Below are 57,671 nucleotides of genomic sequence, written 5' to 3'. Positions count from 1 at the left end.
GTGGTCTGGAAGTGGGTGCATGCGGCCTCGACCCGAAAGTCGACCTGGCCAACCCGGAAGCCAACAGTATCCTCAAGCGCGAGCTGACCGTGCCAGGCGCCGAGCGTATCTGGTACGTCGCCGACGCCATGCGCGCTGGCATGACCTGCGAGCAGATCTTCGACCTGACCGGCATCGACATGTGGTTCCTGGTGCAGATGGAAGACCTGATCAAGGAAGAAGAGAAGGTCAAGACCCTGGCTCTGTCGTCGATCGACAAGGACTACATGCTGCGCCTCAAGCGCAAGGGCTTCTCGGACCAGCGCCTGGCCAAGCTGCTCGGCATCACCGACAAGAACCTGCGCCGTCACCGCCACAAGCTCGAAGTGTTCCCGGTGTACAAGCGCGTCGACACCTGCGCTGCCGAGTTCGCCACCGACACCGCCTACCTGTACTCGACCTATGAGGAAGAGTGCGAGGCCAACCCATCGACCCGTGACAAGATCATGATCCTGGGTGGTGGCCCGAACCGTATCGGCCAAGGTATCGAGTTCGACTACTGCTGCGTACACGCTGCCCTCGCGCTGCGTGAAGATGGTTACGAGACCATCATGGTCAACTGCAACCCGGAAACCGTCTCCACCGACTACGACACTTCCGACCGTCTGTACTTCGAACCGCTGACCCTGGAAGACGTGCTGGAAGTCTGCCGCGTCGAGAAACCGAAGGGCGTCATCGTTCACTACGGCGGCCAGACCCCGTTGAAACTCGCCCGCGCCCTGGAAGAAGCCGGCGTACCGATCATCGGTACCAGCCCGGACGCTATCGACCGCGCCGAAGACCGCGAGCGCTTCCAGCAGATGGTTCAGCGTCTGAGCCTGCTGCAGCCGCCAAACGCCACCGTGCGCAGCGAAGAAGAAGCCATCAGCGCCGCTGGCGGCATCGGCTACCCGCTGGTGGTGCGTCCTTCTTACGTACTGGGCGGTCGTGCCATGGAGATCGTCTACGAGTTGGACGAGCTCAAGCGCTATCTGCGTGAAGCGGTGCAGGTCTCGAACGACAGTCCGGTACTGCTCGACCACTTCCTCAACTGCGCCATTGAAATGGACGTGGATGCGGTCTGCGACGGTACTGACGTGGTGATCGGCGCGATCATGCAGCACATTGAGCAGGCCGGTGTTCACTCCGGTGACTCGGCATGCTCGCTGCCACCTTACTCGTTGAGCAAGGAAGTGCAGGACGAAGTCCGCGTTCAGGTCAAGAAAATGGCTCTGGAGCTGGGTGTCGTCGGTCTGATGAACGTGCAGCTGGCCCTGCAGGGCGACAAGATCTACGTGATCGAAGTCAACCCACGCGCCTCGCGTACCGTACCGTTCGTCTCCAAGTGCATCGGCACTTCGCTGGCGATGATCGCGGCTCGAGTCATGGCTGGTAAGACCCTGAAAGAGCTGGGCTTCACCCAGGAAATCATTCCGAACTTCTACAGCGTCAAAGAAGCCGTCTTCCCGTTCGCGAAGTTCCCAGGTGTTGACCCGATCCTCGGCCCTGAGATGAAATCCACTGGTGAAGTCATGGGTGTCGGCGACAGCTTCGGTGAAGCCTTCGCCAAGGCCCAGATGGGTGCCAGCGAAGTGCTGCCAAGCGGTGGTACCGCCTTCATCAGCGTGCGTGACGACGATAAGCCGCAGGTTGCGGGTGTCGCTCGCGACCTGATCGCCCTAGGCTTCGAAGTGGTTGCTACCGCAGGCACCGCCAAGGTCATCGAGGCGGCTGGCCTGAAGGTGCGCCGTGTGAACAAAGTGACCGAAGGTCGTCCGCACGTGGTCGACATGATCAAGAACGACGAAGTGTCGCTGATCATCAACACTACCGAAGGTCGTCAGTCGATCGCCGATTCCTACTCGATTCGTCGCAATGCGCTGCAGCACAAGATCTACTGCACGACCACCATTGCGGCTGGTGAAGCCATCTGTGAAGCGCTGAAATTCGGTCCCGAGAAGACCGTTCGCCGCTTGCAGGATCTGCACGCAGGACTCAAAGCATGAGCATTACCAAGTACCCAATGACCGTCCAGGGCGCTCGCGCCCTGGAAGAGGAACTGCTCTTCCTGAGCAAGACCGAGCGTCCGCGCCTGAGCCAGGCGATCGGTGAAGCGCGGGAGCTGGGCGACCTCAAGGAAAACGCCGAATACCATGCCGCTCGTGAAGAGCAGGGTATGGTCGAGGCGCGTATCCGCGATATCGAAGGGCGTCTGCAGAACTCGGTGGTGATCGATGTCACCACCATTGCCCACACCGGCAAGGTGATCTTCGGTACCACCGTGGACCTGGAGAACACTGAGACCGGCGATCAGGTTTCCTACCAGATCGTGGGTGAGGATGAGGCGGACATCAAGAAGGGCAAGCTCTCGGCGAGCGCGCCGATTGCCCGTGCCATCATCGGCAAGGAAGAAGGCGACACCGTCGTCGTCAACACGCCAAGCGGCACGGTCGAGTACGAGATTGTCGAAGTCAAGCACATCTGACCGGCGCCTACGCGCGCCGTCCCTTGAGGGCATCCTCTGGCAACTGGCCCAGGTATTCTGGGTCGGTGGCCTGTGGGTTTTTCATGTGGGATTGGTGCCGGCACTCAAGGTGACGGGCCTTGCGCCCTTGTTGGTGCAGGATGTGGCTGCCCAGATTGACCGCTGGTTGATCGGCGTCGCGCTGCTTGGCCTGATGACCCAGCTGGCGGTATTGGCGAGGGTAGACGGTCTGGCGGCCTGGTGGCGACAGTTCCGTGGGCAGATGCTTTTGCTCGGCTTCGGTGCCTGTGTTGGCTATTACACGCTGCGCTACGGGATTTCCGTGGGTGAGCGTTGGCAGATGTTCTGCTTTTTAGTGCTGGGCTTCTCCGGCATCGTGCTGGTGGCCCAACCGGTCCCGGTCAGGGCGCGTCCATCGCGCCACTGACCGGAGCCACCGTCACTTGTAACGGTGGATATTGGACAGCTGCTTGTTCGGCTGCGGATTTTTGCGATAGATCAGCGCTTTCTTGCCGATGGTCTGTACCAGTTCGGCGCGGCCGGCCTTGCACAGTTCGGCAATGGCGGCAGCGCGCTCTTCGCGATCTTCCGAGCGGATTTCGACCTTGATCAGTTCATGATCGGTCAGTGCGCGTTCCAGTTCGGCGATGACGCCTTCGTTCAAGCCATTGCCCGCGACGATCAAGACCGGCTTCAGGTCGTGACCAATCGATTTGTATTGTTTCTTCTGCTCGTTATTGAGCGGCATAATCTGACCCTTTTCGTCTGATTCTGTAAAATTGGCGGCCATTTTACCCGAGGGCCCGTGGCTCCGCCCAGTCAATCACGACGCTAATCATCGAGGTGCCCCGTGGCGCAACGTTCCAAGAGCAGCCATAACTGGCTGAGAGAGCATTTCAACGATCCTTTCGTCAAACAGGCGCAGAAGGATGGCTATCGCTCGCGCGCGAGCTACAAGCTGCTGGAGATCCAGGAAAAGGACAAGCTGATCCGCCCCGGCATGAGCGTGATCGATCTCGGTGCCGCGCCGGGTGGCTGGTCGCAGGTGACCAGTCGTCTGATTGGTGGTCAAGGGCGGCTGATCGCCTCCGACATCCTGGAAATGGACTCGATCCCCGACGTTACCTTCATTCAGGGCGACTTTACCCAAGATGAAGTGCTGCAACGGATCCTCGAGGCGGTGGGCGATTCGCATGTGGACCTTGTGATTTCAGACATGGCCCCCAATATGAGTGGTACGCCCGCCGTGGACATGCCGCGTGCCATGTTCCTCTGCGAGCTGGCCCTGGACCTGGCGTGCCGCGTGCTTCGCCCGGGTGGGGATTTCCTGATCAAGATTTTCCAGGGCGAAGGTTTCGACCAGTACCTGAAGGACGTGCGTGGCAAGTTCGACAAGGTGCAGATGCGCAAACCGTCGTCGTCGCGTGATCGCTCCCGTGAGCAGTACCTGTTGGGACGCGGCTTCAAGGGGGCGTGAGAGGCGTTTTGCGGATCGGCCGATAGTTATTTCCAATCGGCGGTTCCGTCAGGATCGTCCGAACTTCGTGTAGTCTAGCTTTCACAAAGGGTTACAGACGGCGCCTGCGGATGCGTAGGTAATGTAGTAAGTTAGGGCGGTGAATATCATGCGAGGCACGGCTGCGTCGTGCGCCGACCTCAGAGGGTAGCTAATTGAACGACATGGCAAAGAATCTGATCCTGTGGTTGATCATCGCGGCTGTCCTTGTGACGGTGATGAACAACTTCTCCAGCCCGAACGAGCCGCAGACCCTCAACTATTCCGACTTCATTCAGCAGGTCAAGGACGGGAAGGTCGAGCGTGTTACCGTCGACGGCTATGTCATCACCGGCAAGCGTACCGATGGCGACAACTTCAAGACCGTTCGTCCGGCCATCACCGACAATGGCCTGATCGGCGATTTGGTCGACAACCATGTCGTGGTTGAAGGCAAACAGCCGGAACAGCAGAGCATCTGGACTCAGTTGCTGGTGGCCAGCTTCCCGATCCTGGTCATCATCGCCGTGTTCATGTTCTTCATGCGCCAGATGCAAGGCGGTGCGGGCGGCAAGGGCGGCCCGATGAGTTTTGGCAAGAGCAAAGCGCGCCTGCTGTCCGAAGACCAGGTCAAGACCACTTTGGCCGACGTCGCGGGTTGCGATGAGGCCAAGGAGGAAGTCGGCGAGCTGGTCGAGTTCCTGCGCGATCCGGGCAAATTCCAACGTCTGGGTGGTCGCATTCCGCGTGGTGTGCTGATGGTCGGCCCGCCCGGTACCGGTAAAACGCTGCTGGCCAAGGCCATCGCGGGCGAGGCCAAGGTGCCGTTCTTCACCATTTCCGGTTCCGACTTCGTCGAGATGTTCGTCGGTGTAGGCGCCAGCCGTGTGCGCGACATGTTCGAGCAGGCGAAAAAGCACGCCCCTTGTATCATCTTCATTGATGAGATCGACGCCGTTGGCCGCCACCGTGGCGCCGGCATGGGCGGCGGTCACGACGAGCGTGAGCAGACCCTCAACCAGTTGCTGGTGGAGATGGACGGCTTTGAAATGAACGATGGCATCATTGTCATCGCTGCCACCAACCGTCCTGACGTGCTCGACCCTGCGCTGCTGCGACCCGGTCGCTTCGACCGTCAGGTGGTGGTCGGCCTGCCGGATATCCGCGGTCGTGAGCAGATCCTCAAGGTGCATATGCGTAAGGTGCCGGTTGGCGAGAACGTCAATGCCGCCGTCATCGCCCGCGGTACGCCAGGTTTCTCCGGTGCCGACTTGGCCAACCTGGTCAACGAGGCTTCTCTGTTCGCCGCGCGCGCCAGCAAGCGTCTGGTTGAGATGAAGGAGTTTGAGCTGGCCAAGGACAAGATCATGATGGGTGCCGAGCGCAAGACCATGGTCATGTCCGAGAAGGAAAAACAGAACACCGCCTACCATGAGGCAGGTCACGCCATTGTCGGTCGTCTCGTTCCCGAGCATGACCCAGTCTACAAGGTCTCGATCATTCCGCGCGGTCGTGCGCTGGGTGTGACCATGTTCCTGCCTGAGGAAGACCGCTACAGCCTTTCCAAGCGGGCGCTCGTCAGTCAGATCTGCTCGCTGTACGGTGGCCGTATCGCTGAAGAAATGACCCTGGGCTTCGATGGCGTCACAACCGGTGCGTCCAACGACATCATGCGCGCCAGCCAGATTGCCCGGAATATGGTTACCAAGTGGGGGTTGTCCGAGAAGCTCGGCCCGCTGATGTATGCCGAAGAAGAGGGCGAGGTGTTCCTCGGTCGCAGTGCGGCGAGCCAGCATGCCAGCGTCTCGGGTGAGACTGCCAAGCTGATCGACTCCGAAGTGCGCAGCATCATTGACCATTGCTACGCCACCGCCAAGCAGATCCTCACCGACAACCGCGACAAGCTCGACGCCATGGCCGAAGCCTTGATGAAGTACGAGACCATCGATGCCGATCAGATCGACGACATCATGGCTGGTCGTACGCCGCGTGAACCGCGCGATTGGGATAATGATGCCGGCACCTCCGGCAACCAGGCCTCCCAAGATGATCGTCCGGAGTCGCCAATCGGCGGTCCAGCGGCTCAACACTAAGGGCATCTATGACCTCACAGCAGTACCCGACCCGGTTGCCTTGCGGCAACCGGGTTCTTGATTTGTCCCGTACCCATGTCATGGGTATCCTCAATATCACCCCTGATTCCTTCTCCGATGGCGGGCGCTTCAACCAGCGCGACGAGGCCTTGCGCCATGCCGAGGCGATGGTGGCTGCCGGCGCGACGCTGATCGACATCGGCGGCGAGTCCACGCGTCCCGGCGCTAGAGCGGTGTCGCCGACCGAAGAGCTGGAGCGAGTGGCGCCCATGGTCGAGGCAATCAACAGCCGGCTCGACGTCATCATCTCGGTCGATACCTCCACGCCTGCAGTCATGCGCGAATCCGCTCGGCTGGGTGCGGGATTGATCAACGACGTACGGGCCTTGGAGCGTGATGGTGCCCTGGATGCTGCCGCCGACACGGGTCTGCCGGTGTGCCTGATGCACATGCGCGGCGAGCCGGGCACCATGCAGGACAATCCGCATTACGACGATGTCTCCGCTGACGTGACGCGCTATCTTGAAGAGCGGATGGCCGCATGCGCCGTCGCAGGGATTGCCGCTGACCGAATCATCCTCGATCCGGGTTTTGGCTTTGCCAAGACGCTCGATCACAACCTCAGCCTCTTCAAACACATGGAAGTGCTCTATCGCCTGGGCCGGCCGTTGCTGGTCGGTGTCTCGCGCAAGAGCATGATCGGCCTCACGCTCGATCGCCCCGTTGGCGAGCGGCTTTACGGCAGCCTGGCGCTGGCCGCATTGGCCATGACCAAGGGAGCCAGCATCCTGCGTGTGCACGATGTGGCCGAGACCGTCGACGTGGTGCGAATGATCACTGCGGTGCAGAACGCCGAATAAGAACATTGGAGTCCCTATGAGCAGAAAATACTTTGGTACCGACGGTATTCGTGGCCGCGTCGGCGAATACCCGATCACCCCTGACTTCATGCTGAAGTTGGGGTGGGCAGCGGGCATGGCGTTCCGCAAGCAGGGCAATTGCCGCGTCCTGGTGGGCAAGGACACCCGGATTTCGGGCTACATGTTCGAGTCCGCGCTCGAAGCGGGCCTCTCTGCCGCTGGTGCCGATGTGATGTTGCTCGGCCCCATGCCGACTCCGGCGATCGCTTACCTGACTCGAACCTTCCATGCAGAGGCCGGCATTGTCATCAGTGCTTCGCACAATCCACACGATGATAACGGCATCAAGTTCTTCTCCGGCCAAGGCACCAAATTGCCCGACGAGGTCGAGCTGATGATCGAGGAACTGCTCGATCAGCCGATGACTGTGGTCGAGTCCAGCAAGCTGGGCAAGGTTTCCCGCATCAACGACGCGGCGGGCCGTTACATCGAGTTCTGCAAGAGCAGCGTGCCCACCAGTACCAACTTCGAGGGGCTCAAGCTGGTGGTCGATTGTGCTCATGGTGCTACCTACAAGGTGGCGCCAAGCGTGTTCCGTGAGCTCGGCGCCGACGTCACCGTACTGCATGCCCAGCCTGACGGGCTGAACATCAACGAAGGCTGCGGCTCGACCCATATCGAGTCGCTGCAGGCCGCCGTATTGGTGGGCCATGCCGACCTTGGGATCGCCTTCGATGGTGATGGCGACCGTGTGCTGATGGTCGACCATACCGGCGCCATCGTTGATGGTGACGAGCTGCTGTTCATCATCGCCCGCGACCTGAAAGATCGAGGCAAGCTGCAGGGCGGTGTGGTCGGCACGCTGATGAGCAACTTGGGCTTGGAGCTGGCGCTCAAGGACCTGGACATTCCGTTTGCCCGGGCCAAGGTGGGTGATCGTTATGTGATGGCCGAGCTGCTCGAGCGCGACTGGCAGCTCGGCGGCGAGAATTCTGGACACGTCGTGTGCTGCAATCACACCACCACCGGAGATGCGATCATTGCCGCGCTGCAGGTGTTGCTGGCGCTCAAGCGCCGGGGCGAGACGCTTGCTCAGGCCCGCCAGGGGCTGCGCAAGTGCCCGCAGGTGCTGATCAATGTGCGCTTTGGCGCGAGCAAGGTGGACCCACTGGAGAACCCTGCCGTGCAAGAGGCCAGCGCCAAGGTCACCGAGGCCATGGCCGGGCGCGGGCGTGTGCTGCTGCGTAAGTCCGGTACCGAGCCTCTGGTGCGAGTGATGGTCGAAGGCGACGACGAAAACCAGGTCCGCGGTCATGCCGAAGCCTTGGCCAAATTGGTCGCTGAAGTTTGTGCCTGAAATAGGCTTGCCAGCGCAGATCCGGTTGGGTAAGATCTGCGCCCACTTTGACCGACGAGGTAAAGCATGCGTCGCCCCATGGTAGCTGGTAACTGGAAGATGCACGGTACCCGCGCCAGCGTCGCTGAGCTGACCGAAGGCTTGAGCAATCTGGCCTTGCCGAGCGGAGTGGAAGTCGCGGTGTTTCCGCCGTCGCTGTTCATCAATCAAGTGATTGAAGGGTTGCAGGGCAAGGGAATCACCGTCGGCGCACAGAATTCTGCTGTACAGCCCGAGCAGGGCGCGCTGACTGGCGAGATTGCGCCGAGTCAGCTGGCTGAAGCAGGCTGCAAGCTTGTGCTGGTCGGGCATTCGGAGCGTCGCCAGATCGTTGGCGAAAGCGATGAAGTGCTCAATCGCAAGTTCGCAGCCGCTCAGGAAAGTGGTTTGAAGCCTGTGCTCTGTGTGGGGGAAACCCTTGAGGAGCGCGAGGCAGGCAAGACGCTGGAAGTGGTTGGGCGTCAGCTGAGCAGTATCATCGATGAATTCGGTGTTGCCGCTTTTGCCAACGCTGTAATTGCCTATGAGCCTGTTTGGGCCATCGGTACAGGTCTGACGGCGACGCCTCAGCAAGCTCAGGATGTGCATGCAGCCATTCGAGCCCAGCTGGCGGCGCAGGACGCCGAAGTTGCCGCGAAAGTGCAGCTTCTTTATGGCGGCAGCGTGAAGGCGGCCAATGCGGCCGAACTGTTCGGCATGCCGGATATCGATGGGGGGCTCATTGGTGGAGCGTCCCTGAACGCAGACGAATTCGGTGCAATTTGTCGCGCCGCAGGAAACTGAACAAATGCTGGAAACAGTCGTAGTTGTTTTTCATCTGTTGGCTGCACTGGCTGTGGTAGTGCTGGTTCTGTTGCAACAGGGTAAAGGTGCGGAAGCAGGTGCATCTTTCGGCGCAGGTGCTTCAAATACTGTGTTCGGAAGCCAAGGTTCCGCTACCTTTTTGAGTAAAGTTACTGCTATACTTGCTGCCACTTTCTTTTTGACTGCTCTTGGGTTAGGATACTTCGCTAAAGAGAAAGCTCATCAGCTGACTCAAGCAGGTCTGCCAGATCCAGCGGTTCTGGAAGTCAAAGAGCAGAAGCCGGCAGTAAATGATGATGTACCGGTGCTCCAGGAGAAGAAGAGCGAAGCCACCAACGCTGGTGACGTACCTCCTCCAACCGAAGAGCAGAAGTAACGGGTTTCAAGAAGTAGTATTGCCGAGGTGGTGGAATTGGTAGACACGCAACCTTGAGGTGGTTGTGCCCATAGGGTGTAGGGGTTCGAGTCCCCTTCTCGGTACCAATTGAAGCATGAGAGCCCGCTTTAGCGGGCTTTCTTGCAGGTGGAGGTTAGATTGACCCTGTAGCGGGTTCGGTCTTATACTTTCGCCCCAGCTTTGTCGCGGGGTGGAGCAGCTTGGTAGCTCGTCGGGCTCATAACCCGAAGGTCGTTGGTTCAAATCCAGCCCCCGCAACCAGCTTCAGCGGAGCCCCTTTTCAGGGGCTTTTTGCTAGCTGAACAGTTCTTGCGCCGTTGTCCAACGGCGCTTTCAGGGATGGGCGCTTTGCCCATTTTTTATTTGCACAGCATGCACGAGGGGGTTCAGGTGTCGAGCAAGCTAGAACAGTTGCAGGCCTTGTTGGCCCCGGTGGTCGAGGGTCTGGGCTATCAATGCTGGGGGATCGAATACGTTTCCCAGGGTAAGCATTCGGTCCTGCGCATCTATATCGACAAGGAAGGCGGAATCCTGGTGGACGATTGCGAAGCTGTCAGTCGCCAAGCCAGTGCCATTCTGGATGTGGAAGATCCGATCACCAACGAATATACCCTCGAGGTGTCCTCTCCTGGCATGGACCGCCCGCTGTTCACTCTGGAACAGTTTGCCTCGCATGCCGGCGAACAAGTGAAGATCAAGCTGCGTACGCCCTTCGAAGGTCGTCGTAACTTCCAGGGCCTTCTCCGCGGTGTGGAGGATCAGGATGTGGTGGTCCAGGTGGACAACCATGAGTTCCTGTTGCCGATCGACTCGATCGACAAGGCCAATATTATTCCCAGTTTTGACTGAGACGTGCCGGGCCCGGCGGACTATCCGGGCCCAATGGCTTGCGCAAGGCGAGGCGTACGATGAGCAAAGAAGTACTGCTGGTTGTTGAATCGGTATCCAACGAAAAGGGTGTACCACCCGGCGTCATTTTCGAAGCGCTGGAAGTGGCCCTGGCCACTGCAACCAAAAAACGTTTTGAGGACGAAGTCGACCTGCGTGTGGAGATCAACCGCCACACCGGTAGCTACGAGACCTTCCGTCGCTGGACCGTGGTTGACGAAGCCGATCTGGATGATCCGGCGATCGAAACCTGGTTGAGCAAGATCCACGAGACCCACCCTGATGCCAAGGTCGGAGACGTGATCGAAGAGAAGATCGAGTCGATCGAATTCGGCCGCATCGCCGCCCAGACCGCCAAGCAGGTGATCGTGCAGAAGGTCCGCGAGGCCGAGCGCGCCCAGGTGGTCGATGCCTACCGTGAGCGTGTTGGCGAGATCATCTCCGGCACCGTCAAGAAGGTGACCCGCGACAACGTCATCGTTGACCTTGGCAACAACGCCGAGGCCCTGCTGGCCCGCGAGGACATCATCCCACGCGAAACCTTCCGTGTCGGTGTCCGCCTGCGTGCACTGCTCAAGGAAATCCGCACCGAGAACCGCGGCCCTCAGCTGATCCTGTCGCGCACCGCGCCGCAGATGCTGATCGAGCTGTTCCGCATCGAAGTGCCAGAGATCGCTGAAGGTCTCATCGAAGTCATGGCCGCCTCCCGTGATCCGGGGTCGCGTGCCAAGATCGCCGTCCGCTCCAAGGACAAGCGCATCGACCCGCAAGGTGCCTGCATCGGCATGCGTGGTTCGCGCGTCCAGGCCGTATCCGGCGAGCTGGGTGGTGAGCGCGTGGATATCGTCCTGTGGGATGAGAACCCGGCGCAGTTCGTCATCAACGCCATGTCGCCGGCTGAAGTCGCGGCGATCATCGTTGATGAAGATGCCCATGCAATGGACATCGCAGTCGCCGAAGACAACCTGGCCCAAGCCATTGGCCGTGGTGGTCAGAACGTTCGCCTGGCCAGTCAGTTGACCGGCTGGACCCTGAACGTGATGACCGAGAAGGACATCCAGGCCAAGCAACAAGCAGAAACCGGCGACATCCTGCGCAACTTTATCGAGGAACTGGAAGTCGACGAGGAGCTGGCCCAAGTGCTGGTCGACGAAGGCTTCACCAGCCTCGAAGAAATTGCCTACGTACCGTTGGAAGAAATGCTCAACATCGATGGCTTTGACGAGGAAATCGTCAACGAGCTACGCGCTCGTGCCAAGGACCGTTTGTTGACCAAGGCCATCGCTACCGAAGAAAAACTGGCAGACGCCCATCCGGCCGACGACCTGCTCTCCCTCGAGGGTATGGACAAGGATCTGGCGGCGGAACTGGCGGTGCGCGGCGTGGTTAACCGCGAAGACCTGGCCGAGCAGTCGATTGACGATCTGCTCGACATCGACGGCATCGACGAAGAGCGTGCCGGCAAGTTGATCATGGCCGCCCGAGCCCATTGGTTCGAGTAATTAGGCGCGGCCTGAGGAGAGAAGTGCATGACGCAAGTCACGGTGAAAGAACTGGCCCAAGAGGTCGAGGCACCGGTAGAGCGCCTGCTGCAGCAGATGCGTGAGGCAGGTCTGCCGCACACCGACGCCGGTCAGGTAGTGACCGATAACGAGAAGCAGGTTTTGCTGACTCATCTGAAAAGCAGCCACAAGAGCAAGGCGGAAGAGCCGCGCAAGATCACCTTGCAGCGCAAGACCACCAGCACCCTGCGTGTCGCCGGTAGCAAAAGCATCAGCGTAGAAGTACGCAAGAAGAAAGTATTCGTGCAGCGCAGCCCGGAGGAAATCCAGGCTGAGCAGAAGCGCGAGCTGGAGGAGCGCCGTGCAGCCGAGAATGCCGCACGCGAGAAGGCGGACGCCGAAGCTCGCCAGCGCGCTGAGGAGCAGGCGCGTCGTCAAGCGGCTGAAACCGCAGCCCAAGCGCCTGTCGAGAAAGCTGCGCCTGCAGCGGTAGCGGCCCCGGCTCCGGTTGTTGCCGAGGCACCTGCGTCCGAAGATGCCGCTGCGCGTGCCGCTGAGCGCAAGAAGGACGAGACTCGTCGCAACGAAAGCCGTGTCCGTGACGAAGACCGTCGTGGTGGTGAGCGCCGTGGCGAAGCCCCGCGCGTTTCCATCAAGGTCAAGGTCAAGGAAAAGGAAAAGGCGCCGACCCCTCGCGCGGCCCCACGTACCACCGACGAAGAGAGCGATGGTTTCCGTCGCGGTCGTGGTGGCAAAGGCAAACCGAAGAAGCGCAACCAGCATGGTTTCCAGAACCCGACCGGTCCAGTCATCCGTGACGTGACCATCGGCGAGACGATTACTGTTTCCGAACTTGCACAACAGATGTCGGTCAAGGCCGCCGAAGTCGTCAAGTTCATGTTCAAGCTGGGGACCCCGGTCACCATCAACCAGGTGCTCGACCAAGAAACCGCTCAGTTGGTAGCCGAAGAACTGGGCCACAAGGTGACCCTGATCAGCGACACCGCTCTGGAAGACTCCCTGGCAGAATCGCTGAAGTTCGAAGGCGAGACCGAGCCGCGTGCACCGGTAGTGACCGTAATGGGTCACGTCGACCACGGTAAGACCTCGCTGCTCGACTACATCCGTCGTGCCAAGGTTGCTGCAGGCGAGGCCGGCGGCATTACCCAGCACATCGGTGCCTACCACGTCGAAACCGATCGTGGCATGGTCACCTTCCTCGACACCCCTGGCCACGCCGCGTTCACCGCGATGCGTGCCCGTGGTGCCAAGGCCACCGACATCGTGATCCTGGTAGTGGCGGCGGACGACGGCGTGATGCCGCAGACCCGCGAAGCCGTCCAACACGCCAAGGCTGCCGGTGTTCCGCTGGTGGTTGCGGTTAACAAGATCGACAAGCCGGGTGCCGACATCGATCGCATTCGTAACGAACTGGCTGTTGAAGGCGTGACCTCCGAGGATTGGGGTGGTGACACTCCGTTCGTCAAGGTTTCCGCGAAGATGGGTACCGGTGTCGACGAACTGCTCGAGGCCGTGCTGCTGCAGGCAGAGATCCTCGAGCTGACCGCCACGCCAACCGCACCTGGTCGTGGTGTCGTGGTCGAGTCGCGCCTGGACAAGGGCCGCGGCCCGGTCGCTACCATCCTGGTTCAGGACGGTACGCTGCGTCAGGGTGATATGGTCCTGTGCGGCTCCAACTATGGCCGCGTGCGTGCCATGCTCGACGAGAACGGCAAGCCTGTGAAGGAAGCCGGCCCGTCGATCCCGGTCGAAATTCTCGGTCTGGACGGCACTCCGGAAGCCGGTGACGAGCTGTCCGTGGTCGCCGACGAGAAGAAAGCCCGTGAAGTCGCCCTGTTCCGTCAGGGCAAGTACCGCGAGGTCAAGCTGGCCCGTGCTCACGCCGGCAAGCTGGAAAACATCTTCGAGACCATGGGTCAGGAAGAGAAGAAGACGCTCAACATCGTCCTCAAGACCGACGTGCGTGGTTCTCTGGAAGCGCTGCAGGGCTCGCTGTCGGGCCTGGGCAACGACGAAGTTCAGGTGCGCGTGATTGGTGGCGGTGTCGGTGGTATCACCGAGAGCGATGCCAACTTGGCGCTGGCGTCCAACGCGGTGCTGTTCGGCTTCAACGTTCGTGCCGATGCCGGTGCGCGCAAGATCGTCGAGCAGGAAGGTCTGGATATGCGTTATTACAACGTGATCTACGACATCATCGAAGACGTCAAGAAGGCCCTGACCGGCATGCTCGGCAGCGATGTTCGCGAGAACATCCTGGGTGTCGCCGAAGTACGTGACGTGTTCCGCTCGCCGAAGTTCGGCGCCATCGCTGGCTGTATGGTCATCGAGGGTACCGTGTACCGCAACCGTCCGATCCGCGTACTGCGCGAGGACGTGGTGATCTTCGAAGGCGAACTGGAATCGCTGCGTCGCTTCAAGGACGATGCTGCCGAAGTTCGTTCGGGCATGGAGTGCGGTATTGGCGTCAAGAGCTACAACGACGTCAAGGTCGGCGACAAGATCGAAGTCTTCGAGAAAGTCCAGGTGGCACGTACCCTGTAAGGGCCGTGCCGGGCGCAAGCCCCGCCCTTGGGCGGTTTGCGGCGCCTCTGAAGGTAACGCCCGGTCAGGCTCCAGCCTGTCCGGGCGTTTGCCGCTTTAGTTACAGGTAGCAAGAATGGCAAAAGAATATAGCCGTACCCAACGCATCGGCGATCAGATGCAGCGCGAGCTGGCCGAACTGATCCGTCGTGAAGTCAAGGATCCGCGTGTCGGCCTGGTGACCATCACCGCCGTGGATGTCAGCCGTGACCTGGGCCATGCCAAGGTCTTCATCACCGTCATGGGCCAGGATGGCGCCGATGCCGTGCCGCAGACCCTCAAGGCCCTCAACAGTGCAGCGAGTTTCCTGCGCCTGCACCTGGGGCGTGTCATGCAACTGCGCAGCGTACCGCAGCTGCATTTCCACTTCGATGAGAGCGTCAGCCGCGGTGCCCACCTGTCGGCGCTGATCGAGCGTGCAGTGGCGGAAGATCGCCTGCACAAGGATGCCGACAAGCCGGACGCCGAGGAGTAATCGGTGGCTCAGGTCAAACGAATCCGCCGCAACGTAAGCGGCATCATCCTGCTCGACAAGCCGTTGGGGTTCACCTCCAACGCCGCGTTGCAGAAGGTCCGCTGGCTGCTCAATGCCGAGAAGGCTGGCCATACCGGTAGCCTCGACCCGTTGGCCACTGGCGTGCTGCCGTTGTGCTTCGGCGAGGCTACCAAGTTCTCCCAGTACCTGCTCGACTCCGACAAGGGCTACGAGACAGTCATGCAACTTGGGCAGACTACCAGTACCGCCGACGCCGAAGGCGAGGTCTTGCAAACCCGCGATGTGACCGTTGGTCGTGCAGATATCGAAGCTGTTTTGCCACGATTTCGCGGTGAAATCAGTCAGGTACCGCCGATGTACTCGGCCCTCAAGCGTGACGGCCAGCCGCTGTACAAGCTGGCACGTGCAGGAGAGGTAGTGGAGCGCGAGGCGCGTTCTGTTACTATTAGCCGCTTGGAGTTGATCGAGTGCGAAGGCACTCGGGTTCGCCTGTCGGTCGGTTGCAGCAAAGGCACCTATATCCGCACCCTGGTGGAGGATATCGGTGAGGCGTTGGGCTGTGGTGCCTACGTCGCGCAACTGCGCCGTACCCAGGCCGGCCCCTTCGAGCTGGCACAGACCGTGACCCTCGATGAGCTCGAGCAGGCCCACGCCGAAGGTGGCAACGAAGCGCTTGATCGCTTCCTGATGCCGTCCGACAGCGGATTGCAGGATTGGCCACTGGTGCGTCTCTCCGAGCACAGCGCGTTCTACTGGCTGCATGGCCAGGCGGTTCGTGCGCCGGATGCGCCTCAGTTCGGCATGGTCCGAGTACAGGATCACAATGAACGCTTCATCGGTATCGGTGAGGTGAGCGAAGACGGGCGTATTGCGCCGCGTCGACTGATTCGGTCGGAATGATCGAAACCGTACGTCCAAGCCCTGGCCCAAGCGTACGGAACCGAGGGTGGCTGTTAATAGGCACGGTCACACCTCTACTCATTAATACAGGGATTCGTCCCTGGCCTATTGGAGACCGTCCGCGGGATCCGTTTATCAGGAGAAGCCAAATGGCCCTCAGCGTTGAAGAAAAAGCTCAGATCGTTGCCGAATACCAGCAAGCCGCCGGCGATACCGGTAGCCCGGAAGTGCAGGTTGCTCTGCTGACCGCCAACATCAACAAGCTGCAAGGCCACTTCAAGGCCAACGAGAAAGACCACCACTCCCGTCGTGGTCTGATCCGTATGGTTAACCAGCGTCGTAAGCTGCTGGACTACCTGAAGGGCAAAGACACCACTCGTTACAGCGCCCTGATCGGTCGCCTGGGTCTGCGTCGCTAATAGCGTCCTGGCCAGTGGTGTGCATGGCGTGTCGCAGGTTTCGGGAGTGCTGCCTGGCAGCACTCGCGTCAGGCACGCCACGCGTATCTCCGAGGTTGGCAGCCTGGTTGTGCTGAGCGGTTTTACCGCGCAGCGGCCAGGCTCCCAGCCTCGTGTTGTATCTGGACGGTCAATGGGGCCGATTCCCCGTTCTGCCCAAGAATTCGCAAGAACAAGTTCCCCCCAGAGCCACTGAAAAAAGGTAGGAAACCGTGAACCCGGTAATCAAGAAATTCCAGTTCGGTCAGTCGACCGTAACCCTCGAGACGGGCCGCATTGCCCGCCAGGCGACCGGCGCCGTGCTGGTCACCGTCGACAACGACGTCACCGTGCTGGTGACCGTGGTCGGTGCCAAGCAGGCAGATCCAGGCAAGGGCTTCTTCCCGCTGTCCGTGCACTACCAGGAAAAGACCTACGCCGCTGGTAAGATCCCAGGTGGCTTCTTCAAGCGTGAAGGCCGTCCTTCCGAGAAAGAAACCCTGACTTCGCGCCTGATCGACCGCCCGATCCGCCCGCTGTTCCCTGAAGGGTTCATGAACGAAGTGCAGGTTGTCTGCACCGTGGTTTCCACCAGCAAGAAGACCGATCCGGACATCGCTGCGATGATCGGTACTTCGGCTGCCCTGGCCATCTCCGGTATCCCGTTCGAAGGCCCGATCGGCGCAGCCCGCGTTGCCTTCCACGAAAGCACCGGCTACCTGCTGAACCCAACGTACGAGCAACTGGAAGCCTCCAGCCTCGACATGGTCGTGGCCGGTACCGAATCCGCTGTACTGATGGTTGAATCGGAAGCCAAAGAGCTGACCGAAGACCAGATGCTGGGCGCTGTGCTGTTCGCTCACGACGAGTTCCAGGCCGTGATCCAGGCCATCAAGGAATTCGCTGCCCAAGCCGGCAAGCCGACTTGGGACTGGCAGCCAGCCCCAGCCAACACCGAGCTGCTGAACCTGGTGCGCGCCGAGTTCGGCGAGGCCATCTCCCAGGCCTACACCATCACCCTGAAGGCCGATCGCTACAACCGTCTGGGTGAGCTGCGCGACCAGGCCGTCGCCCGTTTGTCCAATGAAGAAACCGGCCCGACCGCCGGCCAAATCAAGGACATCTTCGGCGAACTGGAATACCGCACCGTCCGCGAGAACATCGTTAACGGCAAGCCGCGTATCGACGGCCGTGACACCCGCACCGTGCGTCCGCTGAACATCGAAGTCGGCGTTCTGCCCAAGACCCACGGTTCGGCCCTGTTCACCCGTGGCGAAACCCAGGCCCTGGTCGTCGCGACCCTGGGTACTGCCCGTGATGCCCAGTTGCTGGATACCCTGGAAGGCGAGAAGAAAGACGCCTTCATGCTGCACTACAACTTCCCACCGTTCTCGGTAGGCGAGTGCGGTCGCATGGGCGGCGCTGGCCGTCGTGAAATCGGCCACGGCCGTCTGGCTCGTCGTGGCGTCCAGGCCATGCTGCCGAGCGACAGCGAGTTCCCATACACCATCCGCGTCGTATCGGAAATCACCGAGTCCAACGGCTCCAGCTCCATGGCCTCGGTCTGCGGTGCCTCCCTGGCACTGATGGATGCAGGCGTACCGATGAAGGCGCCTGTAGCCGGTATCGCCATGGGTCTGGTCAAGGAAGGCGACAAGTTCGCAGTCCTGACCGACATTCTGGGTGACGAAGACCACCTGGGCGACATGGACTTCAAGGTTGCTGGTACCGCCAAAGGCGTTACCGCACTGCAGATGGACATCAAGATCAACGGTATCACCGAAGAGATCATGGAAATCGCCCTGGGCCAGGCCCTGGAAGCGCGCCTGAACATTCTCGGCCAGATGAATCAGATCATCGCCCAGTCGCGCAGCGAGCTGTCGGCCAACGCACCGACCATGCTGGCGATGAAGATCGACACCGACAAGATCCGTGACGTCATCGGCAAAGGCGGCGCGACCATCCGCGCTATCTGCGAAGAGACCAAGGCTTCGATCGACATCGAAGACGACGGTTCGATCAAGATCTTCGGCGAGACCAAGGAAGCGGCCGAAGCGGCCAAGCAGCGCATCCTGGGCATTACCGCTGAAGCCGAGATCGGCAAGATCTACCTGGGCAAGGTCGAGCGCATCGTCGACTTTGGCGCCTTCGTCAACATCCTGCCGGGCAAAGATGGTCTGGTGCACATCTCCATGCTCAGCGATGCGCGTGTAGAGAAGGTCACTGACGTTCTGAAAGAAGGTCAGGAAGTCGAAGTGTTGGTACTGGACGTGGACAACCGCGGCCGTATCAAACTGTCGATCAAGGACGTTGCGGCTGCCAAGGCCTCCGGCGTCTAAGCCTCTTCAGGCGAAAGAAAGGACCCAATAGGGTCCTTTTTTTTCGCCTCGATTTTTCCTTGGTCCACTTGCATCTTGCATGCAGGATTTTGCCTGGCCTTGCAAATTGCACGATCGCAATCCGAATCGATTATTTTAACTATTTGAATTTAAAGAGATTTTTTATCCGGAAAAGCTGGCACAGCACATGCAACGGTAGGTTTACCTGCTGCCAGGAACCACGGCGCAGACCTTTCGAACAACAGGAGTGACTCACATGAAGAAATTCGCCATTGCTGCCGCTACTGCCACCGCCCTGACTCTGACCATGGCTAATGCGGCATTTGCCCAGCAGCCCGCCCAGTCGTCCCCAATGACGCTGGCGGCCGGTGAAGTGACCAAGGCCAAGGAAGAGACTAAAGACACTTGGATCACCACCAAAGTGAAGGCCGACCTGATGACAGAGAAAGGCATCCCTGGCAGCGACATCAAGGTCGAAACCAATAAGGGTGTGGTCTCCCTGTCTTCTGACGTGGCGATCACCGCCTCGCAGAAAGAACAGGCGATTGCCATCGCCAAGGCTATCAAGGGTGTCCAGGCTGTGTCGGCTGACGGCCTGAAAACCGAGTAAGGATTGTCCCGTCGGCCAAAAGGATTTGGCCACCTTTTCATCGAGGGCCGCTGTGCGCCCCTTTCGCTAGCGTTGACGCGAGCGACAGGGCCGTACAGCGGCCTTCGACTTTCATTCACCGCCCAAACGCACAGGGTTGAACGTGATCACATCACTCTCGAAGCATTCCTGCTGGACGATCAGCGGCTCCACCAGTGGCCGGCTGTCACGGAAATGCGCGGTTTGGGTGTGCGCCTCGTACGCGGCGTCGTCGCGATAGATCTCATAGAGGTAGATCACGTCCGGATCGAGACGGTCCTGTGACACATCGAACACCAGACAACCTGGCTCATTGGCCACCGAGGCCGCCGCATTGACCTTGATGGCGTTCAGAAATTGTTCAGCGCTGCCGTTCTTTACACGGGTCTTGATGAAGAGGCTGTACACAAAGCGATCCTTTTGTTTTAAATTTGCTCGCAAATTGTATACATATAAGGAGCCGCGTCCATGTCTGATCTTCCTGCCCGTCCTGGCCGTCTGAATGGTCTGCGTCATCTCGCCCTGCTGGTTCCCAACCTGGAAGAGTGCGAACGTTTCTACGTCGACCTGCTTGGTATGGAAGTGCTGCACCGGGCTCACGAAGATCTGGTCTACCTGACCTGCGGTAACGACAACCTGTCCCTGGGGCGCGGTGCGGGTGCGGCTAACGGCTTGCAGACCTTGGACCACTATGGGTTCATTGTCGACAGCGTGGAGGAGCTGGACGCTTGGTACCTGTACTTCAAGGCGCACGGTGTGACCCTGCTGGATCGCCCATTCGATCATGGCGATGGTGCGCGTAGCTTCCATGTCCTCGACCCGGCCGGCAACAAGGTGCAGCCGCTGTATCACCCGGCGGTTTCCGGACAGCGGCTGGTCTGAAGGTAGGGTTTGCGGGTAGCTCCGCTCCTACAGGGCCACTACACCCTCTGTAGGAGCGGGTTTACCCGCGAAGATGACACCGGTGGCCAAGGGCACCCCAAGGTGCCTGCAGGGGCGGGCTACTCGGCATCCAAGTGCAATGGCGTGATGACCCGCCCATCGTTTTCAGCCTGGCCCAGGTTGGTATCGATGAAGTACACCCGGTCGTCTTCCAACTGACCTTTGTCCACCAGGTAGTCCTTGATGCTGCCAGCCCGATCTTGGCCCAACTGACGCAACAGCGCGGTACTTTCAGCCCAGGACTTGATCACCGCATCGTGCAGCTTGGCGGTGCGTTCGTCGCGGCTCAGTTGTTGCCATTCGGCCGGAGGTTGCTGTTTGAGACGAGCGCGGTAGATACCCTCGAGCATCGCCGGTTTGTCACTGTCGTCGACCACCAGCATCGATGCATTGGCTGGCACCTTGTCGCCGCGGCGCTGGAGGATCTTGTACCAGGTCGCTTGGTACTCGCGCTCCAGGCGTTGCTTGGCGATCAGCGGGCCATCGCTGCTCTGAGCACTGGTGCCTTCGATTTCCAGGCGCAGTTCCGGGCGCTCCTTGAGCGCACTGGCCAGTTTGTCCAGTGCGGACTGGGCGTCGGCACTGAGGTCGCTGGAGCCTGGCGCGAATGCCACATTACCCAGATCCTCGGCGCCACCGCCGGCAATCAGTCCGCCGATGAACTTGAACGGTGCCTGGGCTGCGCGCAGCACCAGATTGCGCAAGGTTTGCCAGATGATCGGCATGACGCTGAACTGTGGATTGTTCAGGTCGCCGGTCACCGGCAGCTCGATGGAGATCTTGCCTTCGGTGTCCTTGAGCAGGGCGACTGCCAGGCGGATCGGCAGGTCCACGGCATCGGGGCTGTCGACCTTCTCACCCAGCTGCAGCTGCTCGACCACCACCTTGTTTTCAGCCTTGAGTTGGCCGTTGGTGATCAGGTAGTGCAGGTCCAGGTTCAGTCGGCCTTTGCGGATGCGGAAGCCCGCGAACTTGCCGGAGTAGGGCGTCAGCGTGGTCAGCTCGACGCGTTTGAAGCTGGTGGCGATGTCCAGGCTGGCCAGTGGGTTGAACGGGTTGAGCGCACCTTTGATGGTCACCGGTGCGTAACGATCGACCTTGCCTTTCACATCGACCTTGGCCGGTGCCGGCTTTCGGTTGTCGATGGTGCCGATCTGGCCGTTGAGCTGCTGGATGGCAGTGGCGAAGTTGGGGGTCAGGGTGAGGTCGGCGAAGTTGGCCGAGCCATCGTTGATGTCGATGCCACCGATGCGGATGCCCAGCGGCTTGTCAGTGCTGGCAGTGGCCGGCTTGGTTTGACTGGTTGCGGGTGCGCTGGCCGGTTGAGGGATCAGCAGATCGTCGACGTTGGTGGTGCGGTCTTCATTGATGATGAAGCGTGCATAGGGCTGCAACAGCGCCACCTTGTCGATCGACAGGGCATCGCCATGGACATACGACAGACCGCTCAGATCCAGTTGCTGCCATTTGACGAAGTCGCGATTTTTGATGGTGTCCAAAGTGTGCAGCTGGCTGACCTGGGCTTTGCCGCCGACGCTGAAGGCCAGTGGTTCGGTACTCTTGAGATCGACCTTCAGGTCGCTGGAAAGCATGCCGCTGCGCAATTCCAGGCGGATGAACGGGCTGATGTAGGCCTGGGCCACGCGCAAGTCGATATCACGGGTGCTGACATCCAGCTTGGCGGTGACCGGCGCCAGATTGACTTGGCCGGCCGCCTGCAGCTTGCCTTGCTTGCCGACCCCGGTGTCGAGCTTGAGTGTGAAGGGCGACTGGTTGAGGCTGTCGAAGTTCTGCAGGTCGGCGTTGAGCGGGCCCACATCCAGTGCCACAGGCTCCTTCTGGCTACGGTCGGCCAGGTGTACCTGATAGTTGCGCAGTTGCACATCCTTGAGCAGCACCTGCCAGGGCTTGCTCGGCTCCTTGGCGGCCTTTTCCTCGGCACTCGGCTCGGCAGCGGCAGGTTCGGCTTTTTCCTTCGGGGTGGCCTTGGCCGGCTGACTGGCGAACAGCTTTTGCCAGTCAAGCTGGCCGTCGCGTTCGAGGGCGGCCCAGGTCTCGAGCTTTTCGCTGCGGATCTTGCCGACGATGATCTGTTGTTTGGCCAAATCGATGGAAGTTTCGCTCACGTCCAGACTGGCCAGACGCGCCAGCGGGCGTCCGTCCGGTGCCTTGATGGCGAAGGGGGCGACGCGCACCGAGGTGTTGTCCAGCAGCAGCTCGGTTTCCTTGGACAGATTGAGCTTGTAGTGAGTGTCCAAGCTGACCACGCCTTCTTCCAGCACCAGGGGAACCGCATCGCGCACATAGGGCCAGAAGGCTTTCATCCTGCCTTCGGTGACCTTGAGGGTTCCTTCGGAGGCGATAGGGGCCAGGCTCAGGGTACCGCTCCAGTCGATGCGTCCACCATTGGGGCCAATGGCCACCAACGCCATGTCGGCATTGTCGTCGGGCAGGGTGCTGAGGTTCTTCAGTTCCAGGTTCATGGAGTCGTAGAGGAACTCGATGGGTTCGCTCGGTCGCAGGTCCTGGAAGTGCAAATAGCCTTCGTTGAGCTTGATGCTGCCGATGCGCAGCGGGAAGGGGTCGCCTGCGGGCTCCTCAGGTTTGGGCTCGCTGGGCGGCAGTTTGAACAGCTGGGTCAGGTTGAGGCTGCCATCCTTGGCGAACAGCACCTCGTTGCGTGGCTTGTCCAGCTCGACAGCCTCCAAGTGCAGGGCCTTGGTCCACAGGCTGTCGAGCGAGAGGTTGGCATAGAGGCGTTCGAAGCCCACCTGCTCCTTGCCCGGTTCGCCGATCTGCAGACCCCAGAGCGTGAGCTCGAGGCTGAACGGGTTGAACTCGATACGTTGCAGGTGTGCCGGCACCGTGGCGTATTGCGCCAGTTGTTGGTTGGCGATGCGCAGGCCGACACCGGGGATGATGAGAAAGCCAAGCAGGCTGTACAGGGCCACGAGGGCCAGCATGGCGCCGAAGGCGCGCGTCAATCCTTTGGGCATGTAAGACGTCATCTGTCTGAAGCGGGGTGCCTTGGAGTATGGCACGTTAAAACGGTTCCGACGAAGCGACCAAAAACCTCACTCGAGTCCCATACGCCGTCTTGCCCGGTGTGCCGAGCCGTTGCGCATGGCCCAGCGCAGCACCGGAGCGATGCGATTGATGCCCAGGCGGATCATGCGCTGCTGAAGAGGATTCTGGTGCAGATCGAGCATATCGCGGGCCCAGTCCGGCAGCAGGTCGATGCCGGCATTGAGCATCAATTTGCCGACCGGTTGCGCCATGCGGCTGGGAGCTGGGGCATCAAGCAGGATATCCACCACCTCATGACTGCGTGCGTCGCACAGCAGCTGTGGGCGCATGCATTGCAAGTAGTCTTCGACTGCCTGACACGAGCGCGGTACATCGCGTGCCCCCAAGCGTTCGGCGATCAGGGCGATCTCGTTGTAGTAGGCGTCCTGGGCCTCGCGGCTGAGATGGGGGTTGCGGTAGCGCAGGTGGGCGGCCAGGAAGCTACTGACCTCGGCGACATGGACCCAGGTCAGCAGGTCGGGGTCGCTGGCGGCATAGGGGCGTCCGTCGGGGGCGGTGCCGACCACCTTGAGGTGGATGGTGCGGACCTTTTCGATCAGCCATTCGGCATCGCGGGTCGAGCCGAACGTGGTGCCGGAGATGAACTGGCTGGTGCGGCGCAGGCGACCGAGCAGGTCCTGGCGGAAGTTGGAATGGTCCCACACCCCAGCCAGGGCCAAAGGGTGCAGCAGTTGCAGCATCAAGGCGCTGATACCGCCGACGAGCATGCTGGGGAAGTCGCCGTGCACCTGCCAACTGATGCTCTGCGGGCCGAACAGGCCCGGGTCACCTTTGGGGGATTCCAGGTCGAGCTGGCCTAGGGCCAGCCCGGTGAGGCTCATGACCTGAGTTTCGATGCGGCGGCGTAAGGCTTCCATGGCGGTCCCGCAGGCCGCCATGGGCGGCCGTCTATTGATTGAGGCGATTGTCGATCAAGCCCTGGACCACGGTCGGGTCGGCCAGGGTCGAGGTATCGCCCAGGTTGTCCAGCTCGTTGCAGGCGATTTTGCGCAGTATACGCCGCATGATCTTGCCCGAGCGGGTCTTGGGCAATGCCGGCGCCCACTGGATAAGCTCGGGTTTGGCGAAGCTGCCGATCTCCTTGCTGACCAAGGCCAGCAACTCGTTCTTGAGCGTGTCGTCCGGGGTGACGCCGTTCATGGGCGTGATGAAGGCATAGATGCCCTGGCCCTTGAGGTCGTGCGGGTAGCCGACCACGGCGGCTTCGGCGATGCTGTCGTGGAGCACGAGAGCGCTTTCGACTTCGGCGGTGCCGATGCGGTGGCCGGAAACGTTGATCACATCGTCGACGCGCCCGGTGATCCAATAATCGCCATCGGCATCGCGACGGGCGCCGTCACCGGTGAAGTAGTAGCCGGGCATGGGCTTGAAGTAGGTGTCGACCATGCGTTGATGGTCGCCATAGACACTGCGGATCTGCCCGGGCCAACTGGCTTTGATCACCAGCAGGCCTGCGCCTGGGCCTTCGATGACCTTGCCTTTTTCGTCCAGCAGCACCGGTTGCACGCCAAACAAAGGTTGCGTAGCGCAGCCCGGCTTGAGGTGGGTGTTGCCTGGCAGCGGGCTGAGCATGATGCCGCCGGTCTCGGTCTGCCACCAGGTATCGACGATGGGACAGCGCTTCTGGCCCACCGCCTCGAAGTACCATTCCCAGGCTTCCGGATTGATGGGCTCGCCCACGCTGCCGAGCAGGCGCAGGCTTTGTCGGGAGGTGTTCTGTAGGGGCGCCGAACCTTCGCGCATCAGTGCGCGCAGGGCGGTGGGGGCTGTGTAGAAGATGTTCACCTGATGTTTGTCGACCACCTGCCAGAAGCGCGAGGTGTCCGGGTAATTGGGCACGCCTTCGAACATCAGCGAGATGGCGCCGTTGGCCAGGGGGCCGTAGACGATATAGCTGTGGCCAGTGACCCAGCCGACATCGGCGGTGCACCAGAACACCTCGCCATCACGATAGTCGAACACCACCTTGAAGGTCAGCGTGGCCTGCAGCAGGTAACCAGCGGTGGTGTGCAGCACGCCCTTGGGTTTGCCGGTACTGCCGGAGGTATAGAGGATGAACAGTGGATCTTCAGCTTCCATGGCCTCGGGCGGGCAGTCGTCATCGGCCTGTTCCGTGGCTTCGTGATACCAGAGATCACGGCCCTCGCTCCAGGCGATATCGGCCCCGGTGCGCCGTACCACCAGCACGCTGCTGACCGCCGGGCAACTGGCCAGGGCCTTGTCGACGTTCTGCTTGAGCGCAATGCGCTTGGCGCCGCGAACCCCTTCGTCTGCGGTGATCACCGTGCGGCAGTCCGCGTCCAGAATGCGATCACGCAGGGCATCGGGTGAGAAACCACCGAACACGACCGAGTGAATGGCGCCTATGCGGGTGCAGGCGAGCATGGCATAGGCCGCCTCAGGGATCATCGGCATGTAGATGCACACACGATCGCCTTTCTTCACCCCACGGGCCTTCAGGGCATTGGCGAGACGGCAGACCTGGCGGTGCAGCTCGCGGTAGGTGATGGCCTTGGCGTCCTTGGGGTCGTCACCTTCCCACAGCAACGCCGTCTGCTGGCCGCGGGTGGCCAGGTGGCGGTCGATGCAGTTGTAGCTGACGTTCAACTGGCCACCGTCGAACCAGCGCGCCTTGCCGGTCTTCAGATCGCATTGCTGCACACTCGACCAAGGCTTGATCCAGTCCAGGCGCTTGGCCTGTTCGGCCCAAAAGGTATCGGGATCTTCGATCGACTGGCGGTAGAGACGCTGGTAGTCGTCGGGGGAGAGGGCGGCGGACTGGCTCACGGCCAGGGCCTGGGGGTAGTTGCGGATATCGAACATGGCGGGTTGTCCTGCTCTTGTGAGGGGCGAGGGACTGCAGCGGCTATTCGATGGACAGTGTAGAAGGTAGGGGTGTTCCCTGGAGGGCCGCCCCGGTGATTGAGTTGCGTGGTCAGCGTAGCTGTGGAGCTTTAGCCGCGAAGCAGGCGTACCGGTGCATGGCACAGGCCGGGTCGGCACTCGCGGCTAAAGCCGCTCCCACGGGGCGCTGGGCACATCTGCGAGTGATATGCAGCACCGTGAAAGCGACCCTATATCAACCGCGGTGGCGACCGCGGAAGTAGTTGATCAGGCCTTGGGTGGAGCCATCCTCAGCGCTGTCTTCCAGACTGCCGACCAGGCGTTGGTATACGCCCTTGCCCAACTCCTTGCCCAACTCCACGCCCCACTGGTCGAAGGCATTGATACCCCAGATGACGCTCTGTACGAACACCTTGTGTTCGTACATGGCCACCAGCGCACCGAGGCGACGAGGGCTGATGCGCTCTACCACCAAGGTATTGCTCGGGCGGTTGCCCGGAATCACCTTGTGTGGTGCCAGCTTCTCGATGTCCGCTTCATTCAGGCCTTTGGCGCGCAATTCGGCCTCGGCTTCCTCGCGGGTCTTGCCGAGCATCAGCGCCTGGCTCTGGGACAGGCAGTTGGCGTACAGCCACTGGTGGTGGTCGGCCACCGGATTGAAGCTCACCACCGGGACGATGAAGTCGGCCGGGATCAACTGGGTGCCCTGGTGCAATAGCTGGTGGTAGGCGTGTTGGCCGTTGCAGCCGACGCCGCCCCAGATCACTGGACCGGTATCGGTTTTCACCGGGGTGCCGTCCTGCAGCACGCTCTTGCCGTTGGATTCCATGTCCAACTGCTGCAGGTGCTTGGTGATATTGCGCAGGTAATGGTCGTACGGCAGGATCGCGTGGCTCTGGGCGCCCCAGAAGTTGCCGTACCACACGCCCAGCAGGGCCAGCAGCACTGGCATGTTCTTATCGAACGGCGTGGTCTGGAAGTGCTGGTCCATGGTGTAGGCCCCGGACAGCAGCTCCTTGAAGTTTGCGGTGCCGATGGCCAGTGCGATCGGCAGGCCGATGGCCGACCACAGCGAGTAGCGCCCACCCACCCAATCCCACATCGGGAAGATATTCTCTTCGCGCATACCGAAGGCCACGGCGGCAGCCTTGTTGCTCGATACCGCGATGAAGTGGCGGTACAACTCGGCCTCGGAACCGCCCTGGGCCAGGTACCAAGTACGCGCGGCGGTGGCGTTCTTCAGGGTTTCGAGGGTGTTGAACGATTTGGACGAGACGATGAACAGGGTGGTTTCGGCACGCAGATTGGCCGACAGCTCATGGAACTCGCTGCCGTCGATGTTCGCCAGGTAATGGCAGCGCACGCCACGCTGGGCGTAGGGCAGCAAGGCTTCGGAGACCAGCTCCGGCCCCAGGAAGGAGCCGCCGATACCGATGTTCACCACGTCGGTGATGGGCTTTTCGCTGTAACCGCGCCACAGGCCGTCATGGATACGGCCCACCAGTTCGGTGATCTGGTTGAGGACCTTGTGTACTTCCGGCATCACATTGACGCCATTGACACTGAGCTTGTCGCCCACCGGGCGGCGCAGGGCGGTGTGCAGGACCGGACGACCTTCGGAGGCGTTGATGATCTCGCCGCTGAACATCGACTTGATGGCATCGGCCAACCCGACCTGGTTGGCCAGGTTCACCAGCAGATCGCGGGTCTGCTCGGTGATCAGGTTTTTCGAGTAGTCGAGGAACAGGCCGCAGCTGCTGAGGGAAAACTGATCGAAGCGCTTGGGATCGGCTGCGAAGGCTTCGCGCATGCTGAAACCCTGCATGGCGTCGCGGTGTTGCTGGAGCGCCTGCCAGGCGGGCAGTGCCGTCACATCGTGGGGGGTACGGTAATACGCCATTGCGGATGCTTTCCTTGGTGCGTGATGGGCCTTGGACAACAGACAGTTGCTGGCAGTTGCAGGCTGGCCATCATTATAGGCATTGGCTGTCAGGAAGGAATGGGGGGCTTTGCGCCCCCTCACGAGCTCCCGCCCCAGGTATCACGCAGTCTTTTCGTCCAGGTGCAGGTACAGGTTGTCGATCAAGCGGGTAGTGCCCATGTAGGCCGCAGCCAGGATCACCAGGTCGCGGTCATCGATCATTGCCGGGCGCAAGGTCACGGCGTGGCGCACTTCCAGGTAGTCTGGGCGGAACCCAGCGGCAACCAGTTGCACCTGCCCCTCGGCAATCAAAGCGGGATAGTCACGCTGGCCCTTGGTGATGGCCTCGGCCATGGTCTTCAAGGTTCGGTACAGCGCAGGCGCAGCAGCGCGCTGCTCCGGGCTCAGGTAGCCGTTGCGCGATGACAGCGCCAGGCCATCCTCGGCGCGCACGGTGGGCTCGCCGATGATCTGGATCGGCATGTTCAGGTCGCGCACCATGGCGCGGATCACCGCCAACTGCTGGAAGTCCTTTTCGCCGAACACTGCAAGGTCGGGCTGGACCATGTTGAACAGCTTGCTGACCACGGTGGCGACGCCTTCGAAGTGTCCAGGGCGGCTGGCGCCACACAAGCCTTCGGACAGTTGCGGCACGCTGACGCGCGTCTGCACTGCCATGCCGTCGGGGTACATCTCCTCGACGGTGGGCGCGAACAGCAGGTGGCACCCAGCTTCGAGCAAGCGCTCTTGGTCGGCGGCGAGGGTACGGGGATATTTGTCCAGGTCTTCGCCGGCGCCAAACTGCAGCGGGTTGACGAAGATGCTCGCGACCACGAAATCGGCACGCTGGGCGGCTTTGGTCACCAGTGCGGCATGGCCACTGTGCAGGTTGCCCATGGTCGGCACGAAGCCGATCCGCTTGCCTTCGCCGCGGGCGCGTGCCACGGCGGCGCGCAGTTCTCGGACGGTCTTGACTGTATTCATGCGCTGAACCCGTGTTCGCTACCTGGGAAGCTGACTGCCTTGACCGCTTGCACGTAGGCAGCCAGGGCGCTGTGAATATCCGGCTGGCCTTCCATGAAGTTCTTCACGAACTTGGGCACACGCCCGCTCAGGGATAGCCCGAGCATGTCATGCAGGACCAGCACCTGACCGTCGGTGGCGCTGCCGGCTCCGATACCGATGACCGGAATGCTTACCGCCTGGGTGATCTCGGCGGCCAAGTCGCTGGGCACGCACTCCAGCAGCAGCATGGCCGCACCGGCTTGTTCCAGGGCGATGGCGTCGGCACGCATTTGCCGAGCCTGGGCTTCCTGGCGGCCCTGAACCTTGTAGCCGCCTAGCACATTGACGGTCTGCGGAGTCAGGCCCATGTGCGCGCACACTGGCACGCCACGTTCGGCCAGCAGGCGGATGGTCTCGGCCAGCCAGGCGGCGCCTTCGAGCTTGATCATGTGGGCGCCGGCCTGCATCAGGGTGGCGCAGTTGGCGAAAGCCTGCTCAGGTGTGGCGTGGGCCATGAACGGCAGGTCGGCGAGGATCAGGGCGCCCTCGTTGCCACGCTTGACGCAGGCAGTGTGGTAGGCCATTTCGGCGGTCGTGACCGGCAGGGTACTGTCATGGCCCTGCAGGACCATGCCCAGGGAGTCACCCACCAACAGTATTTCCACGCCGGCTGCGCAGGCGGCCTTGGCGAAGGTCGCGTCGTAGCACGTCAGCATGGCGATTTTCTCACCCTTGGCCTTGAGGCCGTGCAGGGTGGTCAGGGTTACTTCAGGCATGTAGGAAATCCTCGTTCAGGCGCTGTGAAAAACGACTGCGTACAACGCGTGTAATCATCTTCCGGAGCGGCACATCATCGTGTGTGATGTTCGGGCACAGGTCCGTCCGAGCCTAAATAGGTAAAAAGGCGGCACTTTGGTGCCACGGGACGCCTATAGTCGTGAGCGAGGGGGGGGAAGTCAATCACCCTGTTACCGCATTGTTACGATCAGGGTGTTACTGGCGTTACCGTTGTCCGAAACGCCCGGATTACAGGCGTTCCAGACCCACGAAGGGGCAGGCCTCAAGCAATTGCGCCAGGCTACGGCCGTCGGCAAGGTGGAAATCGGCGGGTACCAGCTCAGCCAGGGGATAGAGCACGAAAGGGCGCGCCTGCATGTGGTAGTGCGGGACTTTGAGGCGTGGCACGTCGATGACTTGGTCGCCGAACAACAGGACGTCCAAGTCGAGGGTACGGGGCCCCCAGCGCTCCTTGCGCTCGCGGCCTTGGTCAAGCTCGATGGCCTGAAGGGCGTCGAGCAACGCCAGTGGCGCGAGATGGGTGTCCACGGCGGCCACGGCATTGGTGTAGCGCGGTTGGCCGGGGAGCAGGGAGTCGCTGGTATAGAAAGCCGAGGTGGCTGCCAGGCGGGTACCTTCGACGTTGTCCAGCGCCTGCAGGGCGCTTCGCAATTGTTCGGCGGGCTCGGCCAGATTGCTGCCCAGGCCAATGTAGGCGCGGGTCGTCATGTTCAATCCCAGTTTTCGTCGCCGCTGCGCTTGCGCTTGCTGCCACTGCGCTTGCGTTTGCGGGGCGCGGCACCGGCACCGTCGTCGCGGCTGCCCAGGTCACGGATCATGTCGCGACGTTCGCTGTCGTTGGCGTCCTGATAGTCTGTCCACCATTGGCCCAGATCGTCGGTTTCCTCGCCAGCGCTTTCGCGCAGTAACAGGAAGTCGTAGCCGGCGCGGAAGCGTGGGTTGTCGAGCATCATGTCGGCGCGCTTGCCACTGCGGCGTGGCAGACGCTCCTGCATGTCCCAGATCTCGCGGATCGGCAGGGTGAAACGCTTAGGTATCGCGATGCGTGCGCATTGTTCGGCGATCAGGTCGTGGGCGGCGTTGTTCATGGCCGGAATCGGCGGCACACCCTGGCTTTGCAGGTACAGGGCGCGGCCCGGCAGCGCAGGCCAGAGCAGGGCGGCGAACAGGAAGGCCGGGGTGACCGGCTTGCCTTGCTTGACCCGCAGGTCGGTGTTGGACAGCGCCTGGCTGATCAGGGTATGGGTGTAGGTCGGGCGTTCTTCCAGCGCATGGGCGCTGGCCGGGAACAGTGGGTCGAATAGGTGCAGGTCCACCAGCATCTCGAAGGTGATTGCGCCTTGGCCGGAAAGGAACAGCTTGAGGCTTTCTTCGAACAGGCGCGCTGGCGGGATCTCTCGCAGTAGCGGAGCCAGGTCGCGGATCGGCTGAACCGTGTGCTTTTCGATGCCGAAATCGAGCTTGGCGGCAAAGCGCACGGCTCGCAGCATGCGCACCGGGTCTTCCTGGTAGCGTTGGGTAGGATCACCGATCAGGCGCAGCAGGCGGTTGCGGATATCGTGCACGCCGTTGGCATAGTCGAGGATGCGTTCGCTGACCGGGTCGTAGTACAGCGCGTTGATGGTGAAGTCACGACGCTGGGCGTCGTCTTCCAAGGTGCCATAAACGTTGTCGCGCAGAATGCGCCCGCTGGCATTGTGCGACGAGCGGTGGCTATCGCCTTGATCTTCTTCGGAGTGATGGGCACGGAAAGTGGCGACTTCGATGATCTCACGGCCAAAATGCACGTGGACCAGCTTGAAGCGGCGGCCAATGATTCGAGCGTTGCGAAACTCTGCGCGGACTTGCTCAGGAGTGGCACTGGTGGCGACGTCGAAATCCTTGGGATTGATACCCAGGAGCAGGTCGCGGACGCAGCCGCCGACCAGATAGGCCTGGTAACCGGCGCTTTGCAGGCGCTCGACGATACTCACCGCGTGGCGGCTGAACTGGCTGCGTTGCAGCGAGTGCTGGCTCTTGTTGATCACTTCAGGCGTGGTGCGCCTGTGGTGCTGACCACGGATAGGAGGACGGAACGACTGGAACAGCTTCTTCAGCATGGGATGCACTGTTTGAAGGAATGTTCGGCCAAGAATAGGAGAATGGCCGCATGATGGGCGGGGATTCTAGCATTTACTCGGGGAATGGTGTAGGCGCTGCTTTGGCGGTGATGCTGGAGGGGGAGAAACGACATGGGGAGCCGAAGCTCCCCAGGAAAGTCGTTGCGTGCTCTTATTGTTTTTCTGCCGGGCTTCTTGTTTTTGTTGATGCCCTGCCCACAAATCTCAAAGCTTGTGGACGACCCCCAACCCGGGGGTGAAGAGCAAACGGATTGCTTTGGTCGCTGATGTTATGCTGATCGTTCGATCCAACCAGTTCAGGCGCTGCTTTTTAGTGCAGTTTTTGTTGTTCTCTGCCTGGCTGTGGGGCAAGCCCCAAACACAACTCCTCTCCAAAAGAATCAGTTAGCTGCGCCTCCGCCGTCTTGTTTTTATTGTGCGTGAGCCGTTTCGTCTTGTTCTTATTCTGGATTGCAGTGCTTGTTATTGTTCTTGTACCAGACATATAGCAGGTGCCGTGCCAACTTTGCTAAACCCAGCAAAATCAAGGCTTTGCGGGTTCTGTGCTTTCGGTGTCATGCAGAAAATGTCGAAATTTCGTTACCGTACGCCTCGGCTGATGTTACGCCTGGGCGGGTGGGGTAACAGATTCCTTGGGCAACTGCGCTGTTACCGAGGAACACCGGCAACGCCGGTGTCAGTGCGGCGAGTAGGTTTCTTCGTGGCGGCACCCGCTCCCGCAGGTTTCGTGGCGCATTCATCGACACGCTGTACCTGTAGGAGCGGGTTCGTCCACGAATAGGCGCGAGTGAGCACCACAAGAAAGTGGGTTTCTCACGAGCTGCGTGGTGTTTTGGGGAGGAAGGCGCAGGCAGGAGAAAACCCTCCTGCCTCTGTAGCGGGGAGGGGCGGATCAATTGTCGCTAGTGGCATTGCTCTTGCGCCGTGGAATACCCAGGCGTTGACGTCGTTCCCACAGGCATTTGCGGCTGACGCCCAGCTTGCGGGCCAGCTCGGTCTCGGTCATGTGATCCTGATGCTCGAGGACGAAATGCTGGAAGTAGTCTTCCAGGGACAAGTCCTCGGTTGGTTCATGGCTGGCGTTGTTGGTACCGGCGCCGGCCACGGCCGGAGCGGTGTCGAACGGCCCTTCGTCCTCCAGGCCGCTCAACTCGATGTCGATGCCCAGCAGATCAGCGGAGATTTCCGCGCTCTCGCTGAGAATCACCGCGCGCTCCACGGCGTTTTCCAGCTCGCGTACGTTGCCTGGCCAACTGTAATGACGGATCGCTTGCTCGGCCTCGGCGGAGAAGTGCAGATCGTCTCGGCCGATGCGAGCGCTCTGGCGGGCCAGGAAGGCATCGGCGATTTCGTTGACGTCGCTGCCGCGCTCGCGCAGGGCCGGAAGCTTCAGGGCAATCACGTGCAGGCGGTAATAAAGGTCTTCGCGGAACTGCCCTGCCTTGGCCAGGTTCTTCAGGTCGCGATGGGTCGCGGCTATCAGACGGACATCGACCTTCTGCGATTGCACCGAGCCGACCCGACGGATCTCGCCTTCCTGTAGCACACGCAGCAGGCGGGCCTGGGCTTCGAGTGGCAGCTCGCCGATTTCATCGAGGAACAGCGTACCGCCGTCGGCCGCTTCGACAAGGCCGGCACGGCCTGCGCTGGCACCTGTGAACGCGCCTTTCTCGTGGCCGAACAGTTCGGACTCGATCAGGGTTTCCGGGATGGCCGCACAGTTGACCGAGATCATCGGGGCTTTGGCGCGACGCGACAGGTTGTGCAGGGCGCGGGCGACCAGCTCCTTGCCGGTGCCGGATTCACCCTGGATCAGGACATTGGAGTCGGTAGGCGCGACCTTGCGGATCTTGCCGAACATGTCCTGCATCGGTGGGCACGAGCCAATGATGCCGATCTCGCCGTTGGCCGAGGCCGGGCTGGCCTTGTCGGCGGCGACTGCCTTGCCGTTGGCGCGCGGCTCGGCGGCGCTGACGGCGGCAGGTGCCGGGGCGTTCTGCCGGTCGCGCAGGATGCGCGCCACGGCCTGGAGCATCTCGTCGTGATCGAAGGGCTTGGCGATGTAGTCCACCGCGCCCATTTTCATCGAATCGACCGCCGAGCGCAGGCTGGCATAGCTGGTCATGATCAGCACCGGTGTGCCCTGGCCGAGCTTGATCAACTCGGTGCCCGGGGCGCCGGGCAGGCGCAGGTCGCTGACGATCAGGTCGAAGGTGGCAATGCTGAAGCGTTCCTGGGCTTCCTGCACCGAGCCGGCTTCGCTGACTTGGTACTGGTTCCGCTCGAGCAGTCGACGCAAGGCCGAGCGGATGATGGTTTCGTCTTCGACGATCAGAATGTGCGGCATTGATTCAATTCTCTCGACGGTCTCGAATTTCAGGGGACGTCGCTACGACATGCCTTGGCAGGGTCACGCGGATCCGGGTACCACGTTGGCGTTCGATATCGGCCGGGCTGTCGATGGTGATTTGCCCATAATGCTCTTCCACGATGGAATAGACCAGAGCAAGCCCCAGTCCAGTGCCTTCGCCAGGGTCCTTGGTGGTGAAGAAGGGCTCGAACAGCCGGTCCATGATGTTTTTCGGGATTCCGCTGCCTTCGTCCTCGACGATCAGGTCGACAGTGTGCTCACACACAGCGCTGCGCACACGCACGGCGCTGCCGGGCGGGGATGCGTCGCGGGCGTTGGAAAGCAGGTTGATCAGCACCTGGGCCAGGCGCTGGGGATCACCCTCGGCCCAGTGATCCGGGTCGCAGAGGTTGAAGAACTGTACTTCGAAATTGCGCCGGTTCAACGCCAGCAGACCAATGGCATCTTGCGCGACTTCGGCCAGGCACACCGGCTCCTCGCTGTTCTGGTGGCTGCCACCTGCATGGGCGAAGCTCATCAGCGACTGGACGATGCGCGAAACGCGTTTGGTCTGTTCGATGATCTGGCTGGAGAGTTCGATGATCTCGCCATCGCCTTCACGCTCTTCGCGCAGGTTCTGCGCAAGGCAGGCGATGCCGGTGATAGGGTTGCCGATCTCATGGGCCACGCCCGCAGCCAGGCGACCGATGCTCGCCAGGCGCTCTGAATGCACCAGTTTGTCTTCCAGGGCCTGGGTTTCGGTCAGATCCTCGACCAGCAGCACCAGGCCGCTGTTGCCCGGTGCCAAGGGCTCGGCGATGGCCGCCTTGTGCAGGTTGAGCCAGCGGGTCTGTCCGTCCAGGGCCAGGCGCTGCTTGTGCAGGTGTTCGTCGGGGATGTTGATGAAGTTCTGCAACAGCCCGCGCCAAGGCTCGCTGACAGTGACCAGACGCGAGCCGACCACATGCATGGCAGCCACACCGGTCAGCTCTTCCATGGCTTTGTTCCACATCAGGATCTCTTGGTCCTTGGCCAAAGAGCACACGCCCATGGGCAGCTCCTGCAGCGTCTGGCGGTGGTAGCGGCGCAGGGCATCGAGCTCGGCGGCGAGGCCGGTCAGGCGCGAGTGGTAGTCTTCCAGGCGGCTTTCGATGAAGTGGATGTCTTCGGTGACGTAGTTCTCGTTGCCCGATTTGTAGGGCAGGAAGGTCTCGACCATGTCCTGGGCCACGCTCGGCCCCATCAGTCCCGACAGGTTGGCCTCGATGCGGTCGCGCAGGCGGCGCAAGGCATAGGGGCGGCGTTCGTCGAAGGGCAGGTAGAGGTCACGCAGGGCCTGCTCGACTTCCTTCTGCGCGGCCTTCGCGCCCAGGGGCTTGGCCAATTGGGTGGCGAACTCCTGGGGCGAGGCGGCATGTAGCTCACGCCGTTGTGGCCGGCGCACGTTGTCCACGGCGCAGGCCTCGGCAGCGCTGACTTCTTCGCTGCTGGCATTGGTGAACAGCGAGATCAGGGTGAACAGCAGGACGTTGGCGGCCAACGAGCCGATGGCTGCCATGTGCCAGCTGGTGTCGTCCAGCACGTAGATCATGTCCAGCAGCGGGATATAGAAGCCCTGCAGATTGCCCAGCAGCGGCAGCAGCATGGTCACCATCCACACCGCGATGCCCGCCATCAGGCCGGCGATGAAGCCGCGGCGGTTGGCAGTCGGCCAGTACAGCACCGAAAGCACGCCCGGCAGGAACTGCAAGGTGGCGACGAAAGCGACGATGCCCAGGTTGGCCAGGCTCTGGTGATTGTTCTGGGTCAGGTAGAAGACGAAGCCTGCCGCGATGATGGCGACGATCAGGGCGCGCCGGGTCCACTTCAGCCAGCGGTAGATGTTGCCCTCGGCCGGTGGCTGATAGAGCGGCAGCACCAAGTGGTTGAGGGCCATCCCCGAGAGGGCCAGGGTGGTGACGATGATCAGCCCGCTGGCGGCAGAGAGGCCACCGACATAGGCGAGCAGGGCCAGCGCTGGGTTATCGGCGGCGATGCCCAGGCCCAGGGTGAAGTACTCTGGATTGGTGCTCGCGCCCAGGCGCAGGCCGGCCCAGAGCACCAGCGGCACGGCCAGGCTCATCAGCAGCAGGAACAGCGGCAGGCCCCAGCTGGCGCTGACCAGCGAGCGCGGGTTGAGGTTTTCGGTGAAGGCCATGTGGTACATGTGCGGCATGACGATGGCCGAGGCGAAGAACACCAGCAGCAGGGTTCGCCACGGACCTTCCTGCAGCGGCGTGTGCAGTGCGGCCAGCGCAGTCTGGTTCTGCAGCAGCCAGACCTCCAGCTGGTGCGGACCGCCGAATACGCCATACAGCGCATACAGACCGATACCGCCCAGGGCCAGCAGCTTGATCACCGATTCGAAGGCGATGGCGAACACCAGGCCTTCGTGTTTTTCACGCGTGGCGATGTGGCGCGAGCCGAAGAAGATCGTGAACAGGATGATCAACACGCAGAATGCGAAGGCTACCCGAGCCTTGACCGGCTCGCCGGTGAGGATGCTGATCGAGTCGGCCACCGCCTGGATCTGCAGGGCCAGCAGGGGCAGCACACCGATCAACATGAAGATGGTGGTGAGCGCGCCGGCCCACGTGCTGCGAAAGCGAAACGCCAGCAAGTCGGCCAGCGACGAGAGCTGGTAGGTGCGGGTGATCTTTAGAATGGGATAGAGCAGCACCGGCGCCAGCAGGAAGGCCCCGGATACCCCTAGGTAACAGGCCAGGAAGCCATAGCCGTACTGATAGGCCAGGCCCACCGAGCCATAGAAGGCCCAGGCACTGGCATAGACGCCCAAGGACAGGGTGTAGGTCAGCGGGTGGCGGATGATCGAACGCGGGATCAGCCCACGCTCGCTGATCCAGGCCACACCGAACAGCACCAGCAGGTAAGCGGCGCTGATCAGGATCATCTGGGTCAGGCTAAAGCTCATCGGCATCTCGTTGGCTCTGCAAAATGAAGGTGACGACGATGAGGATCAGCCAGAGCAGGTAGGGTCGGTACCAGGCACCGGTCGGCTCGATCCACCAGTCCATGATGGCCGGGGAAAACAGGTAGATCCCCACGACCAGAAGCAGGACCAAACGATAGATGTACATGCTGGCCTCGAAGGTTGGGCGCTGCGGGCTTGGACTTATTATTGGCGCAAATGGCTGGGACGATGCTAGCGGGATTCATCCTCGCTCGGCAACAATTTGAATTTATTGGGTTTTTGCACCGCGCTTGTTACAACGGGCCTGCGCGAACGCTCGATCAGCGCAGATCAGCCTCCGGCACCGTCAATTTGTGGGCGATCGCCTCGGGGCGCCACTGCTGCCGTGCGACCGTCAGCACCTCGGCGGGGCTGGCGCGCTCCATGCCAGGCTCTGTGGCCTGGCCCAGGGCCCGCAAGGCGCGCAACAACAGGGGCGTAGCTTGATCGGCCGCCAATGGTGGCGAGCGATAGGATTTACCCAGCTTGTGGCCGTCCGGCTGAGTGATCAGCGGGATGTGCAGGTAGCGTGGCTGGGAGAAGCCCAGCAATTCCTGCAGGTAGAGCTGGCGAGGTGTGTTGTCCAGGAGATCGGCGCCCCGAACGATATCGGTGACGCCTTGCCAGGCATCGTCCAGCACCACGGCCAGTTGGTAGGCGTAGAGCCCGTCCCGGCGCTGGATGACGAAATCGCCCACCTCACGTCCCAGGTGTTGCTCGAAAGCCCCCTGGACGCGATCGGTGAAGCGGTAGATCAACTCCGGCACCCGCAGGCGGATCGCCGCGCCTTCGCGGGCATGTCCGGCGTTTCGGCACAACCCCGGATACACCCCGCCATAACCCTCCAGTTGTTTGCGCGAGCACGTGCAGGCATAGGCCAGGCCCATGCGCATCAGACGCTCGACCACCTTGGCATAGGCTTCGTGGCGCTGGCTTTGGTGGACGACCTCGCCGTCCCACTCCAGGCCGTAACGCTCCAGGGTTTGCAGGATGGCATCCCGTGCACCGGGCATTTCCCGAGGCGGGTCGGTGTCCTCCATGCGCAACAACCAGCGTCCGCCCACCGCGCGGGCATCGAGCCAGGAAGCGAGCGCCGCGACGAGCGATCCGAAGTGCAGAAAGCCGCTGGGGGTGGGGGCGAAGCGCCCGATGTAGCTGGAGTCGTTCATGGGTTTGCAGGCTATATAAATGAAACGGGGCGCATCGAGCGCCCCGTTCAGGTGGGAATCAGGTCAGGCCTTGCCGACCTGCTTTTCCTTCTTCTCCGCCAGTTCCTTGCAGTCGAAGCACAGGTCGGCGGTTGGGCGCGCTTCCAGGCGACGCAGGCCGATCTCGACGCCGCAGGCTTCGCACCAGCCGTACTCTTCGTCCTGGATCGATTGCAGGGTCTTGTCGATCTTCTTGATCAGCTTGCGTTCACGATCCCGGTTGCGCAGTTCGAGGGCGAATTCCTCTTCCTGGCTGGCACGGTCGGCAGGGTCCGGGAAGTTGGCTGCTTCATCCTTCATGTGGTCTACAGTCCGATCCACACTGGTCATCAGCTCTTGCTTCCAGGCACTGAGGAGTTTGGTGAAATGCTTGCGCATGGGTTCACCCATGTACTCTTCGCCCGGCGTTTCCTTATAGGGTTCGACACCGTACATGGTTTGACCGGCTTTTTGCTTTTCTACGGTGGACATGAATAGACCGCCTCTCACTCATCTGATCCAATGCGCAGGCTGCTCCATCTCCGGCACCCGCCGGCCCTGCGACTGCGAGCCGCCGAACTTACCAGATAGATCGGGGGTGCGCTACCCCGCCCGATCCTAGGAGTTGACAGCGGTGCGAGCCGCACGTTCGATGCCTCGCAGGGGTAGAATCACCAGTTTAGACCCAATTGAGAGAAGGCCCATGGCTCAGCCCTACAGTGCACGCAGTCGCGCTATCGAACCCTTCCACGTCATGGCGTTGCTGGCGCGCGCCAATGAGCTGCAGGCGGCTGGCCATGATGTCATCCACCTGGAGATCGGCGAGCCGGACTTCACCACCGCCACGCCCATCGTGGCGGCTGGCCAGGCGGCCTTGGCCTCGGGCCACACCCGCTACACCGCGGCCCGCGGCCTGCCCGCCCTGCGCGAGGCGATTGCAGGTTTCTACGACCAGCGCTACGGGGTGAGCGTCGACCCTGAACGGATCCTCATCACCCCGGGCGGCTCCGGTGCGTTGCTGCTGGCCAGCAGTCTGTTGGTCGATCCGGGCAAGCACTGGCTGCTGGCCGACCCCGGCTACCCGTGCAACCGCCACTTCCTGCGTCTGGTCGAAGGTGGGGCGCAACTGGTACCGGTAGGGCCGGACGTCAATTATCAACTGACGGCCGACCTGGTCGACCGCTACTGGGACAAAGACACTGTCGGTGCCTTGGTGGCCTCGCCTGCCAACCCCACGGGTACAGTGCTCGAGCGTGACGAGTTGGCCAGCCTCTCCAAGGCTACCCGCGAGCGCCACGGGCATCTGGTGGTGGACGAAATCTATCATGGCCTCACCTATGGCATGGACGCACCGAGCGTGCTGGAGGTGGACGACCAGGCGTTCGTCTTGAATAGTTTTTCCAAGTATTTCGGCATGACCGGTTGGCGCCTCGGCTGGCTGGTCGCACCGCCCAGCGCGGTGAAGGACCTCGAAAAGCTGGCGCAGAACCTCTACATCAGTGCGCCGAGCATGGCCCAGCATGCCGCGCTGGCCTGCTTCGAACCTCAGACCCTGGCCATTCTGGAAGAACGTCGTGCCGAGTTCGCCCGCCGCCGGGACTTTCTGCTGCCGGCGCTGCGCGAGCTGGGCTTCGGCATCGCCGTGGAGCCGCAGGGCGCTTTCTATCTGTATGCCGATATCAGTGCCTTCGGTGGCGATGCCTTCGCTTTCTGCCAGCACTTCCTGGAAACCGAGCACCTGGCCTTCACGCCGGGCCTGGACTTCGGTCGTCACCAGGCCGGTCATCATGTGCGGTTCGCCTACACCCAGAGCCTGCCGCGTCTTGAGGAAGCCGTGCAACGCATCGCACGTGGCCTGAGGAGCTGGCAAGGCTGATGTTGTTCTTCCCTGCACTCGAACAGGCGCGCTTGTTGCGCCGCTACAAACGGTTCCTGGCCGACATCGAGTTGGCCAGCGGTGAGCAACTGACCATCCACTGCCCCAACACCGGCTCGATGCTCAATTGCATGCGCGAGGGCGGGCAGGTTTGGTTCAGCCGCTCCAACGACCCCAAACGCAAGTTGCCCGGCACCTGGGAGATCAGCGAGACGCCCCAGGGGCGCCTGGCCTGTGTCAACACGGGGCGGGCCAATGCCTTGGTGGAGGAAGCGCTGCGCGCCGGACGTATCACCGAACTGGCCGGGTTCACGGCGCTCAAGCGCGAAGTGGCGTATGGCGAGGAAGGCAGCCGGGTGGACTTTCGTCTGGAGTTCGCCGAGGGGCCGGCTTATGTGGAGGTCAAGAGTGTGACCCTGGGCTACCCGGACACGCCGGTCGCAGCTTTTCCCGACGCGGTGACCCAGCGCGGCGCCAAGCACCTGCGCGAGCTCGCAGCCTTGGCGCGCCAGGGAATCCGTGCGGTGCAGTTGTATTGCGTGAACCTGACCGGTGTCGAGGCGGTGCGTCCGGCCGAGGAAATCGACGCGGCTTATGCCCAGGCCCTGCGCACTGCAGTGGCCGATGGCGTGGAGGTGCTGGCCTACGGCACGCGCCTGGACGCCGAGCAGATCGTCATCGACAGGCCATTGCCGGTGCTGCTCACGTCTTGAGCCAGATGCCCTGGCTGTCTTCAAGGCAGGCCAGGGCCTGCAACTGTTCGCCCTCGCAGGGGCCGGCCACGCATTCGCCGCTTTCGATCAGGAACAACGCGCCGTGATGGGCGCAGTGGATCAGGCTGGCGCTCTGATCGAGAAAAGCATCCGCCTCCCAATTCAATGGAATGCCCTTGTGGGGGCAGCGGTTGCGATAAAGGTAAACCTGGCCCTGACGCCGTACGCCGAAAACTTGCTCGCCCGCTACGCTGAATGCGCGGCTGTGGCCTTCGGCGAGATCGAGGGATGCGCAAAGGAAATGCATTGAAGCAGACAGCTCATGTGACAAAGGGATGGCTTGACGCCTCAATGCGAACAATTATCAAATTGCTCGCAGTCGCTGCGCCAGGCTGCCTATGGTGCGCAGTTCCGTCGCCCGCTACAAGGCGCGCGGCCCGCCTTCTGTAAAGGAAAACGATGATGCGTCGTCCCGCTGCCCTGATCGTCCTGTGTGCAAGTCTTGTACTTGCCACCCAGGCATTGGCCGCCGAGCTACCCCAGCGCTGGGTCAGTGCGGGTGGCGCCTTGAGTGAATGGATCAGCGCCCTGGGGGGGGAGCGGCAACTGGTGGGGGTCGATACCACCAGTCAGCACCCTGAGTCGCTCAAATCGCTGCCTAGCATCGGCTACCAACGGCAATTGTCCGCCGAAGGGATTCTCAGCCTGCGCCCGGATGTCTTGGTCGGCACCGAGGAGATGGGGCCGCCGCCGGTGCTGGCGCAAGTGCGCAAGGCCGGGGTGCGGGTGGAGTTGTTCTCCAGCAAGGCCGAGTTGGACGCCGTGGACGATAACCTCCAACGCCTAGGCAGTTTGCTGGGGGCCGAACAGAAAGCCGCCGAGCTGACCGCCGGTTACCACCGGCAACTCGATGCGCTGCAAGCCAGGGTCAAGCAGGCCCAGGCCAGCCAGAAGGCGCCAGGGGTTCTGCTGCTGGTCGGGCATGCAGGTGCCAAGCCCCTGATCGCAGGCCTGGGCACATCGGGGGACTGGCTGCTACGCCAGGCCGGTGCCCGTAACCTGGCCGAGCATCCGGGTTACAAGAACTTCTCGGTCGAGGCTCTGGCAGCGCTGGATCCAGATGTGCTGGTGCTCTCCGATCGCAGTCTCGAGGGCGAGCAGGCGCTGCAGGCGTTGCTCAAGGAAAACCCCGCGCTGGCCACGTCCCGGGCAGTCCGAGAGAGGCGCCTGGTAGCGCTGGACCCGACCTTGCTCGTCGGTGGTCTTGGCCCGCGCTTGCCGGCCACCTTGACCGCACTGGCCGAGGCCTTCTATCCGGTGGCCAAGGCCCAATGAGAGGCCGCGTTCAGTCCCGCGCGCTGTTTGTCTGTCTGACGCTGTCGTGCCTGTTGGCCGTTTGGTTGTCGCTGGCGCTTGGGCCGGTCAGCCTCCCGCTGTTCGATACCCTGCGTGCGGGCCTGCGACTGCTGGGTGTGCCGGTTCACGCCGAGGGGCTGGAACAAGCCGAGATGATCCTTGGGCAGATCCGCTTGCCTCGTACCCTCCTGGGGCTGGCGGTGGGCGCGGTGCTGGCGTTGTCCGGCGTGACGATGCAGGGGCTGTTCCGCAACCCTCTGGCAGATCCTGGGCTGGTCGGGGTGGCCAGTGGAGCAGCGCTGGGGGCGGCGGTGGCGATTGTCGGTGGTAGCTGGCTGGGCGGGATCCCAGAGTGGTTCTCGCCTTACCTGTTGTCGGGCTGTGCCTTCGTGGGCGGCCTCGGTGTGACCGCGCTGGTGTATCGCCTGGGCCGGCGCGACGGGCAAACCAGCGTCGCCACCATGCTGCTCGCAGGCATCGCCCTGACTGCATTGGCCGGTTCGGCGGTCGGCTTGTTAACCTACCTGGCCGATGACGCAACGCTGCGCACCTTGACCTTCTGGAACCTGGGCAGCCTCAACGGTGCCAGCTACGAGCGCCTGTGGCCCTTGCTGCTGGTGACAGCAGCGGTTGCGCTGTGGCTGCCACGCCGCGCCCAGGCGCTCAATGCCCTGTTGCTGGGCGAGTCCGAGGCCCGGCACCTGGGCATCGATGTGGAGTCGCTCAAGCGTGAGCTGGTGTTCTGTACTGCCCTGGGCGTGGGGGCTGCGGTGGCGGCTGCGGGGTTGATCGGTTTCATCGGCTTGGTAGTGCCGCACTTGATGCGCTTGCTGGCAGGCCCCGACCACCGGGTGCTGCTGCCTGCCTCGTTGCTCGCAGGGGGCGCCTTGCTCTTGTTCGCCGACTTGGTGGCCCGGCTGGCGCTGGCACCGGCGGAGCTGCCGATTGGCATCGTTACTGCGTTCCTCGGCGCGCCGTTCTTCTTGTTCTTGTTGATACGAGGGCGAAGCTGATGCTGGAAGCCCAAGGGGTACGTTTGCGGCGCGGAACCCAGGACGTGCTGCAGGCGATCGACTTGCACGTGCGTCCTGGGCAGGTCCTGGGTGTACTGGGCCCCAATGGGGCCGGCAAAAGTAGCCTGTTGGGCGTGCTGTGCGGCGAGCTGGCTCCCAATCAGGGGCAGGTGCGCTTGCGTGGTCGCACCTTGGCGGACTGGCCAGGCCAAGCACGCGCTCGTTGCCTGGCGGTACTGCCGCAGGTTTCCACCCTTGGGTTTGCATTTGGTGTCGAAGAAGTGGTCGGGCTTGGCCGGCTGCCTCACGCCAGTGGTCAGCAACGCGACCAGGAAATCGTCCACGCCGCCTTGGGTGCGGCTGATGCCCTGCACCTGGTCGATCGCAGCTACCTGGCGCTGTCCGGTGGCGAGCGCCAGCGGGTTCACCTGGCCCGGGTGCTGGCGCAGCTGTGGCCGGGGGAGGAGGGCGCCACCCTGCTGCTGGACGAGCCCACTTCGATGCTGGACCCCTTGCACCAGCACACCACCTTGCAAGCGGTGCGGCGCTTTGCCGACCAGGGCGCGGCGGTGATGGTGATTCTGCACGACCTCAACCTCGCCGCGCGCTACTGTGACCAGATCCTGTTGCTGGAGCAGGGACGCTGCCATGCGCTGGGCACCCCGCAGCAGGTGTTGACGCCTGACGCGCTCAAGGCGGTATTTGGAATCGATGTGCTGGTGCAGCCGCACCCGGAGCTCGGTCATCCGTTGATCATCACCCGCTAGGAGGCTTTGCCCATGCGCCATCCCGTGCTGTCCGGCCTATCGATCCTGCTGGCTTTGGTGTTGTCCGGCTGCCAGGCCAGCCTGCCCGACTTGCCGGCGTGGCAGGCTGGCGAAGGACGCGATAGCGCACAACTGGGGCAAATCCGTGACCTGGCGACGGGTGAGCAGCTCACGCCAGAGCAGCTAGTTGCGTACCTGGCCCCGGCGCCTCGGGTGCTGGTGGGAGAGAAGCACGACAATCCCGATCACCACGCGTTGCAGCTGTGGCTGTTGCGAGCCTTGGAGGCCCGTCGCCCCCAGGGCAGTCTGTTGCTGGAGATGCTGCAGCCTTCGCAGCAACCGCTGATCGATGCCGTGCAAGGGCAGGCGGTCATGCCTGAGGATTTGCCCAAAGCCCTGGCCTGGCAGGACGGCTGGGACTGGCAATGGTATGGGCCGATCGTGCAGGAGGCTTTGCATCGGCAGATTGCGCTGCTGGCGGCCAATCTTTCGCCGGAGGAGTTGCGTCAGGCTTATCGGGACACCCCGGTGTTGCAGGGGCCGCGCTCGAATGCACCTGCGGTCAAGGCTGCGCTGCTAGACCAGGTGCGCGCCGGACACTGTGGATTGCTGCCGGAAAACCAGCTGCCGGCCATGCTTGCCGTGCAGCAGCAACGCGACCGCCGCATCGCCGAACGCGTCCTTGGCGCGCCACAACCGGCCCTGTTGCTGACCGGCAGCTACCATGCGCGCAAGGACTTGGGTGTGCCACTGCACCTGGCTGATCTGGGCGCAGAGGGCGAATCCAAAGTGTTGTTACTGGTGGAGGTGGGCGAAAAAGTCGAGCCGGGCATGGCCGACTACGTCTGGTACACGGCCGCCTTGCCTGAACAGGACTACTGCGCCCGATTGCGTCGTTGATCGGCCTTTGTTTATCCGAGGCAAAAAAAGACCCGGCAAAGTGCCGGGTCAATAACCGTGATTAGCCTGATGAGGAGATAATCTGAGCGTCCGAACCAAGGACTTTTCAGGTTATCCAACCAGTCTCGCGACCAGTTGTGATAATCATAACGATTCTCATTTATAGGTCAATCCCCCCATCCCGCCTATTTTGATTTTTTTTGCACAGGGCTTTTGGCGTCCAGCTGTTCATCGAGCGCTTGTTTACGCTCGACCGGCAAATCATTCCAGTGCATGTCCAGCAGTGCCGCCTCGATGGAGTACAACAATACCTTCGATGCCCGGAACCCCCGCGACTTCACAGCCTGGTAGGCGCCTACCGCGCCCAGGCGGCGCAAGTCCGATGCACTGTGGATGCCGACGGCATGAAGCCATTGCGCGGAGGTCTTGCCAAGATTTCTCAGATGCTGCAATTCATCGTTCATCGGGCCTCCTTGCGATGGCTGAACGAGGTCTTTGGGATAAATCGCGAGCAGGTTTCAGAGGAGTGTAGCGGGGGTTGGGAATTACGCGGCCTTTTGCCATCGACCCCCGACGAGGGCCACCCTGAAAACCGGGCGTTGGCATCTGTGAGCGTGGCTTTACCCGGTCGCGATGGCATGCAAAAAGGGCTGCAAGAGCAGCCCTTCATGAATCGTTCAGATGCCTGGGAGACGCTGGCGGATCTGCTCGATCAATTGGTCCATGCTGGCGCTTTCCTGTGTGTCCACCCGCTTGCAGTGGGGCAGTTCTTCGGCGCTCAGCGGTTCGCGGCAGGCCTGTTGGGCCTTGACCACTTCCAGGGTGGCATCGGAGGGGTCGTTAGCCTCGGTCTGGCGCTGGGCCAGCCAGCTGGCGATGACCGCGTCGGGCGCCTGGCAATCGAGGATCAGGAACGGAACGCCCGTTTCGTTGGCAACCTGGGCCGCGGCTTGGCGCTGGGCCAGCTTGAGGTAGGTGGCATCGAGCACCACCGGGAAGCCTGCACGCAGGATGATCGCCGCCAGCTCATGCAGGCGCTGATACGTGGCGCGGCTGGCGTCCTGGTCATAGATGCCGGCCTGCAGTTGGCCAGCGCTTTGTTGCTGTTGCTCGCCGAACAGGCGCTTGCGCTCGACATCCGAACGTACACGAATCGCGCCCAGGGCTTCGACCAGACGCATGGCCACGTGGCTCTTGCCCACGGCCGAGACGCCATGGGTGATGGCCAGCAGCCGCGATGGAATGGCACTGTAGCTTTCGGCCAGGTTGGCATAGTTGCGGTAGGTGCGCAGGGTGGTGGCACGCTGCACGCCGTCGGCATCGGCCGGCATGCTGAACAGTGCGACCTTGGCGCGCACCAGGGCGCGGTAGGCCTTGTAGAAGTTGAGCAGTTCCAGGCCTTCGTAGTCGCCGGTCAGCTCCAGGTATTGGCTGATGAAACGACGGGCCAGGCATTTCAGCCCGCGGTCTTCGAGGTCCATGGCCAGGAAAGCGGTGTCGGCATAGACGTCGGTCAGGCGGAACGGCTCGTTGAATTCGATGCAGTCGAAGATCACCACCTTGCCGTCGATCAGCGTGGCGTTGCCCAGGTGGATGTCGCCATGGCACTCGCGGATGAACCCCTGGGCCTTGCGCGCCTCGAGCAACCCGTGAAGCCGCTCGAAGCTGCTGCGGGCCCACGCCTGTAGGTTGTCCAGTTGTTGCAGGTCGGCCTTGTCGCTGAGGAACGGACGGATCTGCTCGAAGTTCTGCTCGACCGGTGCCATGACACTGTCAGGTGTGCCTAACGGATGCTCGACCGATACCTTGGGCGCCTGCAGGTGGAATTCGGCGATCTGGCGGGCCATCTGGTCGATGTGGCTGGCATTGAGTTCGCCATTGGCCTGCAAGGTACTGAGCATCTGGCCTTGAGGGAACTGGCGCATCTTCAAGGCATACTCGATCGGTGCGCCGGCGCCGCCCAGTTGCGGGGCATCGGCCGTTCCTGTGATCGGCAGCACTTCCAGGTACAGGCCCTCGGTAAGGCGCTGGTTCAGGCGTAGCTCTTCGTTGCAGAAGTGACGGCGTTGGTCCAGCTCGGTGAAATCCAGGAAGCCGAAGTTCATCGGCTTCTTGATCTTGTAGGCGTACTCGCCGGTCAGCAGCACCCAGGAGATATGCGTCTCGATGAGTTGGAACCCGTCCACCGGGTGGGCATAGAGGGCGGGGTTCTGCAGCGCGCTGATCAGGGCTTGGCTCACGGGCAATCCTTCTGGGGCAGGGAATTCGAAAGCGCCATTATGGTCAATGGTGCCGTCCCTGCAAACAGCTGGAAATCCTGGCGGATGAACGCGAGCTTTCCGTTTCGTCCCGCAGGCCACTAGCCTTTATCAAAGTGCGTATAATCCGCCGCCATGACTCGTACCCGAAACTCCCGTACCCCCAAGAAACGCCCGACCGGCCGCTCCCGCGCCTGGCTGGGCTGGGCGCTCAAGCTCAGCCTGGTCGGCCTGGTGGTGCTCGCCGGCTTCGCGGTTTATCTCGATGCTGTCGTCCAGGAGAAGTTCTCCGGCAAGCGTTGGACCATCCCGGCCAAGGTATACGCCCGTCCGCTGGAGCTGTTCGTCGGCCAGAAGTTGAGCCGCAACGACTTCCTCACAGAGCTCGATGCCCTGGGCTATCGTCGTGAAGCGGCCGCCAACGGCCCGGGCGCGGCCTCGGTCAACGGCAACACGGTCGACCTCAATACCCGAGGCTTTCAGTTCTACGAGGGCATGGAACCTGCGCAGTTCGTGCGCGTGCGTTTCTCCGGCGATTATGTCGCCGGGCTGTCCGGTGCCAATGGTGGCAAGCTGGATGTGGTGCGACTCGAACCGCTGATGATTGGCGGCATCTATCCCAAGAATCTCGAAGACCGGATCCTGATCAAGATCGACCAGGTTCCGCCTTATCTGCTGGAAACCCTGGTCGCCGTTGAAGACCGCGACTTCTACAGCCACCATGGCGTATCGCCCAAATCCATCGCCCGTGCCTTGTGGGTCAACACCTCCGCAGGCGCCATGCGCCAGGGCGGTAGTACCCTGACCCAGCAGTTGGTGAAGAACTTCTTCCTGACCAACGAGCGCAGCCTCAGCCGCAAGCTGAACGAGGCCATGATGGCCATGCTGCTGGAGCTGCACTACGACAAGCGCGAGATCCTCGAGGCGTACCTCAACGAGGTATTCGTCGGCCAGGATGGGCAGCGTGCGGTGCACGGCTTCGGCCTGGCCAGCCAGTTCTTCTTCAGCCAGCCGCTGCAGGAGCTCAAGCTGCACCAGATCGCCTTGCTGGTGGGGATGGTCAAAGGGCCGTCCTATTACAACCCGCGTCGTTATCCCGAGCGTGCGCTCACCCGACGCAATTTGGTGCTCGACCTGCTCGCCGAGCAGGGCGTGGTCAGCCAGGAGATGGCCGAAGCGGCGAAAAAGATGCCGCTGGGCGTGACCAAGCGCGGCAGTCTGGCCGACAGTTCCTTCCCGGCTTTCCTCGACCTGGTCAAGCGCCAACTACGCCAGGACTATCGCGACGAAGACTTGACCGAAGAAGGCCTGCGTATCTTCACCAGCTTCGATCCGATCCTGCAGATGAAGGCCGAGACGGCCATGAGCGAGACCTTCAAGCGCCTGGCCGGGCGCAAGGGTGCCGATGAGGTCGAGTCGGCGATGGTAGTGACCAATCCGGAAACCGGTGAGGTGCAGGCGCTGATCGGCAGCCGGCAGGCCGGCTTCGCCGGGTTCAACCGCGCCATCGACGCCGTACGGCCGATCGGCTCGCTGGTCAAGCCAGCGGTCTACCTGACCGCCCTGGAACAACCCAGCAAGTACACCTTGACCAGTTGGGTGCAGGACGAGCCGTTCTCGGTCAAAGGCGCTGACGGCCAGGTCTGGCGTCCGCAAAACTACGATCGTCGCCCCCACGGCACCATCTACCTGTACCAAGGGCTGGCCAACTCCTACAACCTGTCCACCGCCAAGATCGGTCTGGAAGTGGGCGTGCCCAACGTGATCAAGACCATTGGCAGGCTGGGCGTGAAGGTCGACTGGCCGGCGTTCCCGTCCATGCTGCTGGGCGCGGGCGGCATGTCGCCGATGCAGGTGTCGACCATGTACCAGACCATCGCCAACGGCGGTTTCAACACGCCGATGCGTGGTATCCGCAGTGTGCTCACCGCCGAAGGCGAGCCGCTCAAGCGCTACCCGTTCCAGATCCAGCAGACCTTCGATCCAGGTGCCATCTATCTGGTGCAGAACGGCATGCAGCGGGTGATGCGCGAGGGTACCGGCCGTTCAGTCTACAACGTGCTACCCCGTTCGCTGACCCTGGCAGGTAAGACCGGTACCAGTAACGATTCGCGCGACAGCTGGTTCTCCGGCTTTAGCCAGGATTTGCTGGCGGTGGTCTGGCTGGGCCGCGACGACAACGGCAAGACGCCGTTCACCGGTGCCACGGGTGCCTTGCAGGTATGGACCAGCTTCATGAAGAAAGCCGACCCGCTGCCGCTGGACATGCCGCAACCGGACAACGTGGTGCAAGCCTGGATCGACCCGTACAGCGGCCAGGGGTCGGACGGTAGCTGTCCGGGGGCGGTGCAGATGCCGTATATTCGTGGAAGTGAACCGCCTGCCGGCGCTGCCTGTGGTGGCCCGCAAGACCCAGTGGAGTCCGTCATGGACTGGGTCAAGGGATGGATGAATTGAGCGCTAGCTTTGAAGAGGGTGTGAAGTGAACAAGTGGTTGTTTCCTGCCTTGACGGCGATTGCCGTGCTCCAGGGGTGCTCCAGCGTTCCTCGCGGCAATATCCCCGTGGTGGACTCGAGCACCCGGGTATCGAACAGTGAGCGAATTGCGAGCAACCGTAACGTTGCCCGCCAGCCCAGCGGAGGCACCAGCCAGGCGCAGTCCCTGCCTGAGGATTCCGGTGTGACCGTGGTGATCCCGCAAGGCGCTGGCGCAGCGCCCATCCAGGCCTTCCCGGCCGGTACGGGGGCTGCGCCAATCAGCACTGGGCCAATCACCCCTGGCCCTGTGAGCAGCGGCCCGATCGCCACCAACCCCAACCCGATTGCCGACGAGCCGTTCGACATCGCCTCGATGAACAGCGCGTCCAGCACGCCCAGCGCTCCGACCGGTATTCCGCGCAGCAACGCCACCGGCGGGCTGTCGGCCGATGAGCAGCTCGATGGGCCGGTGCTGGCGCTGCTGACCACCGCTCAGCAGCAACAGGGCGGTGGTGACTTCAACGGCGCCGCCTCGAGCCTGGAGCGTGCCCAGCGCATTGCTCCGCGCGAGCCGCAGGTACTGTTCCGTCTGGCCCAGGTGCGCCTGGCCCAGGGCGACTCGGCGCAGGCTGAGCAACTGGCACGTCGTGCGTTGACCTACGCCAATGGGCGTCCCGACCTGCAGGCCGAGCTGTGGAACACCATCGCCCAGGCCCGTGAGAAGCAAGGGGACAGCCAGGGTGCGGCGTTGGCGCGGCAGAAGGCGCGGACTACCTCGTGATGGAGCAACGCATCCTCGATATTGCCGATCATCTGTTGTTGATCGAGCGCGAATTGCAGGTCCAGGGCTGGTGGAGCGAACAGGTGCCCAGCGCCGAAGCACTGGCCAGCGTGGTCCCGTTCGCGGTGGATGTGATGACCTTCGAGCAGTGGCTGCAATGGATTTTCCTACCGCGTATGAAGCTCATCATCGAGCACGGTCACCCGCTGCCCAATGCCTCTGGCATTCTGGTCATGGCCGAAACGGTGTTCGTCGATCGCCCAGAGCAGAGTCGCGAGCTTAGACGTCTGCTGGCAGCATTTGACCAATTGATCAGTCCTTCCGCCTGATTTCTTCTTTTTTTCCTATAAGGGCCGCAGATTGTGGCCCTTTTTTTTGGAAATCTTTATTTTCCTGCTGCTGACCACCTTTTTCGTGGTGGCAGGAATTCATCCTGGGGAAAAATTGGCAATAATTTTTCTTGACTTGCGCGCGACGAATCAGAAGAATCCAGATTCCGCTGTAGAGGGACTGCCAGAAGCAGACCCGCTAAGCAGATCATGAGGCGCACACCCGCGCCGACTTGTAACACCCCGCAACGCGTTACCTCGCGCTGGGTGGGAACCCCCCGCAACACTCTGGGGCGCTCCCAATACTTGCTCAGTCAGTGCTGACGTTCGCTCATGCTCTGCTTGGCAGTAAACCTATTAAGACCCGTCCATTTGAGGGCGGTATTCTGGCGTTTTAGAGGTGAACAACGTGGAGCTTTTATCTGGCGCTGAGATGGTCGTCCGCTTCTTGCGTGACGAAGGCGTTAAGCACATCTATGGGTACCCTGGCGGTGCTCTCCTTCATGTTTACGACGCCCTGTTCAAGGAACCGGAGATCAACCACATCCTGGTTCGTCACGAACAGGCTGCCACCCATATGGCGGACGGTTACGCCCGTGCAACCGGCAAGGCCGGCGTGGTGCTGGTGACTTCCGGCCCAGGCGCGACCAATGCCATCACCGGCATTGCCACTGCCTATATGGACTCGATCCCGATGGTCATCCTGTCCGGTCAGGTGCCTAGCACCATGGTTGGTACCGATGCCTTCCAGGAAACCGACATGATTGGTATTTCCCGGCCGATCGTGAAGCACAGCTTCATGGTCAAGCATGCCTCGGAGATTCCCGAAGTCCTGAAAAAAGCCTTCTACCTGGCGCAATCCGGCCGTCCAGGCCCGGTCGTGGTCGACATTCCAAAAGATATGACCAACCCGGCCGAGAAGTTCGAGTACGTCTATCCCAAGAAGGTCAAGCTGCGCTCCTACAGCCCGGCTGTCCGCGGTCATTCCGGCCAGATCCGCAAAGCGGCCGAGATGCTCTTGGCAGCCAAGCGTCCGGTGGTCTATTCCGGCGGTGGGGTCATTCTTGGCGGCGGCTCCGAAGCCCTTACCGAGATTGCCAAGTCGTTGAACCTGCCGGTCACCAATACCCTGATGGGGCTGGGTGGCTTCCCGGGCACCGATCGTCAGTTCATCGGCATGCTGGGCATGCACGGCAGCTACACCGCCAACATGGCGATGCACAATGCAGACGTGATCTTCGCTGTCGGTGCGCGTTTCGACGACCGCGTAGTCAATGGCCCGGCCAAGTTCTGCCCGAACGCCAAGATCATTCACATCGACATCGACCCGGCGTCGATCTCCAAGATGATCAAGGCCGACGTGCCGATCGTTGGCCCGGTCGAAAGTGTGCTCACCGAGATGCTCACCATCCTCAAGGAGATCGGCGAGCAGCCTGACAAGGCGGCACTCGATGCCTGGTGGAAGCAGATCGACGAGTGGCGAGGTGACCGCGGCCTGTTCCCTTACGACAAGGGCGATGGCAGCGTCATCAAGCCGCAGACCGTGATCGAAACCCTGTGCGAAGTGACCAAGGGCGATGCCTTCATCACCTCCGATGTCGGCCAGCACCAGATGTTCGCGGCGCAGTACTACCGTTTCAACAAGCCAAATCGTTGGGTCAACTCCGGCGGCCTGGGCACCATGGGCTTCGGCTTCCCGGCGGCGATGGGCATCAAGCTCAACTTCCCTGACCAGGACGTGGCTTGCGTGACCGGTGAAGGCAGTATCCAGATGAACATCCAGGAACTGTCCACCTGCATGCAGTACGACCTGCCGGTGAAGATCGTCAACCTGAACAACGGTGTGTTGGGCATGGTTCGTCAATGGCAGGACATGGCCTACAGCGGCCGTCACTCGCATTCCTACGTGGAGTCGCTGCCTGACTTCGTCAAGCTGGTTGAGGCCTATGGCCATGTGGGTATCCGCATCACCAGCCTGAAGGACCTCAAGCCAAAACTGGAAGAGGCTTTCGCGATGAAGGACCGCCTGGTGTTCATCGACATCGCGGTCGACAGGACCGAGCACGTCTACCCGATGCAGATCAAGGACGGCTCGATGCGTGACATGTGGCTGAGCAAGACGGAGCGTACCTGATATGCGGCACATCATTTCCCTGCTGTTGGAAAACGAACCCGGTGCCTTGTCTCGCGTGGTCGGTCTGTTCTCCCAGCGTAACTACAACATCGAAAGCCTGACCGTGGCGCCGACCGAGGACCCGACTCTGTCGCGCCTGACCCTGACGACCGTTGGTCATGACGAAGTGATCGAACAGATCACCAAGAACCTGAACAAACTGGTCGAAGTGGTCAAGCTCGTCGATCTGTCGGAGAGTGCTCACATCGAGCGCGAGCTGATGCTGGTCAAGGTCAAGGCCACCGGCGCCCAGCGCGCCGAGATCAAGCGCACCACGGATATCTTCCGTGGCCAGATCGTCGATGTCACCGCCAGCGTGTACACCGTGCAACTGAGCGGTACCAGCGATAAGCTGGACAGCTTCATCCAGGCCATTGGCACCGCGTCGATCCTGGAAACCGTGCGCAGCGGCGTTACCGGCATTGCCCGTGGCGACAAAGTGCTCAGTATCTGAATACGCATACAAGAATCAGTGATGGCTCCGTGGAGCCGAGATATAACAGGGGTATTTCATGAAAGTTTATTACGACAAAGACTGCGACCTTTCCATTATCCAGGGCAAGAAAGTCGCCATCATCGGTTACGGCTCCCAGGGGCACGCCCAGGCGTGCAACCTCAAGGACTCCGGTGTGGACGTTACCGTCGGTCTGCGTAAAGGTTCGGCCACCGTTGCCAAGGCAGAAGCCCACGGCCTGAAAGTCGCTGACGTTGCTACTGCCGTCGCCGCTGCCGACCTGGTCATGATCCTGACCCCGGACGAGTTCCAAGGCGCCCTGTACAAGAACGAAATCGAGCCGAACATCAAGAAGGGCGCTACCCTGGCCTTCTCCCATGGCTTCTCGATCCACTACAACCAAGTCGTTCCGCGTGCCGACCTGGACGTGATCATGATCGCGCCGAAGGCTCCGGGTCACACCGTTCGCTCCGAGTTCGTCAAGGGCGGCGGCATCCCTGACCTGATCGCCGTCTACCAGGACGCCTCCGGCAACGCCAAGAACGTTGCTCTGTCGTACGCCTCGGGCGTCGGCGGCGGCCGTACCGGTATCATCGAAACCACCTTCAAGGACGAAACCGAAACCGACTTGTTCGGTGAGCAGGCCGTTCTGTGCGGCGGTACCGTCGAGCTGGTCAAGGCCGGTTTCGAAACCCTGGTCGAAGCGGGCTACGCGCCGGAAATGGCCTACTTCGAGTGCCTGCACGAGCTGAAGCTGATCGTTGACCTCATGTACGAAGGCGGTATCGCCAACATGAACTACTCGATCTCCAACAACGCCGAATACGGTGAGTACGTCACCGGTCCGGAAGTCATCAACGAAGAATCCCGCAAGGCCATGCGCAACGCTCTGAAGCGCATCCAGGACGGCGAGTACGCGAAGATGTTCATCTCCGAAGGCGCCACCAACTACCCATCGATGACCGCCAAGCGTCGTAACAACGCCGCTCACGGCATCGAAGTCATCGGCGAGCAACTGCGCTCCATGATGCCTTGGATCGCGGCCAACAAGATCGTCGACAAGACCAAGAACTAAGTCTTGCGTCGGTAACATGAAAAACGCGGCTTCGGCCGCGTTTTTTCGTTTACGCGGCCTGCTTCTGGTATAAAGCGACCAGTGGCTTGCCGTCAGAACCTGTTTCGCAGGCCCGTGTCGAATATTTTCCACCCCAGTTGCAAGGTACTTTTCATGAGCGAACGTCCCGAAGAGCCGAATAAGCCCTCCGACGCCGAAAGCCTGCTACCTGTCGATGAGCATATTGAAGAAGGGCATGACGCCGAAGGGCGCAAGGTCCGTCACCGTGGCATTTACCTGCTACCCAACCTGTTCACGACCGCCAACCTGTTTGCCGGTTTCTATTCCATCGTCAGCTCCATCAGCGCGCACGGTTACCTCAGTGCCGGCGACCCGCGTGAAGCGAGCAAGTACTTCGCGTTCGCCGCGATCGCCATCTTCGTGGCCATGGTCCTCGATAGCCTCGATGGTCGTGTTGCGCGCATGACCAACACCCAGAGCGCCTTCGGTGCCGAGTACGACTCGCTGTCGGACATGGCGGCCTTCGGCGTTGCGCCTGCCTTGCTGGCGTTCGTCTGGGCGCTGGGCGACATGGGCAAGGTCGGCTGGATGGTCGCCTTCATCTATGTCGCTGGTGCGGCATTGCGTCTGGCGCGCTTCAATACCCAGGTCGGCACGGCTGACAAGCGCTACTTCATCGGCCTGGCCAGTCCGGCTGCCGCCGGTGTGGTCGCTGGCACCGTATGGGCCTTCAGTGACTATGGCATCCAGGGCTCCAAGCTGTCGTTCCTGGTCGCCTTGTTGGTGGCCGCTGCCGGCATGCTGATGGTCAGCAACATCAAGTACAACAGCTTCAAGGAGCTGGACCTCAAGGGGCGCGTGCCCTTCGTGGCCATTCTCGCTGTGGTGCTGGTGTTCGCGGTGGTGTTCAGCGACCCGCCCCGAATCCTGCTGCTGATCTTCCTCGGCTATGCGATTTCCGGCCCTGTGCAGTATCTGCTGCGTGGTCGTCGCCGCAAAAGCTGACAAAGCGTTAATGTTGGAATAACCCTCCGGCTCCATAGTCTTACAGGTACATCCGTTGCCTGTGCTGTGGAGCCGTCATGCTTATCAAGTCTCCCAGATCGTCCGATTGCAAAGCGTCGGAGATCACCCCTGAAAGACTCTATCTTTCCAGGCGTTCAATGCTTGGGGCTTCCCTGGCAGGGCTGGCCCTTGGCGCGTTGCCGCGTGCTGGTTCGGCTGTCGAGGCGTCGCGCTATGCCGACGTCGCGCCTGGTGCCGCGCCTGCCTGGTTCACAGACAAGCTGGCAGCCGCGCGCTGGCAGGCTGTGACGGTCAAGGACGAAGCGATTACGCCGTTCAAGGACGCCACCCATTACAACAACTTCTATGAGTTCGGCCCCGACAAGGGGGACCCAGCGGCCAATGCCGGTGCGCTTAAGACCGAGCCCTGGACTCTGGTGGTCGATGGTGAAGTGGCCAAGCCCGGTCGCTATGCCTTGGAAGACTTCGTCAAACCCTACCAGCTCGAAGAGCGCATCTATCGGTTGCGTTGTGTCGAGGCCTGGTCGATGGTCATCCCCTGGCTGGGCTTTCCATTGGCACAGGTGCTCAAGCAGGTCGAGCCGAACTCCAAGGCGCGCTACGTACGCTTCGAGACGCTGCAGGATCCGCAGAGCATGCCTGGGCAGCGCTCAGGCTTTGCCTTGATCGATTGGCCCTATGTAGAGGGGCTGCGCCTGGACGAGGCGATGCATCCCCTGGCGATTCTGGCGGTAGGCATGTATGGCCGGGAGTTGGCCAATCAGAACGGCGCGCCGTTGCGCCTGGTGGTGCCATGGAAGTACGGGTTCAAGAGTATCAAGTCCATCGTGCGCATGAGCCTGGTGGCGGAACGGCCAAGCACCACCTGGGAGAGTCTTGCGCCTACGGAGTATGGTTTCTATGCCAACGTCAATCCGATGGTCGACCACCCGCGCTGGAGCCAGGCCAGGGAAAGACGTTTGCCCAGTGGGCTGTTCAGTCCCAATGTGCGCGATACCCTGATGTTCAATGGCTACGCCGATGAAGTGGCGTCGCTGTATGCGGGGCTCGATCTGCGGAAGAACTACTGATGCGTTATCCCTGGTTTCGACTGGCCATTTTCCTGGTGGGGTGTGCGTTTCCCGGTTGGTGGCTATATGAAGCGGCGATGAATCTGCTGGGACCAGACCCTGGCAAAATTTTGGTAGATCGCCTGGGTCTTGGCGCGTTGACCTTCTTGCTGGTCACCTTGAGCATGACGCCGTTGCAGAGACTCACAGGGTGGCCCGCTTGGATAGTCGTGCGGCGGCAACTGGGGTTGTGGTGCTTCGCTTACGTCGTCCTGCACATGGCTTCCTATATTGTGTTCATCCTCGGGCTGGACTGGGGGCAATTGGGTGTCGAGCTGCGCAAGCGGCCTTACATCATTGTGGGAGTGTTGGGCTTTCTTGGCCTGCTGGCGCTCGCGGCGACGTCGAATCGTTACAGTCAGCGGAGGCTCGGGGCGCGATGGAAGAAGTTGCACCGGTTGGCTTATGGGATTCTCGGGTTGGGATTGCTGCACTTCCTCTGGATCGTTCGCTCAGATCTGCAAGAGTGGGGGATATACGCCGCCGTCGGGGCAGTATTGATGTTTGTGCGTATTCCGCCGGTGTGGCGTCGTGTCCCTCGTTTGCTGGGGCGGGGCAGGGCGGTTTGAAACTTTCTTGAAATAACTGTTGACGGGGTTTCGAATCCCCTTATAATGCGCCCCACTTCCGACGCAGTCGAAACGCAAAACTCCTTGATAATCAACGGGTTGAACGCTTCAGGTAGTATTGGAAGGGCTTCGGTCTTCTGATCGGCAGCGGTGAAAAAGGCAGTTGACAGCAGGTTTTAACGCTGTATGAT

General features: G+C 61.6%; 51 protein-coding genes and 2 tRNA genes (1 of these 53 running past the window's edge). 35 read left to right on the top strand and 18 right to left on the bottom strand.

Annotation, left to right across the window (positions count from 1 at the left end):
- The 3 genes in view from carB to DQ397_RS17830 are tightly spaced (each overlapping or abutting the next) and all read left to right on the top strand, a layout consistent with a single transcriptional unit that may run on beyond the window.
- Window positions 1-2,024: the 3' portion of a carbamoyl-phosphate synthase large subunit gene (carB, locus tag DQ397_RS17840; protein WP_043210112.1), read on the top strand. The gene continues 1,198 nt to the left of window position 1, outside the view; 2,024 of the gene's 3,222 nt are visible here — the last part of the coding sequence; its start codon lies beyond the left edge, outside the window; its stop codon occupies window positions 2,022-2,024.
- Entirely contained in the window at window positions 2,021-2,503 is a 483-nt protein-coding gene (greA, locus tag DQ397_RS17835; protein ID WP_080642091.1) for a transcription elongation factor GreA, read from the top strand. The genes carB and greA overlap by 4 nt, the downstream gene beginning before the upstream one ends.
- Window positions 2,481-2,930, top strand: coding sequence for a hypothetical protein (locus tag DQ397_RS17830; RefSeq protein ID WP_052352448.1), 450 nt, complete (start codon window positions 2,481-2,483; stop codon window positions 2,928-2,930). Before greA ends, DQ397_RS17830 begins: the two co-directional genes overlap by 23 nt.
- 12 nt (window positions 2,931-2,942) lie before the next feature.
- On the opposite strand, the gene yhbY is transcribed toward DQ397_RS17830, so the two are convergent.
- The gene (gene yhbY, locus DQ397_RS17825; RefSeq protein ID WP_023378620.1) at window positions 2,943-3,251 is read right to left on the bottom strand and encodes a ribosome assembly RNA-binding protein YhbY; all 309 of its coding nucleotides are present in this window, start codon (window positions 3,249-3,251) and stop codon (window positions 2,943-2,945) included.
- A 102-nt stretch (window positions 3,252-3,353) separates the two neighbouring features.
- Between yhbY and rlmE the strand changes: the two genes are divergently transcribed.
- The 16 genes from rlmE (at window position 3,354) to DQ397_RS17740 (ending at window position 19,321) form a co-directional block, all read left to right on the top strand.
- Window positions 3,354-3,980 (top strand): 23S rRNA (uridine(2552)-2'-O)-methyltransferase RlmE, encoded by a 627-nt coding sequence (gene rlmE, locus DQ397_RS17820; protein WP_043210105.1) that lies wholly within the window; start codon window positions 3,354-3,356, stop codon window positions 3,978-3,980.
- A 203-nt stretch (window positions 3,981-4,183) separates the two neighbouring features.
- A complete protein-coding gene (gene ftsH, locus DQ397_RS17815) occupies window positions 4,184-6,091 on the top strand; it encodes an ATP-dependent zinc metalloprotease FtsH (protein ID WP_043210103.1) in 1,908 nt (635 codons plus the stop codon).
- Between the two features lie 8 nt (window positions 6,092-6,099).
- Window positions 6,100-6,951, top strand: a complete 852-nt coding sequence (gene folP, locus DQ397_RS17810; protein ID WP_043210099.1) for a dihydropteroate synthase — start codon at window positions 6,100-6,102, stop codon at window positions 6,949-6,951.
- Between the two features lie 16 nt (window positions 6,952-6,967).
- Window positions 6,968-8,308, top strand: coding sequence for a phosphoglucosamine mutase (glmM, locus tag DQ397_RS17805; protein WP_043210097.1), 1,341 nt, complete (start codon window positions 6,968-6,970; stop codon window positions 8,306-8,308).
- Between the two features lie 66 nt (window positions 8,309-8,374).
- Complete coding sequence (gene tpiA / locus DQ397_RS17800; protein WP_043210095.1) at window positions 8,375-9,130, top strand: triose-phosphate isomerase; 756 nt, start codon at window positions 8,375-8,377, stop codon at window positions 9,128-9,130.
- 4 nt (window positions 9,131-9,134) lie between these two features.
- A complete protein-coding gene (gene secG / locus DQ397_RS17795) occupies window positions 9,135-9,527 on the top strand; it encodes a preprotein translocase subunit SecG (RefSeq protein ID WP_043210094.1) in 393 nt (130 codons plus the stop codon).
- A gap of 21 nt (window positions 9,528-9,548) precedes the next feature.
- Window positions 9,549-9,634 (top strand) — tRNA-Leu (locus DQ397_RS17790).
- A 98-nt stretch (window positions 9,635-9,732) separates the two neighbouring features.
- Window positions 9,733-9,809, top strand: a tRNA-Met gene (locus tag DQ397_RS17785).
- A 129-nt stretch (window positions 9,810-9,938) separates the two neighbouring features.
- Complete coding sequence (rimP, locus tag DQ397_RS17780; protein ID WP_043210161.1) at window positions 9,939-10,397, top strand: ribosome maturation factor RimP; 459 nt, start codon at window positions 9,939-9,941, stop codon at window positions 10,395-10,397.
- Window positions 10,398-10,456: 59 nt separating this feature from the next.
- Window positions 10,457-11,938, top strand: a complete 1,482-nt coding sequence (gene nusA / locus DQ397_RS17775) for a transcription termination factor NusA (protein ID WP_043210092.1) — start codon at window positions 10,457-10,459, stop codon at window positions 11,936-11,938.
- A 27-nt stretch (window positions 11,939-11,965) separates the two neighbouring features.
- Window positions 11,966-14,500, top strand: coding sequence for a translation initiation factor IF-2 (gene infB, locus DQ397_RS17770; protein ID WP_043210090.1), 2,535 nt, complete (start codon window positions 11,966-11,968; stop codon window positions 14,498-14,500).
- 115 nt (window positions 14,501-14,615) lie between these two features.
- Entirely contained in the window at window positions 14,616-15,014 is a 399-nt protein-coding gene (gene rbfA, locus DQ397_RS17765) for a 30S ribosome-binding factor RbfA (protein WP_043210088.1), read from the top strand.
- Window positions 15,015-15,017: 3 nt separating this feature from the next.
- Window positions 15,018-15,935: a tRNA pseudouridine(55) synthase TruB gene (truB, locus tag DQ397_RS17760; protein WP_043210085.1), complete on the top strand. Its 918-nt coding sequence runs from the start codon at window positions 15,018-15,020 to the stop codon at window positions 15,933-15,935.
- A 149-nt stretch (window positions 15,936-16,084) separates the two neighbouring features.
- Complete coding sequence (gene rpsO, locus DQ397_RS17755) at window positions 16,085-16,354, top strand: 30S ribosomal protein S15 (RefSeq protein ID WP_011532144.1); 270 nt, start codon at window positions 16,085-16,087, stop codon at window positions 16,352-16,354.
- 251 nt (window positions 16,355-16,605) lie between these two features.
- Window positions 16,606-18,711 carry a polyribonucleotide nucleotidyltransferase gene (gene pnp / locus DQ397_RS17745; RefSeq protein ID WP_043210083.1) on the top strand — a complete coding sequence of 702 codons (2,106 nt, stop codon included), beginning with the start codon at window positions 16,606-16,608 and terminating at the stop codon, window positions 18,709-18,711.
- Between the two features lie 256 nt (window positions 18,712-18,967).
- A complete protein-coding gene (locus tag DQ397_RS17740) occupies window positions 18,968-19,321 on the top strand; it encodes a BON domain-containing protein (RefSeq protein ID WP_043210081.1) in 354 nt (117 codons plus the stop codon).
- Window positions 19,322-19,432: 111 nt separating this feature from the next.
- Here the strand turns inward: DQ397_RS17740 and DQ397_RS17735 are convergent, their stop codons facing one another.
- On the bottom strand, window positions 19,433-19,747 hold the full coding sequence (locus tag DQ397_RS17735) for a putative quinol monooxygenase (RefSeq protein WP_043210080.1): 315 nt from the start codon (window positions 19,745-19,747) through the stop codon (window positions 19,433-19,435).
- A 60-nt stretch (window positions 19,748-19,807) separates the two neighbouring features.
- On the opposite strand from DQ397_RS17735, the gene DQ397_RS17730 reads away from it, so the two are divergent.
- Entirely contained in the window at window positions 19,808-20,221 is a 414-nt protein-coding gene (locus DQ397_RS17730; protein WP_043210077.1) for a VOC family protein, read from the top strand.
- A 119-nt stretch (window positions 20,222-20,340) separates the two neighbouring features.
- Here DQ397_RS17730 and DQ397_RS17725 read toward each other — a convergent pair whose 3' ends face one another.
- The 13 genes from DQ397_RS17725 to dksA form a co-directional block, all read right to left on the bottom strand.
- Window positions 20,341-23,277, bottom strand: a complete 2,937-nt coding sequence (locus DQ397_RS17725) for a DUF748 domain-containing protein (RefSeq protein ID WP_043210075.1) — start codon at window positions 23,275-23,277, stop codon at window positions 20,341-20,343.
- A gap of 78 nt (window positions 23,278-23,355) precedes the next feature.
- Entirely contained in the window at window positions 23,356-24,225 is an 870-nt protein-coding gene (locus tag DQ397_RS17720) for an oxygenase MpaB family protein (protein WP_043210159.1), read from the bottom strand.
- Window positions 24,226-24,256: 31 nt separating this feature from the next.
- Complete coding sequence (acs, locus tag DQ397_RS17715) at window positions 24,257-26,191, bottom strand: acetate--CoA ligase (protein WP_043210073.1); 1,935 nt, start codon at window positions 26,189-26,191, stop codon at window positions 24,257-24,259.
- Between the two features lie 256 nt (window positions 26,192-26,447).
- Window positions 26,448-28,112: a glucose-6-phosphate isomerase gene (pgi, locus tag DQ397_RS17710; RefSeq protein WP_043210071.1), complete on the bottom strand. Its 1,665-nt coding sequence runs from the start codon at window positions 28,110-28,112 to the stop codon at window positions 26,448-26,450.
- A 141-nt stretch (window positions 28,113-28,253) separates the two neighbouring features.
- Window positions 28,254-29,117, bottom strand: coding sequence for a pantoate--beta-alanine ligase (gene panC / locus DQ397_RS17705; protein WP_043210067.1), 864 nt, complete (start codon window positions 29,115-29,117; stop codon window positions 28,254-28,256).
- Complete coding sequence (gene panB, locus DQ397_RS17700) at window positions 29,114-29,914, bottom strand: 3-methyl-2-oxobutanoate hydroxymethyltransferase (RefSeq protein WP_043210064.1); 801 nt, start codon at window positions 29,912-29,914, stop codon at window positions 29,114-29,116. The genes panC and panB overlap by 4 nt, the downstream gene beginning before the upstream one ends.
- A 250-nt stretch (window positions 29,915-30,164) precedes the next feature.
- On the bottom strand, window positions 30,165-30,644 hold the full coding sequence (gene folK, locus DQ397_RS17695) for a 2-amino-4-hydroxy-6-hydroxymethyldihydropteridine diphosphokinase (protein ID WP_043210062.1): 480 nt from the start codon (window positions 30,642-30,644) through the stop codon (window positions 30,165-30,167).
- 2 nt (window positions 30,645-30,646) lie between these two features.
- On the bottom strand, window positions 30,647-32,035 hold the full coding sequence (locus tag DQ397_RS17690; RefSeq protein WP_043210060.1) for a polynucleotide adenylyltransferase PcnB: 1,389 nt from the start codon (window positions 32,033-32,035) through the stop codon (window positions 30,647-30,649).
- A gap of 913 nt (window positions 32,036-32,948) precedes the next feature.
- Complete coding sequence (locus DQ397_RS17685; protein WP_043210058.1) at window positions 32,949-34,403, bottom strand: sigma-54 dependent transcriptional regulator; 1,455 nt, start codon at window positions 34,401-34,403, stop codon at window positions 32,949-32,951.
- A 4-nt stretch (window positions 34,404-34,407) separates the two neighbouring features.
- Window positions 34,408-37,383 carry a sensor histidine kinase gene (locus DQ397_RS17680; RefSeq protein ID WP_168166402.1) on the bottom strand — a complete coding sequence of 992 codons (2,976 nt, stop codon included), beginning with the start codon at window positions 37,381-37,383 and terminating at the stop codon, window positions 34,408-34,410.
- A complete protein-coding gene (locus tag DQ397_RS17675) occupies window positions 37,367-37,543 on the bottom strand; it encodes a hypothetical protein (protein ID WP_003250005.1) in 177 nt (58 codons plus the stop codon). The genes DQ397_RS17680 and DQ397_RS17675 overlap by 17 nt, the downstream gene beginning before the upstream one ends.
- Before the next feature lie 154 nt (window positions 37,544-37,697).
- Window positions 37,698-38,585: a tRNA glutamyl-Q(34) synthetase GluQRS gene (gluQRS, locus tag DQ397_RS17670; RefSeq protein WP_043210053.1), complete on the bottom strand. Its 888-nt coding sequence runs from the start codon at window positions 38,583-38,585 to the stop codon at window positions 37,698-37,700.
- 63 nt (window positions 38,586-38,648) lie between these two features.
- Window positions 38,649-39,095: an RNA polymerase-binding protein DksA gene (gene dksA / locus DQ397_RS17665; protein ID WP_043210050.1), complete on the bottom strand. Its 447-nt coding sequence runs from the start codon at window positions 39,093-39,095 to the stop codon at window positions 38,649-38,651.
- A gap of 211 nt (window positions 39,096-39,306) precedes the next feature.
- On the opposite strand from dksA, the gene DQ397_RS17660 reads away from it, so the two are divergent.
- Together DQ397_RS17660 and sfsA are read left to right on the top strand one after the other, a co-directional pair.
- On the top strand, window positions 39,307-40,479 hold the full coding sequence (locus DQ397_RS17660; protein WP_043210048.1) for a pyridoxal phosphate-dependent aminotransferase: 1,173 nt from the start codon (window positions 39,307-39,309) through the stop codon (window positions 40,477-40,479).
- Window positions 40,479-41,192, top strand: coding sequence for a DNA/RNA nuclease SfsA (gene sfsA, locus DQ397_RS17655; protein WP_043210046.1), 714 nt, complete (start codon window positions 40,479-40,481; stop codon window positions 41,190-41,192). The genes DQ397_RS17660 and sfsA overlap by 1 nt, the downstream gene beginning before the upstream one ends.
- On the opposite strand, the gene DQ397_RS17650 is transcribed toward sfsA, so the two are convergent.
- Window positions 41,182-41,499, bottom strand: coding sequence for a Rieske (2Fe-2S) protein (locus DQ397_RS17650; RefSeq protein WP_043210043.1), 318 nt, complete (start codon window positions 41,497-41,499; stop codon window positions 41,182-41,184). The genes sfsA and DQ397_RS17650 overlap by 11 nt on opposite strands.
- A 152-nt stretch (window positions 41,500-41,651) precedes the next feature.
- Here DQ397_RS17650 and DQ397_RS17645 point away from each other — a divergent pair, with 152 nt between their 5' ends.
- From DQ397_RS17645 to DQ397_RS17630, 4 genes are read left to right on the top strand one after another with little or no spacing between them, the layout of a single operon-like run.
- Window positions 41,652-42,527 carry a hemin ABC transporter substrate-binding protein gene (locus tag DQ397_RS17645; RefSeq protein WP_043210041.1) on the top strand — a complete coding sequence of 292 codons (876 nt, stop codon included), beginning with the start codon at window positions 41,652-41,654 and terminating at the stop codon, window positions 42,525-42,527.
- Window positions 42,528-42,577: 50 nt separating this feature from the next.
- The gene (locus tag DQ397_RS17640; protein ID WP_178113800.1) at window positions 42,578-43,561 is read left to right on the top strand and encodes an iron ABC transporter permease; all 984 of its coding nucleotides are present in this window, start codon (window positions 42,578-42,580) and stop codon (window positions 43,559-43,561) included.
- The gene (locus tag DQ397_RS17635; RefSeq protein ID WP_043210037.1) at window positions 43,561-44,328 is read left to right on the top strand and encodes a heme ABC transporter ATP-binding protein; all 768 of its coding nucleotides are present in this window, start codon (window positions 43,561-43,563) and stop codon (window positions 44,326-44,328) included. Before DQ397_RS17640 ends, DQ397_RS17635 begins: the two co-directional genes overlap by 1 nt.
- Window positions 44,329-44,340: 12 nt before the next feature.
- Complete coding sequence (locus tag DQ397_RS17630; protein ID WP_043210035.1) at window positions 44,341-45,228, top strand: ChaN family lipoprotein; 888 nt, start codon at window positions 44,341-44,343, stop codon at window positions 45,226-45,228.
- Window positions 45,229-45,413: 185 nt separating this feature from the next.
- Here the strand turns inward: DQ397_RS17630 and DQ397_RS17625 are convergent, their stop codons facing one another.
- Together DQ397_RS17625 and DQ397_RS17620 are read right to left on the bottom strand one after the other, a co-directional pair.
- Window positions 45,414-45,692, bottom strand: coding sequence for a TfoX/Sxy family protein (locus DQ397_RS17625; protein ID WP_043210034.1), 279 nt, complete (start codon window positions 45,690-45,692; stop codon window positions 45,414-45,416).
- Between the two features lie 213 nt (window positions 45,693-45,905).
- Window positions 45,906-47,468: a bifunctional aminoglycoside phosphotransferase/ATP-binding protein gene (locus DQ397_RS17620; protein WP_043210032.1), complete on the bottom strand. Its 1,563-nt coding sequence runs from the start codon at window positions 47,466-47,468 to the stop codon at window positions 45,906-45,908.
- Window positions 47,469-47,621: 153 nt separating this feature from the next.
- Here DQ397_RS17620 and mrcB point away from each other — a divergent pair, with 153 nt between their 5' ends.
- From mrcB to msrQ, 9 genes are all read left to right on the top strand, one after another.
- Window positions 47,622-49,943 (top strand): penicillin-binding protein 1B, encoded by a 2,322-nt coding sequence (gene mrcB, locus DQ397_RS17615; RefSeq protein WP_148921592.1) that lies wholly within the window; start codon window positions 47,622-47,624, stop codon window positions 49,941-49,943.
- 25 nt (window positions 49,944-49,968) lie between these two features.
- Window positions 49,969-50,745 carry a tetratricopeptide repeat protein gene (locus tag DQ397_RS17610; protein WP_043215772.1) on the top strand — a complete coding sequence of 259 codons (777 nt, stop codon included), beginning with the start codon at window positions 49,969-49,971 and terminating at the stop codon, window positions 50,743-50,745.
- The gene (locus DQ397_RS17605) at window positions 50,742-51,074 is read left to right on the top strand and encodes a YqcC family protein (RefSeq protein ID WP_043215773.1); all 333 of its coding nucleotides are present in this window, start codon (window positions 50,742-50,744) and stop codon (window positions 51,072-51,074) included. Before DQ397_RS17610 ends, DQ397_RS17605 begins: the two co-directional genes overlap by 4 nt.
- A 409-nt stretch (window positions 51,075-51,483) precedes the next feature.
- The gene (locus DQ397_RS17600) at window positions 51,484-53,208 is read left to right on the top strand and encodes an acetolactate synthase 3 large subunit (RefSeq protein ID WP_043215778.1); all 1,725 of its coding nucleotides are present in this window, start codon (window positions 51,484-51,486) and stop codon (window positions 53,206-53,208) included.
- A gap of 1 nt (window position 53,209) precedes the next feature.
- Window positions 53,210-53,701 (top strand): acetolactate synthase small subunit, encoded by a 492-nt coding sequence (gene ilvN / locus DQ397_RS17595; RefSeq protein ID WP_003250040.1) that lies wholly within the window; start codon window positions 53,210-53,212, stop codon window positions 53,699-53,701.
- A gap of 58 nt (window positions 53,702-53,759) precedes the next feature.
- Window positions 53,760-54,776: a ketol-acid reductoisomerase gene (gene ilvC / locus DQ397_RS17590; protein ID WP_043215774.1), complete on the top strand. Its 1,017-nt coding sequence runs from the start codon at window positions 53,760-53,762 to the stop codon at window positions 54,774-54,776.
- A 153-nt stretch (window positions 54,777-54,929) separates the two neighbouring features.
- On the top strand, window positions 54,930-55,781 hold the full coding sequence (gene pssA / locus DQ397_RS17585) for a CDP-diacylglycerol--serine O-phosphatidyltransferase (RefSeq protein WP_043215775.1): 852 nt from the start codon (window positions 54,930-54,932) through the stop codon (window positions 55,779-55,781).
- A gap of 77 nt (window positions 55,782-55,858) precedes the next feature.
- Entirely contained in the window at window positions 55,859-56,872 is a 1,014-nt protein-coding gene (gene msrP, locus DQ397_RS17580) for a protein-methionine-sulfoxide reductase catalytic subunit MsrP (protein ID WP_043215776.1), read from the top strand.
- On the top strand, window positions 56,872-57,480 hold the full coding sequence (msrQ, locus tag DQ397_RS17575) for a protein-methionine-sulfoxide reductase heme-binding subunit MsrQ (protein ID WP_043215777.1): 609 nt from the start codon (window positions 56,872-56,874) through the stop codon (window positions 57,478-57,480). The genes msrP and msrQ overlap by 1 nt, the downstream gene beginning before the upstream one ends.
- Window positions 57,481-57,671: the final 191 nt, after the last annotated feature.

The organism is Pseudomonas sp. CK-NBRI-02, from assembly GCF_008124495.1.
In the GTDB taxonomy this organism is placed as follows: Bacteria; Pseudomonadota; Gammaproteobacteria; order Pseudomonadales; family Pseudomonadaceae; genus Aquipseudomonas; species Aquipseudomonas guariconensis.
This window is presented reverse-complemented; position numbering and strand designations above follow the sequence as displayed.

Coding starts and splice junctions, on each gene's coding strand:
- greA (WP_080642091.1), top strand. CDS start 2,021: ATGAGCATTACCAAGTACCCAATGACCGTCCAGGGCGCTCGCGCCCTG.
- yhbY (WP_023378620.1), bottom strand. CDS start 3,251: ATGCCGCTCAATAACGAGCAGAAGAAACAATACAAATCGATTGGTCAC.
- ftsH (WP_043210103.1), top strand. CDS start 4,184: ATGGCAAAGAATCTGATCCTGTGGTTGATCATCGCGGCTGTCCTTGTG.
- folP (WP_043210099.1), top strand. CDS start 6,100: ATGACCTCACAGCAGTACCCGACCCGGTTGCCTTGCGGCAACCGGGTT.
- glmM (WP_043210097.1), top strand. CDS start 6,968: ATGAGCAGAAAATACTTTGGTACCGACGGTATTCGTGGCCGCGTCGGC.
- tpiA (WP_043210095.1), top strand. CDS start 8,375: ATGCGTCGCCCCATGGTAGCTGGTAACTGGAAGATGCACGGTACCCGC.
- secG (WP_043210094.1), top strand. CDS start 9,135: ATGCTGGAAACAGTCGTAGTTGTTTTTCATCTGTTGGCTGCACTGGCT.
- nusA (WP_043210092.1), top strand. CDS start 10,457: ATGAGCAAAGAAGTACTGCTGGTTGTTGAATCGGTATCCAACGAAAAG.
- infB (WP_043210090.1), top strand. CDS start 11,966: ATGACGCAAGTCACGGTGAAAGAACTGGCCCAAGAGGTCGAGGCACCG.
- rbfA (WP_043210088.1), top strand. CDS start 14,616: ATGGCAAAAGAATATAGCCGTACCCAACGCATCGGCGATCAGATGCAG.
- rpsO (WP_011532144.1), top strand. CDS start 16,085: ATGGCCCTCAGCGTTGAAGAAAAAGCTCAGATCGTTGCCGAATACCAG.
- DQ397_RS17740 (WP_043210081.1), top strand. CDS start 18,968: ATGAAGAAATTCGCCATTGCTGCCGCTACTGCCACCGCCCTGACTCTG.
- DQ397_RS17730 (WP_043210077.1), top strand. CDS start 19,808: ATGTCTGATCTTCCTGCCCGTCCTGGCCGTCTGAATGGTCTGCGTCAT.
- DQ397_RS17725 (WP_043210075.1), bottom strand. CDS start 23,277: ATGCCCAAAGGATTGACGCGCGCCTTCGGCGCCATGCTGGCCCTCGTG.
- DQ397_RS17720 (WP_043210159.1), bottom strand. CDS start 24,225: ATGGAAGCCTTACGCCGCCGCATCGAAACTCAGGTCATGAGCCTCACC.
- acs (WP_043210073.1), bottom strand. CDS start 26,191: ATGTTCGATATCCGCAACTACCCCCAGGCCCTGGCCGTGAGCCAGTCC.
- pgi (WP_043210071.1), bottom strand. CDS start 28,112: ATGGCGTATTACCGTACCCCCCACGATGTGACGGCACTGCCCGCCTGG.
- panC (WP_043210067.1), bottom strand. CDS start 29,117: ATGAATACAGTCAAGACCGTCCGAGAACTGCGCGCCGCCGTGGCACGC.
- panB (WP_043210064.1), bottom strand. CDS start 29,914: ATGCCTGAAGTAACCCTGACCACCCTGCACGGCCTCAAGGCCAAGGGT.
- folK (WP_043210062.1), bottom strand. CDS start 30,644: ATGACGACCCGCGCCTACATTGGCCTGGGCAGCAATCTGGCCGAGCCC.
- DQ397_RS17690 (WP_043210060.1), bottom strand. CDS start 32,035: ATGCTGAAGAAGCTGTTCCAGTCGTTCCGTCCTCCTATCCGTGGTCAG.
- DQ397_RS17685 (WP_043210058.1), bottom strand. CDS start 34,403: ATGCCGCACATTCTGATCGTCGAAGACGAAACCATCATCCGCTCGGCC.
- DQ397_RS17680 (WP_168166402.1), bottom strand. CDS start 37,383: ATGCCGATGAGCTTTAGCCTGACCCAGATGATCCTGATCAGCGCCGCT.
- DQ397_RS17675 (WP_003250005.1), bottom strand. CDS start 37,543: ATGTACATCTATCGTTTGGTCCTGCTTCTGGTCGTGGGGATCTACCTG.
- gluQRS (WP_043210053.1), bottom strand. CDS start 38,585: ATGAACGACTCCAGCTACATCGGGCGCTTCGCCCCCACCCCCAGCGGC.
- dksA (WP_043210050.1), bottom strand. CDS start 39,095: ATGTCCACCGTAGAAAAGCAAAAAGCCGGTCAAACCATGTACGGTGTC.
- DQ397_RS17660 (WP_043210048.1), top strand. CDS start 39,307: ATGGCTCAGCCCTACAGTGCACGCAGTCGCGCTATCGAACCCTTCCAC.
- sfsA (WP_043210046.1), top strand. CDS start 40,479: ATGTTGTTCTTCCCTGCACTCGAACAGGCGCGCTTGTTGCGCCGCTAC.
- DQ397_RS17650 (WP_043210043.1), bottom strand. CDS start 41,499: ATGCATTTCCTTTGCGCATCCCTCGATCTCGCCGAAGGCCACAGCCGC.
- DQ397_RS17645 (WP_043210041.1), top strand. CDS start 41,652: ATGATGCGTCGTCCCGCTGCCCTGATCGTCCTGTGTGCAAGTCTTGTA.
- DQ397_RS17635 (WP_043210037.1), top strand. CDS start 43,561: ATGCTGGAAGCCCAAGGGGTACGTTTGCGGCGCGGAACCCAGGACGTG.
- DQ397_RS17630 (WP_043210035.1), top strand. CDS start 44,341: ATGCGCCATCCCGTGCTGTCCGGCCTATCGATCCTGCTGGCTTTGGTG.
- DQ397_RS17625 (WP_043210034.1), bottom strand. CDS start 45,692: ATGAACGATGAATTGCAGCATCTGAGAAATCTTGGCAAGACCTCCGCG.
- mrcB (WP_148921592.1), top strand. CDS start 47,622: ATGACTCGTACCCGAAACTCCCGTACCCCCAAGAAACGCCCGACCGGC.
- ilvN (WP_003250040.1), top strand. CDS start 53,210: ATGCGGCACATCATTTCCCTGCTGTTGGAAAACGAACCCGGTGCCTTG.
- ilvC (WP_043215774.1), top strand. CDS start 53,760: ATGAAAGTTTATTACGACAAAGACTGCGACCTTTCCATTATCCAGGGC.
- pssA (WP_043215775.1), top strand. CDS start 54,930: ATGAGCGAACGTCCCGAAGAGCCGAATAAGCCCTCCGACGCCGAAAGC.
- msrP (WP_043215776.1), top strand. CDS start 55,859: ATGCTTATCAAGTCTCCCAGATCGTCCGATTGCAAAGCGTCGGAGATC.
- msrQ (WP_043215777.1), top strand. CDS start 56,872: ATGCGTTATCCCTGGTTTCGACTGGCCATTTTCCTGGTGGGGTGTGCG.